At 73.7% G+C, this 56,432-nt stretch carries 52 protein-coding genes (1 of these 52 running past the window's edge); 20 read left to right on the top strand and 32 right to left on the bottom strand.

Translation table 11 applies throughout. The features are described 5' to 3' along the window. Nucleotides 1-608, bottom strand: the 5' portion of a protein-coding gene (gene lexA / locus ACFP3R_RS14315) for a transcriptional repressor LexA (RefSeq protein WP_380636327.1). 94 nt of this gene lie to the left of the window's left edge; the window shows 608 of its 702 coding nt (coding positions 1-608); it begins with the start codon at nucleotides 606-608; its stop codon lies off the left edge, out of view. Between the two features lie 219 nt (nucleotides 609-827). On the opposite strand from lexA, the gene ACFP3R_RS14310 reads away from it, so the two are divergent. The 3 genes from ACFP3R_RS14310 to ACFP3R_RS14300 all read left to right on the top strand — a co-directional run bounded on the left by ACFP3R_RS14310 (nucleotide 828) and on the right by ACFP3R_RS14300 (nucleotide 5,349). Then, nucleotides 828-1,313: a LysM peptidoglycan-binding domain-containing protein gene (locus ACFP3R_RS14310; RefSeq protein WP_380636325.1), complete on the top strand. Its 486-nt coding sequence runs from the start codon at nucleotides 828-830 to the stop codon at nucleotides 1,311-1,313. A gap of 598 nt (nucleotides 1,314-1,911) precedes the next feature. Then, nucleotides 1,912-2,367, top strand: a complete 456-nt coding sequence (nrdR, locus tag ACFP3R_RS14305) for a transcriptional regulator NrdR (protein ID WP_344039795.1) — start codon at nucleotides 1,912-1,914, stop codon at nucleotides 2,365-2,367. Nucleotides 2,368-2,496: 129 nt separating this feature from the next. Beyond that, nucleotides 2,497-5,349: a vitamin B12-dependent ribonucleotide reductase gene (locus ACFP3R_RS14300; RefSeq protein WP_380636323.1), complete on the top strand. Its 2,853-nt coding sequence runs from the start codon at nucleotides 2,497-2,499 to the stop codon at nucleotides 5,347-5,349. Nucleotides 5,350-5,549: 200 nt separating this feature from the next. Here ACFP3R_RS14300 and ACFP3R_RS14295 read toward each other — a convergent pair whose 3' ends face one another. From ACFP3R_RS14295 to ACFP3R_RS14275, 5 genes are all read right to left on the bottom strand, one after another. Continuing rightward, entirely contained in the window at nucleotides 5,550-6,359 is an 810-nt protein-coding gene (locus ACFP3R_RS14295) for a ComF family protein (RefSeq protein ID WP_380636321.1), read from the bottom strand. A 127-nt stretch (nucleotides 6,360-6,486) separates the two neighbouring features. Further along, nucleotides 6,487-7,236, bottom strand: a complete 750-nt coding sequence (locus ACFP3R_RS14290) for a succinate dehydrogenase/fumarate reductase iron-sulfur subunit (RefSeq protein WP_380636478.1) — start codon at nucleotides 7,234-7,236, stop codon at nucleotides 6,487-6,489. A 2-nt stretch (nucleotides 7,237-7,238) separates the two neighbouring features. Then, nucleotides 7,239-9,110, bottom strand: a complete 1,872-nt coding sequence (locus tag ACFP3R_RS14285) for a fumarate reductase/succinate dehydrogenase flavoprotein subunit (protein ID WP_380636320.1) — start codon at nucleotides 9,108-9,110, stop codon at nucleotides 7,239-7,241. Nucleotides 9,111-9,119: 9 nt separating this feature from the next. Further along, on the bottom strand, nucleotides 9,120-9,881 hold the full coding sequence (locus ACFP3R_RS14280) for a hypothetical protein (protein WP_380636318.1): 762 nt from the start codon (nucleotides 9,879-9,881) through the stop codon (nucleotides 9,120-9,122). Nucleotides 9,882-10,016: 135 nt separating this feature from the next. Further along, a complete protein-coding gene (locus ACFP3R_RS14275; RefSeq protein ID WP_380636317.1) occupies nucleotides 10,017-10,313 on the bottom strand; it encodes a hypothetical protein in 297 nt (98 codons plus the stop codon). Nucleotides 10,314-10,530: 217 nt separating this feature from the next. On the opposite strand from ACFP3R_RS14275, the gene edd reads away from it, so the two are divergent. Both edd and eda read left to right on the top strand, forming a co-directional pair. Next, nucleotides 10,531-12,396, top strand: coding sequence for a phosphogluconate dehydratase (edd, locus tag ACFP3R_RS14270; protein ID WP_380636316.1), 1,866 nt, complete (start codon nucleotides 10,531-10,533; stop codon nucleotides 12,394-12,396). Further along, nucleotides 12,393-13,016 (top strand): bifunctional 4-hydroxy-2-oxoglutarate aldolase/2-dehydro-3-deoxy-phosphogluconate aldolase, encoded by a 624-nt coding sequence (gene eda / locus ACFP3R_RS14265; protein ID WP_380636315.1) that lies wholly within the window; start codon nucleotides 12,393-12,395, stop codon nucleotides 13,014-13,016. Before edd ends, eda begins: the two co-directional genes overlap by 4 nt. 203 nt (nucleotides 13,017-13,219) lie before the next feature. On the opposite strand, the gene ACFP3R_RS14260 is transcribed toward eda, so the two are convergent. Then, a complete protein-coding gene (locus tag ACFP3R_RS14260; RefSeq protein ID WP_380636313.1) occupies nucleotides 13,220-13,861 on the bottom strand; it encodes an HAD family hydrolase in 642 nt (213 codons plus the stop codon). 55 nt (nucleotides 13,862-13,916) lie between these two features. Here ACFP3R_RS14260 and ACFP3R_RS14255 point away from each other — a divergent pair, with 55 nt between their 5' ends. Then, entirely contained in the window at nucleotides 13,917-14,606 is a 690-nt protein-coding gene (locus ACFP3R_RS14255) for a YqeB family protein (RefSeq protein ID WP_380636311.1), read from the top strand. Nucleotides 14,607-14,761: 155 nt separating this feature from the next. Here ACFP3R_RS14255 and ACFP3R_RS14250 read toward each other — a convergent pair whose 3' ends face one another. The 3 genes from ACFP3R_RS14250 to ACFP3R_RS14240 form a co-directional block, all read right to left on the bottom strand. Next, nucleotides 14,762-15,265 (bottom strand): regulatory protein RecX, encoded by a 504-nt coding sequence (locus tag ACFP3R_RS14250; protein WP_380636477.1) that lies wholly within the window; start codon nucleotides 15,263-15,265, stop codon nucleotides 14,762-14,764. A gap of 120 nt (nucleotides 15,266-15,385) precedes the next feature. Beyond that, nucleotides 15,386-16,429: a recombinase RecA gene (gene recA, locus ACFP3R_RS14245; RefSeq protein WP_380636310.1), complete on the bottom strand. Its 1,044-nt coding sequence runs from the start codon at nucleotides 16,427-16,429 to the stop codon at nucleotides 15,386-15,388. 170 nt (nucleotides 16,430-16,599) lie between these two features. Continuing rightward, on the bottom strand, nucleotides 16,600-16,794 hold the full coding sequence (locus tag ACFP3R_RS14240) for a DUF3046 domain-containing protein (protein ID WP_380636308.1): 195 nt from the start codon (nucleotides 16,792-16,794) through the stop codon (nucleotides 16,600-16,602). 174 nt (nucleotides 16,795-16,968) lie between these two features. Here ACFP3R_RS14240 and ACFP3R_RS14235 point away from each other — a divergent pair, with 174 nt between their 5' ends. Next, nucleotides 16,969-17,094 carry a hypothetical protein gene (locus ACFP3R_RS14235; RefSeq protein WP_380636306.1) on the top strand — a complete coding sequence of 42 codons (126 nt, stop codon included), beginning with the start codon at nucleotides 16,969-16,971 and terminating at the stop codon, nucleotides 17,092-17,094. A 3-nt stretch (nucleotides 17,095-17,097) separates the two neighbouring features. Here the strand turns inward: ACFP3R_RS14235 and ACFP3R_RS14230 are convergent, their stop codons facing one another. Both ACFP3R_RS14230 and ACFP3R_RS14225 read right to left on the bottom strand, forming a co-directional pair. After that, the gene (locus ACFP3R_RS14230) at nucleotides 17,098-18,336 is read right to left on the bottom strand and encodes an MFS transporter (protein WP_380636304.1); all 1,239 of its coding nucleotides are present in this window, start codon (nucleotides 18,334-18,336) and stop codon (nucleotides 17,098-17,100) included. A gap of 114 nt (nucleotides 18,337-18,450) precedes the next feature. Beyond that, nucleotides 18,451-20,343: an Hsp70 family protein gene (locus ACFP3R_RS14225; RefSeq protein ID WP_380636303.1), complete on the bottom strand. Its 1,893-nt coding sequence runs from the start codon at nucleotides 20,341-20,343 to the stop codon at nucleotides 18,451-18,453. 76 nt (nucleotides 20,344-20,419) lie between these two features. Between ACFP3R_RS14225 and ACFP3R_RS14220 the strand changes: the two genes are divergently transcribed. Next, nucleotides 20,420-25,045 carry an ATP-dependent helicase gene (locus ACFP3R_RS14220; protein ID WP_380636301.1) on the top strand — a complete coding sequence of 1,542 codons (4,626 nt, stop codon included), beginning with the start codon at nucleotides 20,420-20,422 and terminating at the stop codon, nucleotides 25,043-25,045. A 223-nt stretch (nucleotides 25,046-25,268) separates the two neighbouring features. Here ACFP3R_RS14220 and ACFP3R_RS14215 read toward each other — a convergent pair whose 3' ends face one another. Beyond that, complete coding sequence (locus ACFP3R_RS14215) at nucleotides 25,269-26,264, bottom strand: 1-aminocyclopropane-1-carboxylate deaminase (protein WP_380636299.1); 996 nt, start codon at nucleotides 26,262-26,264, stop codon at nucleotides 25,269-25,271. A gap of 1 nt (nucleotide 26,265) precedes the next feature. After that, the gene (locus ACFP3R_RS14210) at nucleotides 26,266-26,904 is read right to left on the bottom strand and encodes a GntR family transcriptional regulator (RefSeq protein ID WP_380636297.1); all 639 of its coding nucleotides are present in this window, start codon (nucleotides 26,902-26,904) and stop codon (nucleotides 26,266-26,268) included. Between the two features lie 64 nt (nucleotides 26,905-26,968). Between ACFP3R_RS14210 and ACFP3R_RS14205 the strand changes: the two genes are divergently transcribed. Further along, a complete protein-coding gene (locus tag ACFP3R_RS14205) occupies nucleotides 26,969-27,148 on the top strand; it encodes a hypothetical protein (RefSeq protein WP_380636296.1) in 180 nt (59 codons plus the stop codon). Between the two features lie 206 nt (nucleotides 27,149-27,354). On the opposite strand, the gene ACFP3R_RS14200 is transcribed toward ACFP3R_RS14205, so the two are convergent. Beyond that, entirely contained in the window at nucleotides 27,355-28,065 is a 711-nt protein-coding gene (locus ACFP3R_RS14200) for a VOC family protein (protein WP_380636294.1), read from the bottom strand. 23 nt (nucleotides 28,066-28,088) lie between these two features. Here ACFP3R_RS14200 and ACFP3R_RS14195 point away from each other — a divergent pair, with 23 nt between their 5' ends. Further along, nucleotides 28,089-29,672, top strand: coding sequence for an alkaline phosphatase D family protein (locus ACFP3R_RS14195; RefSeq protein WP_380636292.1), 1,584 nt, complete (start codon nucleotides 28,089-28,091; stop codon nucleotides 29,670-29,672). A 51-nt stretch (nucleotides 29,673-29,723) separates the two neighbouring features. Here ACFP3R_RS14195 and ACFP3R_RS14190 read toward each other — a convergent pair whose 3' ends face one another. Continuing rightward, nucleotides 29,724-30,488 (bottom strand): maleylpyruvate isomerase family mycothiol-dependent enzyme, encoded by a 765-nt coding sequence (locus ACFP3R_RS14190; RefSeq protein WP_380636290.1) that lies wholly within the window; start codon nucleotides 30,486-30,488, stop codon nucleotides 29,724-29,726. 359 nt (nucleotides 30,489-30,847) lie between these two features. On the opposite strand from ACFP3R_RS14190, the gene ACFP3R_RS14185 reads away from it, so the two are divergent. Further along, nucleotides 30,848-31,348 (top strand): YbaK/EbsC family protein, encoded by a 501-nt coding sequence (locus tag ACFP3R_RS14185; protein WP_380636289.1) that lies wholly within the window; start codon nucleotides 30,848-30,850, stop codon nucleotides 31,346-31,348. After that, entirely contained in the window at nucleotides 31,345-31,905 is a 561-nt protein-coding gene (locus tag ACFP3R_RS14180) for a GNAT family N-acetyltransferase (protein ID WP_380636288.1), read from the top strand. The genes ACFP3R_RS14185 and ACFP3R_RS14180 overlap by 4 nt, the downstream gene beginning before the upstream one ends. 50 nt (nucleotides 31,906-31,955) lie before the next feature. Here ACFP3R_RS14180 and ACFP3R_RS14175 read toward each other — a convergent pair whose 3' ends face one another. Then, nucleotides 31,956-32,582, bottom strand: a complete 627-nt coding sequence (locus ACFP3R_RS14175) for a CHAP domain-containing protein (protein WP_380636286.1) — start codon at nucleotides 32,580-32,582, stop codon at nucleotides 31,956-31,958. 86 nt (nucleotides 32,583-32,668) lie between these two features. Beyond that, complete coding sequence (locus ACFP3R_RS14170) at nucleotides 32,669-34,348, bottom strand: DUF885 domain-containing protein (RefSeq protein ID WP_380636284.1); 1,680 nt, start codon at nucleotides 34,346-34,348, stop codon at nucleotides 32,669-32,671. A 105-nt stretch (nucleotides 34,349-34,453) separates the two neighbouring features. Between ACFP3R_RS14170 and ACFP3R_RS14165 the strand changes: the two genes are divergently transcribed. Both ACFP3R_RS14165 and ACFP3R_RS14160 read left to right on the top strand, forming a co-directional pair. Then, the gene (locus ACFP3R_RS14165; RefSeq protein ID WP_380636282.1) at nucleotides 34,454-35,104 is read left to right on the top strand and encodes a DUF3153 domain-containing protein; all 651 of its coding nucleotides are present in this window, start codon (nucleotides 34,454-34,456) and stop codon (nucleotides 35,102-35,104) included. Between the two features lie 40 nt (nucleotides 35,105-35,144). Beyond that, nucleotides 35,145-35,588, top strand: a complete 444-nt coding sequence (locus tag ACFP3R_RS14160; RefSeq protein WP_380636280.1) for a carboxymuconolactone decarboxylase family protein — start codon at nucleotides 35,145-35,147, stop codon at nucleotides 35,586-35,588. 51 nt (nucleotides 35,589-35,639) lie between these two features. Here the strand turns inward: ACFP3R_RS14160 and ACFP3R_RS14155 are convergent, their stop codons facing one another. Continuing rightward, entirely contained in the window at nucleotides 35,640-36,530 is an 891-nt protein-coding gene (locus ACFP3R_RS14155; RefSeq protein ID WP_380636278.1) for a methylenetetrahydrofolate reductase, read from the bottom strand. Between the two features lie 103 nt (nucleotides 36,531-36,633). On the opposite strand from ACFP3R_RS14155, the gene ACFP3R_RS14150 reads away from it, so the two are divergent. Both ACFP3R_RS14150 and crtI read left to right on the top strand, forming a co-directional pair. Beyond that, nucleotides 36,634-37,701: a polyprenyl synthetase family protein gene (locus ACFP3R_RS14150; protein WP_380636276.1), complete on the top strand. Its 1,068-nt coding sequence runs from the start codon at nucleotides 36,634-36,636 to the stop codon at nucleotides 37,699-37,701. Between the two features lie 2 nt (nucleotides 37,702-37,703). Continuing rightward, nucleotides 37,704-39,188 (top strand): phytoene desaturase family protein, encoded by a 1,485-nt coding sequence (gene crtI / locus ACFP3R_RS14145; RefSeq protein WP_380636273.1) that lies wholly within the window; start codon nucleotides 37,704-37,706, stop codon nucleotides 39,186-39,188. A 116-nt stretch (nucleotides 39,189-39,304) separates the two neighbouring features. Here the strand turns inward: crtI and ACFP3R_RS14140 are convergent, their stop codons facing one another. Then, nucleotides 39,305-39,670 (bottom strand): Rv2175c family DNA-binding protein, encoded by a 366-nt coding sequence (locus ACFP3R_RS14140; RefSeq protein WP_380636271.1) that lies wholly within the window; start codon nucleotides 39,668-39,670, stop codon nucleotides 39,305-39,307. 185 nt (nucleotides 39,671-39,855) lie between these two features. On the opposite strand from ACFP3R_RS14140, the gene ACFP3R_RS14135 reads away from it, so the two are divergent. Continuing rightward, a complete protein-coding gene (locus tag ACFP3R_RS14135) occupies nucleotides 39,856-42,258 on the top strand; it encodes a Stk1 family PASTA domain-containing Ser/Thr kinase (RefSeq protein WP_380636268.1) in 2,403 nt (800 codons plus the stop codon). Nucleotides 42,259-42,328: 70 nt separating this feature from the next. Here the strand turns inward: ACFP3R_RS14135 and ACFP3R_RS14130 are convergent, their stop codons facing one another. Beyond that, nucleotides 42,329-43,717, bottom strand: coding sequence for a class II 3-deoxy-7-phosphoheptulonate synthase (locus tag ACFP3R_RS14130; protein ID WP_380636266.1), 1,389 nt, complete (start codon nucleotides 43,715-43,717; stop codon nucleotides 42,329-42,331). 63 nt (nucleotides 43,718-43,780) lie between these two features. Here ACFP3R_RS14130 and ACFP3R_RS14125 point away from each other — a divergent pair, with 63 nt between their 5' ends. Further along, nucleotides 43,781-44,791 carry a DUF2891 domain-containing protein gene (locus tag ACFP3R_RS14125; protein ID WP_380636264.1) on the top strand — a complete coding sequence of 337 codons (1,011 nt, stop codon included), beginning with the start codon at nucleotides 43,781-43,783 and terminating at the stop codon, nucleotides 44,789-44,791. A 237-nt stretch (nucleotides 44,792-45,028) separates the two neighbouring features. On the opposite strand, the gene ACFP3R_RS14120 is transcribed toward ACFP3R_RS14125, so the two are convergent. From ACFP3R_RS14120 to ACFP3R_RS14110, 3 genes are all read right to left on the bottom strand, one after another. Beyond that, the gene (locus ACFP3R_RS14120) at nucleotides 45,029-46,054 is read right to left on the bottom strand and encodes a 6-phosphofructokinase (RefSeq protein WP_380636262.1); all 1,026 of its coding nucleotides are present in this window, start codon (nucleotides 46,052-46,054) and stop codon (nucleotides 45,029-45,031) included. Between the two features lie 157 nt (nucleotides 46,055-46,211). Beyond that, entirely contained in the window at nucleotides 46,212-46,724 is a 513-nt protein-coding gene (locus ACFP3R_RS14115) for a polyadenylate-specific 3'-exoribonuclease AS (protein WP_380636260.1), read from the bottom strand. Between the two features lie 20 nt (nucleotides 46,725-46,744). Beyond that, nucleotides 46,745-47,476, bottom strand: coding sequence for a lysophospholipid acyltransferase family protein (locus ACFP3R_RS14110; RefSeq protein ID WP_380636259.1), 732 nt, complete (start codon nucleotides 47,474-47,476; stop codon nucleotides 46,745-46,747). 197 nt (nucleotides 47,477-47,673) lie between these two features. On the opposite strand from ACFP3R_RS14110, the gene ACFP3R_RS14105 reads away from it, so the two are divergent. Further along, nucleotides 47,674-48,159, top strand: a complete 486-nt coding sequence (locus tag ACFP3R_RS14105) for a hypothetical protein (protein ID WP_380636257.1) — start codon at nucleotides 47,674-47,676, stop codon at nucleotides 48,157-48,159. A gap of 173 nt (nucleotides 48,160-48,332) precedes the next feature. On the opposite strand, the gene ACFP3R_RS14100 is transcribed toward ACFP3R_RS14105, so the two are convergent. The 8 genes from ACFP3R_RS14100 to ACFP3R_RS14065 are packed head-to-tail and all read right to left on the bottom strand — an operon-like array spanning nucleotide 48,333 to nucleotide 54,305. Further along, a complete protein-coding gene (locus ACFP3R_RS14100) occupies nucleotides 48,333-49,262 on the bottom strand; it encodes an anti-sigma factor RsbA family regulatory protein (protein ID WP_380636255.1) in 930 nt (309 codons plus the stop codon). Then, nucleotides 49,259-50,080 (bottom strand): MEDS domain-containing protein, encoded by an 822-nt coding sequence (locus ACFP3R_RS14095; RefSeq protein ID WP_380636253.1) that lies wholly within the window; start codon nucleotides 50,078-50,080, stop codon nucleotides 49,259-49,261. Before ACFP3R_RS14095 ends, ACFP3R_RS14100 begins: the two co-directional genes overlap by 4 nt. 9 nt (nucleotides 50,081-50,089) lie before the next feature. After that, nucleotides 50,090-51,079: an ROK family glucokinase gene (locus tag ACFP3R_RS14090; protein ID WP_380636251.1), complete on the bottom strand. Its 990-nt coding sequence runs from the start codon at nucleotides 51,077-51,079 to the stop codon at nucleotides 50,090-50,092. Nucleotides 51,080-51,102: 23 nt separating this feature from the next. Continuing rightward, a complete protein-coding gene (locus tag ACFP3R_RS14085) occupies nucleotides 51,103-51,459 on the bottom strand; it encodes a hypothetical protein (protein WP_380636249.1) in 357 nt (118 codons plus the stop codon). After that, complete coding sequence (locus ACFP3R_RS14080) at nucleotides 51,456-52,664, bottom strand: ArsA family ATPase (protein WP_380636247.1); 1,209 nt, start codon at nucleotides 52,662-52,664, stop codon at nucleotides 51,456-51,458. The genes ACFP3R_RS14085 and ACFP3R_RS14080 overlap by 4 nt, the downstream gene beginning before the upstream one ends. Further along, a complete protein-coding gene (locus tag ACFP3R_RS14075; protein ID WP_380636245.1) occupies nucleotides 52,661-53,098 on the bottom strand; it encodes an SRPBCC family protein in 438 nt (145 codons plus the stop codon). The genes ACFP3R_RS14080 and ACFP3R_RS14075 overlap by 4 nt, the downstream gene beginning before the upstream one ends. 26 nt (nucleotides 53,099-53,124) lie before the next feature. Further along, complete coding sequence (locus tag ACFP3R_RS14070; RefSeq protein ID WP_380636243.1) at nucleotides 53,125-53,913, bottom strand: metallophosphoesterase family protein; 789 nt, start codon at nucleotides 53,911-53,913, stop codon at nucleotides 53,125-53,127. 11 nt (nucleotides 53,914-53,924) lie between these two features. Then, on the bottom strand, nucleotides 53,925-54,305 hold the full coding sequence (locus tag ACFP3R_RS14065) for a polyketide cyclase / dehydrase and lipid transport (RefSeq protein WP_380636241.1): 381 nt from the start codon (nucleotides 54,303-54,305) through the stop codon (nucleotides 53,925-53,927). Between the two features lie 111 nt (nucleotides 54,306-54,416). Here ACFP3R_RS14065 and ACFP3R_RS14060 point away from each other — a divergent pair, with 111 nt between their 5' ends. Beyond that, nucleotides 54,417-56,225 carry an AMP-dependent synthetase/ligase gene (locus ACFP3R_RS14060; RefSeq protein ID WP_380636240.1) on the top strand — a complete coding sequence of 603 codons (1,809 nt, stop codon included), beginning with the start codon at nucleotides 54,417-54,419 and terminating at the stop codon, nucleotides 56,223-56,225. Nucleotides 56,226-56,432: the final 207 nt, after the last annotated feature.

The following is a 56,432-nucleotide window of genomic DNA, read 5'->3' as shown; positions in this document are numbered from 1 at the left end:
ACGTGGTCGTCCCGGCGCTTGAACGTCTTCACCGTGGCCTCGCCGTCGATCATGGCGGCCACCACGTCGCCGTTGTCGGCGGTCGGCTGCTGGCGGACCACCACCCAGTCACCGTCGGTGATGGCGGCGTCCACCATCGAGTCACCCACGACCTTGAGCAGGAACACCTCACCCTCGCCGACCAGGTCGCGCGGCAGCGGGAACACGTCCTCGATGGCCTCCTCCGCCAGGATCGGCCCGCCGGCGGCGATGCGGCCCAGCATGGGCACGTACGCGGGGGTGGGCCTGGAGGTGGGGGCCAGGCCGGTCACGATCTCGGTCGGCAGCACGCCCACCGCGCGGGGGCGGTTCGGGTCCCGTCGCAGGAAGCCCTTCTTCTCCAGCGCGCGCAGCTGGTGGGCGACCGAGGACGTGCTGGTCAGGCCGACCGCCTCACCGATCTCGCGCACGCTCGGGGGGTAGCCGAACCGGTCCAGCCAGTCGCGGATCACGTCGAGCACCTTGCGCTGGCGCAGGGTGAGCCCGGCGTTGCCCGCGATGTCCGTCGGCTCGGGCGTGGAGGGCACCTCCGCAACGATGCTCAGGTCGTCGTTGGTCTTGCGTGCCACGGCGCTTTCCCCTCCTCACCGGCTCCGATTCCCAGGCCGGTTCTGCGTCGATCTTCGGGTGTGGACGGTAGTCGGGTTGCGCGTCCAGATCAAACACCTGTTCGAAGTAAGTATCGGCGTGTCGTGGCGATTATGCGGCACTTAGTGGTAGACATTCGCACGGACGTTCGATCGAACACAGGTTCGATCGTGATCGGATGACCTGCGATGGAGGGCATCATGGCGGTGGTCATTGGCACCCGGAACAGCTTCGAACTGGTCGACGGGGCCGGGGTCGAGGACGTCGCCCTAGGCGCCGGGCTGCGACCGGGACCACGCGTGCTGCGCCGGTTCGACGTGCCGGACCGGGACCGCCGCCCGTCCACCCGCCGTGCCCCCGCCCCGGCCCGCGAGACCCCGCCCGACGCGGCCGCCTGCCGGGTGCGCCGGGAGCGGCACCCGGCCGTCCAGTTCGCGCTCTACGCGCTCGCCACCGCCGCCCTGGCCGCCGCCGTCACCTTCGGCTACCTCTACGCCTCGGGCGCCACCACCGTCCCCGAGCGCACCGCCGTGGTCCACGTCCAGGTCGGCGAAACCCTCCACGACTTGGCCAAGCGCAGCGCCCCCGCCAGCGACCCGGACGCCGTGGCGGCCCGCATCCGCACCCTGAACAACCTCACCACCGACGACCTGACCCCGGGCCAACCCCTGACCGTCCCCCGCTAACCCCCGCGCGCCACACCTCACACCCCCACGCGAGTCGTACGCCCAGCCCGCGCGAGTCGTACGTTCAGGACGCGCGAGTCGTACGCCCAGACCCCGCGAGTCGTACGTTCAAGTCGCGCGAGTCGTACGCCCAGACCCCGCGAGTCGTACGTTCAAGTCGCGCGAGTCGTACGTTCAGACCTCGCGAGTCGTACGTTCAGACCCACCGTGTCGAACACTCAGGACCCCCGAGTTCAACGTTCAGGTACCCAAGGCCGTGACCGAGGGGTGCGCGAACGTTGAACTCGGGGGTCCTGAACGTTGAACTCGGGGGTCCTGAACGTACGACTCGCGAGGTCTGGAGGTACGACTCGCGAGGTTCGGGGGTGGGGTGGACGGGGGTGGGGGTAGGGTGCAGGGCCGTTCGGGGGTGGGGGCGGATACAGCCGTACGGGTGACACGCCGAGGGCCTGTCCGAGTTGCGGCTCTGTAGGCCCAGGGCATAGGTTGACCCCTACATCTAGTGGTTGCACCGACGAAGTTAGTCCACAGGTTGGGGTATTCCCCCTCCCGGGGACTAACGCGATGGGTGCTGCGCTCAAGCAGGGGGAGACCAGCCGTGCGATGCCCGTTCTGCCGGAACTCGGACTCGCGCGTGGTCGACTCGCGTGAGGTCGACGAGGGTCAGGTGATCCGCCGCCGGCGGTCCTGCTCCAGCTGCGGCCGCCGGTTCACCACCGTCGAGGAGGCCGTGCTTGCGGTGGTCAAGCGCTCCGGCGTCACCGAGCCCTTCAGCCGTGACAAGGTCGTCAACGGCGTCCGCCGCGCCTGCCAGGGCCGCCCCGTCGACGAGGACGCCCTCCAGCACCTCGCGCACCGCGTGGAGGAGTCGATCCGCTCCGGCGGCGTCGCCGAGATCCCCAGCCACGAGGTGGGCCTGGCGATCCTCGGCCCGCTGCGCGAGCTGGACGAGGTCGCCTACCTCCGCTTCGCCAGCGTCTACCGCTCCTTCTCGTCCGTCGAGGACTTCGAGAAGGAGATCGCCGACCTCCGCGACGCCCAGCGCGACGACTAGCCCCGTCGCCGCGGCGCGGAACAGCGACAGCGGAACACCAGAACGTCACAAACACCAGAGCGACCGCCTCGGACGGGGAGCCCGGACGTGGTCGCGCCACCACACCACCTGATCGAGAGGGAAACCCGGATGACCGAGACCGTCGGTGGCTCAGGGAAGAAGACCGCCACCCGCAACGGCGCGGGCGCCAAGAACGCCAGGCTGAAGGTGGAGCGCGTCTACACCACCGAAGGCGTGCACCCGTACGACGAGGTCACCTGGGAGCACCGGGACGTCGTGATGACGAACTGGCGCGACGGCTCGGTGAACTTCGAGCAGCGCGGTGTGGAGTTCCCCGATTTCTGGTCGGTCAACGCGACCAACATCGTGACCAGCAAGTACTTCCGCGGCGCGGTGGGCACGCCGCAGCGCGAGCACAGCCTGCGCCAGCTCATCGACCGCGTGGTGCACGCCTACGTCAAGGCGGGCGTCGAGCACGGCTACTTCGGTGCCGACGGCGACGCCCTGGTGTTCGAGCACGAGCTGACCTGGATGCTGCTGCACCAGGTGTTCAGCTTCAACTCCCCGGTGTGGTTCAACGTCGGCACGACCTCCCCGCAGCAGGTCAGCGCCTGCTTCATCCTGTCGGTCGACGACACGATGGAGTCGATCCTGAACTGGTACCGCGAGGAGGGCCTGATCTTCAAGGGCGGTTCCGGCGCGGGCCTGAACCTCTCGCGCATCCGCTCGTCCAAGGAGCTGCTGTCCTCCGGCGGCACGGCGTCCGGCCCGGTGTCGTTCATGCGCGGCGCCGACGCGTCCGCGGGCACCATCAAGTCCGGTGGCGCGACCCGCCGCGCGGCGAAGATGGTCGTGCTGGACGTGGACCACCCCGACGTCGAGGAGTTCATCGAGACCAAGGCGCGCGAGGAGGACAAGGTCCGCGCGCTGCGCGACGCCGGGTTCGACATGGACCTGGGCGGCAGGGACATCGTGTCCGTGCAGTACCAGAACGCCAACAACTCGATCCGCGTGTCCGACGAGTTCATGCACGCCTACGAGACCGGCGGCCAGTTCGGCCTGCGCGCCCGGATGACCGGCGAGGTCATCGAGCACGTCGACGCGAAGTCCCTGTTCCGCAAGCTGGCGAAGGCCGCGTGGGAGTGCGCCGACCCGGGCATCCAGTACGACGGCACGATCAACGACTGGCACACCACGCCGGAGTCGGGCCGGATCACCGCGTCCAACCCGTGCTCGGAGTACATGCACCTGGACAACTCCAGCTGCAACCTGGCGTCGCTGAACCTGATGAAGTTCATGTCCGACGACGGCTCGTTCAACGCCGAGCTGTTCGCCAAGTCGGTGGAGATCATCATCACCGCGATGGACGTCTCCATCAGCTTCGCGGACTTCCCGACCCCCGCGATCGGCGAGACCACGCGCGACTTCCGCCAGCTGGGCATCGGCTACGCGAACCTGGGCGCGCTGCTCATGGCGACCGGCCACGCCTACGACTCCGAGGGCGGTCGCGCCCTGGCCGCCTCGATCACGTCGCTGATGCAGGCCGTGGCCTACCGGCGGTCCGCGGAGCTGGCGGGCGTCGTCGGCCCGTACGCGGGTTACGCCCGCAACGCCGAGGCGCACCAGCGGGTCGTCCGCAAGCACGCGGCGGCCAACGACACGATCCGCACCCTGCACGCCAACGACGCGGCGGTCCGCTCGCTGGCCACCAGGGAGTGGCAGCGGTGCCAGGAGGTCGGCAACCGCCACGGCTGGCGCAACGCGCAGGCCAGCGTGCTCGCCCCCACCGGCACCATCGGCCTGATGATGGACTGCGACACGACCGGCATCGAGCCGGACCTGGCGCTGGTGAAGTTCAAGAAGCTGGTCGGCGGCGGCTCCATGCAGATCGTCAACCAGACGGTGCCGCGCGCGCTGCGCGTCCTGGGCTACCAGGAGGAGCAGGTCGAGGCGATCGTCGAGTACATCGGCGAGCACGGCCACGTGGTGGACGCGCCGGGCCTGCGGCCCGAGCACTACGAGGTGTTCGACTGCGCGATGGGCGACCGCTCGATCGCGCCGATGGGCCACGTCCGGATGATGGCCGCGGTGCAGCCGTTCCTGTCGGGCGCGATCTCCAAGACGGTCAACATGCCGGAGACGGCGACCGTCGAGGAGGTCGAGGAGATCTACTACGAGGGCTGGAAGCTGGGCCTGAAGGCGCTGGCCATCTACCGCGACAACTGCAAGGTCGGCCAGCCGCTGTCGGCGGGCAAGTCGGCCAAGGCGACCGAGACCAAGGCCGTCGAGCCGGTCGTGGAGTACCGGCCGGTGCGCAAGAGGCTGCCGAAGAAGCGCCCGTCGCAGACGGTGTCGTTCACGGTCGGCGGCGCCGAGGGCTACCTGCACGCGGGCTCCTACCCGGACGACGGCCTCGGCGAGATCTTCGTCAAGCTCGGCAAGCAGGGTTCGACGCTGGCCGGCGTGATGGACGCGTTCTCCATGTCCATCTCGGTGGGCCTCCAGTACGGCATCCCGCTGGAGTTCTACGTCTCGAAGTTCCAGAACCTGCGCTTCGAGCCGGCGGGCATGACCGACGACCCGGACGTGCGGATCGCGACCAGCGTGCTGGACTACCTGTTCCGCCGGCTGGCGCTGGACTACCTGCCGCTGGAGAAGCGGGCCCAGCTGGGCATCTTCACCGCCGACGAGCGCACCGCGCAGGTGGCGTCGGACTACAACGGCGGTGACGTGGACCTGGAGGGGCTGCGCACCTCGGTGGGCTCGGCCGAGCAGGCGGCGCCCGCGAACGCGCCGTCGCCCGCGCCGGAGGCGAAGGCCAGGCCGCAGGACGTGAAGGTCGGCAGCTCCACGGAACTGCTCGAACTGCACCTGGGCAAGGCCGCCGACGCGCCGCTGTGCATGACGTGCGGCACGAAGATGCGCCCGGCCGGCTCCTGCTACCTGTGCGAGGGTTGCGGCTCGACCTCGGGTTGCAGCTGACGGACGAGCGGAACCGCGCTTGACGCGACCTCGGTCGCGTCAAGCGCGGCGCCGTAGGCGCTGGTGGGTGGTGGCGAGCAGCGCGTCTCGCCACCACCCGAGCCGTCAGCCCTGCCGGTTCCGCTTGGAGCCGGTCCGACGCGGTGGCGCGTTCACCGCGACACCCGAGGTCGAGTACGTCAGGTGCTGCGCGGAGGGGATCAGCGCGGCGAGTTGCGCGTGACGGTCAGGCCGAGCACGGTGTCGGCGCCGGCGCGGCGGGCCGCGTTGGCCACGCCCGCCAGGGTGTACCCGGTCCGGTGGGTGTCGTCGACCACCAGCACGGTCCGCCCGCTCAGGTCCTCGTCCACCCGGAACGCGGTGAGCAGGTCCTCCCGCTCCCGCGGCGTCATCTGCCTGGCCGGTTTCCGGACCCGCCGGTCGTCGGCGACCGGGGTGACGTCCAGCCCCAGCTCCTGCCCCAGCGCCAGACCCAGCAGCACGCTGGTCGCGGGGCGCCCGGGGTCGTGGCCGGGCACCGGCAGCAGGCGGGTGGACCGGACGAACCACTCGTGCCGGAGCACGACCTCCGCCAGCTCGGCGCACAGCCGCCGCCCGGCCCGGTCGATCTCGGCCCGCGTGCCGACACCGTGCTTGACCAGGTGCAGCAGGCCGCCGTGCTCGGTGCGCGCGAGTTCGGACGAGCCCTCGCGGACCGGCCGCGCGTGGTCGTCGAGCGCCACCGCGCCGTCCACGCCGCCCGGTGACCCGACGGGGATGACGACCACCTCGCCGAGCAGCCGCAGGAAGTCCTCCAGCCCGTCGGGCGGCGCGAAGTCCATCCGGACGCGGTGGGGCCACCGGTGGTCGGCGGTGGCGTCGGCCAGCGCCCTGGCCCGGGGCAGCGCGCCGACGACGTGGTCGGCGATGCCCCGCGCGCCGCGGAACCTCAGGAACCAGGACGACCCGGACGGTTCGAGCTTCCACTCCTCCAGCCGGTCGAACCGGCGGTGCGGTGTCGGCGCGGGCAAACGAGTACCCCCAGGCAGCAGGTGGAACAGGCAGCGTGGCACGGCGGAGGCCCGTCGCGCACGGCATTTTCCGCCGGGCCGTGCGGGGGTGGGTGCCCGCCCCGGCGAGGGGGCGGGCACCGCGCGGTCACCCGCGGCGGAACAGCTTGCTGCCCAACCACACGATCGGGTCATAACGCCGGTCCGCCACGCGCTCCTTCATCGGGATCAGCGCGTTGTCGGTGATCTTGATGTGCTCGGGGCACACCTCGGTGCAGCACTTGGTGATGTTGCACAGCCCGAGCCCGTGCTCCGACTGCGCCTGCCCCACCCGGTCCGCCGAGTCCAGCGGGTGCATCTCCAGCTCGGCCACCCGCATCAGGAACCTCGGCCCGGCGAACGCCTCCTTGTTCTCCTCGTGGTCGCGGATCACGTGGCAGGTGTTGTTGCACAGGAAGCACTCGATGCACTTGCGGAACTCCTGCGAGCGCTCCACGTCCACCTGCTGCATCCGGTACTCCCCCGGCGCGACCCCCTCGGGCGGCCGGAACGCCGGGACCTCCCTGGCCTTGCGGTAGTTGTACGACACGTCCGTGACCAGGTCCCGGATCACCGGGAACGTGCGCATCGGCGTCACGGTGACCGTCTCGTCCTCCGCGAACACCGACATCCGCGTCATGCACAGCAGCCTCGGCCTGCCGTTGATCTCGGCCGAGCACGAGCCGCACTTGCCCGCCTTGCAGTTCCACCGCACCGCGAGGTCCGGGGTCTGGGTGGCCTGCAACCGGTGGATCACGTCGAGGACGACCTCGCCCTCGTTGACCTCCACGGTGAAGTCCTCCAGGCCGCCGCCCTCGGCGGACCCGCGCCACACCCGGAAGTGTCCCTGGTAACCCACCGTCACGCCTCCAGTTCACCCGCGGTCAGGTACTTCTCCAGCTCGGTGCGCTCGAACAGCTCCAGCAGGTCGGCCCGGATCGGCACCTGCGGCTCCTCGACCACCTCGACGTCGTCGCCGGACACCCGGCACACCAGCAGCTTGCGGCGCCACTCGGGGTCCATGCCCGGGTGGTCGTCGCGGGTGTGCCCGCCGCGGCTCTCGGTGCGCAGCAGCGCAGCCCGCGCCACGCACTCGCTGACCAGCAGCATGTTGCGCAGGTCCAGCGCCAGGTGCCAGCCCGGGTTGAACTGCCGGTGCCCCTCGACGACCACGGCCGCCGCCCGACGCTTGAGCTCGTCGAGCCGCTCGACCGCCTGGCCCATCTCCTCGGCCCGCCGGATGATGCCCACCAGGTCGTTCATGGCCTGCTGGAGCTCCATGTGCAGGGTGTACGGGTTCTCGCCGCCCTCGCCGGCGAACGGGGCCACCGCCGTGCGCTCGGCCCCGGCCACCGCCTCGTCGGAGCACACCGGCCGCTCGCCCAGCCCGGCCACGTAGGACGCGGCGCCCGCGCCCGCCCGCTTGCCGAACACCAGCAGGTCCGACAGCGAGTTGCCGCCGAGCCGGTTGGAGCCGTGCATCCCGCCGGACACCTCGCCCGCGGCGAACAGGCCCGGCACCGAGGACGCGCCGGTGTCCGGCTCGACCCGCACGCCGCCCATGACGTAGTGGCAGGTCGGCCCGACCTCCATGGGCTGGGCGGTGATGTCGACGTCGGCCAGCTCCTTGAACTGGTGGTGCATCGACGGCAGCCGCCGGATGATCTCCTCGGCGGGCATCCGGGTGGACACGTCCAGGAACACGCCGCCGTGCTCGGACCCGCGACCGGCCTTGACCTCGGAGTTGATCGCCCGCGCCACCTCGTCGCGCGGCAGCAGCTCCGGCGGGCGCCGGTTGGTGTCCGGGTCGGTGTACCAGCGGTCGGCCTCGGCCTCGCTGTCGGCGTACTTGTCCTTGAACACCTCGGGGACGTAGTCGAACATGAACCGCTTGCCGTCGGAGTTGCGCAGCACGCCGCCGTCACCGCGGACCGACTCGGTGACCAGGATCCCCTTCACCGACGGCGGCCAGACCATCCCGGTCGGGTGGAACTGGACGAACTCCATGTTGATCAGCGACGCGCCGGCGCGCAGGGCCAGCGCGTGACCGTCGCCGGTGTACTCCCACGAGTTCGACGTGACCTTGAACGACTTGCCGATGCCGCCGGTCGCGAGCACCACGGCGGGCGCCTCGAACAGCACGAACCGGCCGGACTCGCGCCAGTAGCCGAACGCGCCGGCCACGCGGCCACCGTCGAGCACCAGGTCCGTGACGGTGAACTCCTGGAACACCCGCAGCCGGGAGTCGTGGTCGCCGGTCTCGGCGAAGTCCTCCTGCTGGAGGGACACGACCTTCTGCTGGAGGCTGCGGATCAGCTCCAGCCCGGTCCGGTCGCCCACGTGCGCGAGCCGCGGGTACTCGTGGCCGCCGAAGTTGCGCTGGCTGATCCGGCCGTCCTTGGTCCGGTCGAACAGCGCGCCGTAGGTCTCCAGCTCCCACACCCGGTCGGGGGCCTCCTTGGCGTGCAGCTCGGCCATCCGCCAGTTGTTGAGGAACTTCCCGCCGCGCATGGTGTCGCGGAAGTGCACCTGCCAGTTGTCGTTGGAGTTCACGTTGCCCATGGCCGCGGCGATGCCGCCCTCGGCCATGACGGTGTGGGCCTTGCCGAACAACGACTTGCACAGCACCGCCGTGCGCATCCCGTGTTCCCTGGCCTCGATCGCGGCGCGCAGCCCGGCGCCGCCGGCACCGATCACGAGCACGTCGAACGAATGCCGTTCCAGCTCGGGCAAAACCACTCCTCAGTTCACGAAGCGCAGGTCGGTGATCGTCCCGGAGGCGACCAGGGCGATGTAGAGGTCCGTGAGGCAGACGAAGATCAACGACGCCCACGCCAGCTGCATGTGGCGGGCGTTGAGCTTGGAGATCTGCGTCCACGTCCAGTACCGCACCGGGTGCTTGGAGAAGTGCTTGAGGCGTCCGCCCGCGATGTGCCGGCACGAGTGGCACGACAGCGTGTACGCGGCCAGCAGCCCCACGTTCACCAGCAGCACCAGGTTGCCCAGGCCCACGCCCGCGCTCAGCGCGTAGAAGGCGTCGTAGACGTTGATCAGCAGGAGCAGCGAGGCGGCGTAGAAGAAGTAGCGGTGCAGGTTCTGCGCGACCAGCGGGAACCTGGTCTCGCCGGTGTACTTGGCGTGCGGCTCGGCGACCGCGCACGCGGGCGGCGACAGCCACGCCGCCCGGTAGTACGCCTTGCGGTAGTAGTAGCAGGTCAGCCGGAAGCCCAGCAGGAACGGGATGATGATCACGGGTGGGGTCAGGAACCCCGGGAACTCGGGCAGCGGCCGGCCGAAGTGGGCCGCGCCGGGCACGCACTCCTGGCTCAGGCACGGCGAGTACATGGGCGTCAGGTAGCGGTACTCGTCCACCCAGTAGTGGTCGCCCATGAACGTGCGCACACCCGCGTAGATGGAGATTAAGAGCAGGCCACCGAACGTGACCAGCGGTGGGAGCCACCACCGGTCCGTCCGCAGTGTGCGCCGGGCGATCTGCGCCCTCATACCTCACCTCGTTCCACTTCGTTGTGGTGGGACAGTTCGGGATCGGTCCCGGAACCGGGGTGTTCCGGGGTGTTCCGGAAAACCGAACCGGCCCCCGCGTGGTGTTGGTTCACGCGGGGGCCGGTCGGGGGTCGGTCAGGTCCGGTGGCTGCGGTAGCCGCCGAGCCCTTCGTCGTCTGCGTCGTGCCAGAGCTGCGGGTCGTAGGGCGTGTCGGGCACGACCACGACCTCGCGCTCGACCCGGGGCGCTTCCCGCTGCCGGGGCGTGCGGTCCAGGTCGACCAGCTCGGTCGCGTCGATGTCCATGCGCTCGACGTCGTTGGCCAGCCTCTGCACCGCGGCCACGTCGCCGTACCGCGCGCGCAGGCCGCCGACGCACTGGCGCAGCTGCCCGAGCGCCCGGCGCAGCGCCACGATCTCGGAAGACGTCATGGTCAGCACCTCCTTGGGTCCGGTGCCGACTCTGCCAACTCAACGCCCTTGTGACAAGAACCACAGGCACCGACGGCGCGTCTCAGCAGCTGAATCGTTTTTGTAATGATCATGAGTCGTGACATAGTGTGCGGGTTGTCACGTCCTTCGTGCGACGCCAGCGCTGCCGTCCCACCGGGCCACACGGCCCGTGATCACCACCGGAGACAGCGAAACCATGAGCGTGCATCCCGTCGTCGCCCGAGTGACGACTCGAATCGCCGCCCGCAGCGCCGCCGGTCGGGCCGCCTACCTGGAGCGGATCGCCGAGGCCCACCGGGAGGGGCCCGCCCGCCGCGACATGGCGTGCAGCAACCTCGCGCACGGCTTCGCCGGCATCACCGGGGGCGACAAGGACCTCCTTCGGGCGATGCGTCGCCCGAACGTGGCAATCGTGTCCTCCTACAACGACATGCTGTCGGCGCACCAGCCCATGCAGGAGTACCCCGCGTGGATCAAGGACGCGGCGCGCGCGGTGGGCGGCGTGGCCCAGTTCGCGGGCGGCGTGCCCGCCATGTGCGACGGCATCACCCAGGGTCGCGCGGGCATGGAGCTGTCGCTGTTCAGCCGGGACGTGATCGCGATGTCGACCGCCATCGCGCTGTCCCACGAGATGTTCGACGCCGCGCTGCTGCTCGGCGTGTGCGACAAGATCGTGCCGGGCCTGCTGATCGGCGCGCTGTCGTTCGGGCACCTGCCCGCGGTCCTGGTGCCCGCGGGCCCCATGCACTCCGGCCTGCCGAACTCGGAGAAGTCGCGGGTGCGGCAGCTGTACGCGGAGGGCAGGGCGACCCGCGAGGACCTGCTGGAGGCCGAGTCCGCCTCCTACCACAGCCCCGGGACCTGCACCTTCTACGGCACCGCGAACTCCAACCAGCTGGTCGTGGAGGTCATGGGCCTGCACCTGCCGGGCGCGAGCTTCGTGCCGCCGGGCACCAGGCTGCGCCGGGCGCTGACCGAGAAGGCCGCGCGCCGGGCCGTGGAGATCAGCCGCGGCGCGGACTACACCCCGGTCGGGCACGTGGTGGACGAGAAGTCCGTGGTCAACGGCCTGGTCGCGCTGCTGGCCACCGGCGGCTCGACCAACCACACCATGCACCTGGTGGCCATCGCCTCGGCCGCGGGCATCGAGCTGAGCTGGGACGACTTCGCCGAGCTGTCCTCGGTGGCGCCGCTGCTGGCCCGCGTCTACCCCAACGGCTCGGCCGACATCAACCACTTCCAGGCGGCGGGCGGCGTGCAGTTCCTGGTGCACACGCTGCTGGAGGCCGGCCTGCTGCACGAGGACGTGCGGACCGTGGCCGGGCCCGGCCTGGCGCGCTACACCGAGGAGCCGGTGCTGGTCGAGGGCGTGCTGAGCTGGCGCCCCGGCGCGGGCCGCTCGCTGGACACCGACGTGCTGCGGCCCGCGTCCGAGCCGTTCGCGGCCGACGGCGGCCTGCGGATGCTGTCGGGCAACCTCGGCCGCGCGGTGATCAAGGTGTCGGCGGTCGAGGCGCGGCACCGCGTCGTGGAGGCGCCCGCGCGGGTGTTCACTACGCAGGAGGCGTTCAGCGCGGCGTTCAGGGCGGGCGAGCTGGAGCGCGACGTGGTGATCGTGGTCCGGCAGCAGGGCCCGCAGGCCAACGGGATGCCCGAGCTGCACAAGCTCGTCCCCGCCCTGGGCGTGCTCCAGGACCGCGGCTTCCGGGTCGCGCTGGTCACCGACGGCCGGATGTCCGGCGCGTCGGGCAAGATCCCGGCGGCGATCCAGCTCACCCCGGAGGCGGCCGTGGGCGGCCCCCTGGCGCGGGTGCGCGACGGCGACGTGCTGCGGCTGGACGCCGAGACGGGCACCCTGGAGGTGTTCGTGGACCCGGCGGAGCTGGACGCGCGCGAGCTGGTGGACTTCCCCCCGGACGCGCAGGCGTGGACCGGCACGGGCCGCGAGCTGTTCGCCGCGCTGCGGCGGGCGGTCGGGCCCGCCGACCGGGGCGCGAGCGTGTTCGGACCCATCGCGGCCTCGCACTTCGAAGGCCGGTTCAACCAGGAGGTGTCCCGGTGACCACCAGCTCTGACCTGCTGGAGCTGTCCCCCGTCATCCCGGTCGTCGTCGTGGACGACGCCGAGCACGCCGTGCCGCTGGCGCGGGCGCTGCTGCGCGGCGGTGTCCGGGTGATCGAGCTGACCCTGCGCACGCCGGCCGCCCTGGCGGCCATCGAGCGGGTCGCCGCGGAGGTGCCGGACATCGTCATCGGCGCGGGCACGGTCACCCGACCCGAGCACGCCGAGCAGGCCGCGAAGGCGGGGGCGGCGTTCCTGGTGACGCCCGGCTCCACCGACCGGGTGCTCGACGCCGCCGAGGACACCGGGCTGCCGTTCCTGCCGGGCGCGGCGACCGTGTCGGAGGCGATGCGGCTGGCCGAGCGCGGCTTGACCGCGCTCAAGTTCTTCCCCGCGGAAGCCGCGGGCGGTGTGGAGTACCTGAAGTCCATCGGCGGCCCGCTGCCCGGCCTGCGGTTCTGCCCGACCGGCGGCATCACGCCGGGGAGCGCGCCGAGCTACCTGGCGCTGCCCAACGTCGGCTGCGTCGGCGGGTCGTGGCTCGCGCCGAAGGACGCACTGGCCGCGGGTGACTTCGGCCGGGTCGAGGCGCTCGCCCGCGCGGCGGCCGCGCTGGGGTAGGACGGGCGGGCTGGCGGGGGCTGGGCCAGCCAGGGCTGGGCTGGCCAGGGCTGGACTGGCCTGGGCTGGCCTGGGCCGGGCTGGCCTGGGCCGGGCTGGCCGGACGCGGTTCGCCGGTGGCCGGCCCCCGCCGGGTCTTGGCACTCTTCCCGCCCGCGCGGCTGCGGGGCGCTGCCGGTGTCGGCCGGCGGCGCGGGCCCGCGTCACGCCAGGTGGGCCAGGGCCTCCGGGATGGAGTCCGCGACCGGCACGCCCGCCCGCTCCAGGACCCGGCGCGAGCTGACGCCCGTGGCGACCAGCACCACCCGGGCCCCCACGTGGCGGGCGGCGTCGGCGTCGTCCACCACGTCGCCGATGACCACGACCTGCTCGGGCCGCAGCCGCTGGGCGTCGAGGTGCGCGGCCAGGTGCTCGGCCTTCGAACCGCCGCCCACCTCCGCGCGCAGGCCGTCGACGCGGGTGAACAGGTCGGCCAGGCCGAGTTCGGTGATCGTCGGGACCAGTTCGTCGTGGAACCACATGGACAGCAGCGACTGGGTCCGGGGCAGGGACCGGAGGAGGTCAGGCACGCCGTCGGCCAGGCCGCACCCGTGCAGCGCGGCGCGGTACTCCTCGTGGAAGACGAGGTCGATGCGGGCCCAGTCGACCGCGGTGAGGGTGCGCGCGAGCAGCCGCTCGTAGCAGTCCTTGAGGGGGCGGCTGTAGGTGTCGCGCCAGTGGTCGAGGGTGACGGCGTCGCGGCCGAAGTCGCGGCAGATCCGGTTGACCGCGGCCAGCACCGCGTGGTTGTCGGCGAGCAGGGTGCCGTTCCAGTCCCAGACGACGTGCTCGGCCCTGATGCTCACGCGCGCAGCGTACGGCGATAGGTTGGGCGCTCACTTCGGGGGAGGTAAGAGGGGGATGGACGCACGGCGGAGCACGGTGGTGGCCGAGCCTCGTTCGCAGGTGGCCCTGGTGTCGGTCGGGTTCCCGGTGCTGGGCGCGGCGGTGCTGTTCGGGCTGAAGTCGATCGCAGGGTGGGTGGCCGGCCTGTCGTGGGCGCCGATGCAGGGGCCGTTCCGGCTGGTGGCCTCGGTGCCGGAGCCGTGGGCGACGGTCGGGTCGCTGGGGATCGGCGCGCTGGGCGGCCTGGTGCTCGTCGGGATGGCGGCCCACGAGCGGCTGGCGGTGGAGGTCTTCAACGAGGGCGTGGAGTTCACCCGCGGCGGGAAGTCGCGGAACTTCGACCGGACCCTGGTGTCGGGCGTCTTCGTAGACGGCAAGAAGGTCGTGCTGCTCGGGGTGGACACCGGCGAGCTGGCCAGGGAGAGCAGCGACCTGAGGACCGAGGACCTGGCCGAGGCTTTCCAGACGCACGGCTACCAGTGGCTGGAGAAGGACCCGTACGAGGACCGGTACCGGCGGTGGGCGGCGGGGACGCCCGACCTGCCGCCCGGGGCTGACGCGCTGTTGAAGGTGCGGGCGGAGGCGCTGCGCAAGGGCGACCACGAGGACGCCGCGCAGCTGCGCGAGGAGCTGAGCCGGCTCGGGGTCGTGGTGCGGGAGGACAGGAAGCGCCAGTTCTGGCGCCTCGCCCGCGCCGCGTCCTGACGCTCGTCCGCACTCGGGCCGGGAACCCACGGCGGTTCACCCCGGTCCTCGGTAGACCGATCACCCCGGTCCTCGGTGGACCGACCGGAACCCCTGCGCGCCAGGGCTTTTCCCACGGACGCCGAGAGGACCACGCGGCACCGACCGGGGGCCGCTCAGTCCCGGGTCAGCTCGTCCAGCGCGTCGGTCTCCTCGCCCGCGCGGCGCAGCTCGTCGCGGACCACCCGGTAGGCCAACCCCTCCGGGTAACCCTTGCGCGCGAGCGCGGCGACCACGCGGCGGATCTTGGTCGTGTCGTCCAGGCCCCCCGTGGTGCGCAGCTTCTTGCGCACCAGCTCCCGGGCCCGCTCCTCCTCCGCCTCGTCGTCGACCGCCGCGACGGCCTCGGTCACCACCTCGTCCGCCACGCCCTTGCGCCGCAGCTCCACGGCCAGGGCACGCCGACCCAGGCCCTGGTGGGCGTGGCGGGAGCGGACCCAGACCTCGGCGAACGCCGTGTCGTCGATCAGCCCCGCCCGGTCGAACTTGCCGAGCACCAGTTCGGCCGTCTCCTCGCGGATGCCCTTGCGCAGCAGGGCATCGCGGAGTTCGACCCTGGTCCTCGCCCTGGCGGCGAGCAGCGCGTAGCACAGGTCGGTCGCCTTGCGCTGCTCCTTCACCGGGTCGACCGGGCGCGGCTCCTCGACGTCGGAACCCTGGTCCGGGCCGAAGCCGGAGTCGTCGGCCGAGCGGTCGCGGGGCGCCCCGCGACCACGACCGCCTCGTCCTGCCACGTCCGCTTAGAACTCGACCGGCGCGGCCGCGGTCTCCTCGGTGTCGAGGGTGGCCCCGATGCCGAGCTTCTCCTTGATCCGCTTCTCGATCTCGTTCGCCACGTCCGGGTTCTCGCGCAGGAACTTCCGCGCGTTCTCCTTGCCCTGGCCCAGCTGGTCGCCCTCGTACGTGTACCAGGCGCCGGACTTGCGCAGGATGCCCTGGTCGACGCCCATGTCGATGAGCGAGCCCTCGCGGCTGATGCCGTGGCCGTAGAGGATGTCGAACTCGGCCTGCTTGAACGGCGGGGCCACCTTGTTCTTCACGACCTTGACGCGGGTGCGGTTGCCGACCGGCTCGCCACCGTCCTTCAGGGTCTCGATCCGCCGCACGTCGAGGCGCACGGAGGCGTAGAACTTCAGCGCCTTGCCACCGGTCGTGGTCTCGGGCGAGCCGAACATCACGCCGATCTTCTCGCGCAGCTGGTTGATGAAGATCGCCGTGGTGCCGGACGAGCTGAGCGCACCGGTGATCTTCCGCAGCGCCTGGCTCATCAGGCGGGCCTGGAGACCCACGTGGTTGTCGCCCATCTCGCCCTCGATCTCGGCGCGCGGCACGAGCGCCGCCACCGAGTCGATGACGAGGATGTCGAGCGCGCCGGAGCGGACCAGCATGTCCGCGATCTCCAGCGCCTGCTCGCCGGTGTCCGGCTGCGAGACCAGCAGCGCGTCGGTGTCGACGCCCAGCTTGCGCGCGTACTCGGGGTCGAGCGCGTGCTCGGCGTCGATGAACGCGGCGATGCCGCCGTTGCGCTGGGCGTTGGCCACGGCGTGGAGCGCCACCGTCGTCTTACCGGACGACTCCGGGCCGTAGATCTCCACCACCCGGCCGCGGGGCAGGCCACCGATGCCGAGCGCGACGTCGAGCGCGATCGCGCCGGTCGGGATCACCTCGATCGGGGCGCGGCCCTCCTCGCCGAGCCGCATGACCGAGCCCTTGCCGAACTGCTTGTCGATCTGGGCCAGGGCCAGTTCGAGGGCCTTGTCCCGGTCGGGAGCCTGGGGTGCCATCTTGAGGTCCACCTCGGTTGTCTTGGGTCGCTGTGCGATGTCGGGGCCGACGTTACGGGTGGGGTCCGACATTTTTCGGCGGGGACCAGGTCACCAGGGGGAGGGGGTCACCCGGTCGTGTCGGGCAGTGTAGCCGAACAGGTGTTCGACCAGCCGGTCGCCACGCCGGGTCACCGGCGTTGTGCCGGCACGTCGAACGCGTCGCAGACGGCGAGCCAGACCTCCTTGGCCGGGAACCCCGCCTCCAACGCCTCGTCCGCGGTCCGGCCGCCGAGGCCGGACATCACGTGGTCGCGGGCGATCATCTCCCCGCGGACCTGGCCGAACTCGTTCGCCATCAACTTGCGGAACACCGTGTTGCGCATCGCGCCCAGGCTAGCGCGCCCCGCCGGACGCCCTCAGCCCACCGGCGGCCGGGCGGCGGCACGTCCTCCGCGACACCGGTCGGCCGCCGCCGGACCCGGGGACCGGCCGCCCCGTCGAGCGACCGGTGCGGCGAGGCGGGCGCGGGTCCACCGCCGCCGCGCTAACCTCAAGGGGTGCTGCTGTTGCAGGAGGACCCCACGGGCCTGTCGTCACCGATCGGGACCGTCGTGGTGATCGCCGGGCTGGTCGCGGCGATCGTCGTGGGGCTGCGCGCGTTCTGGCACAACCGCAAGCGCTGACCCTCAGCGCACCCGCGGCAGCGCCGCGAACAGGCACGCCACCAGCAGCGGCAGCGCGGTGAACCCGACGAGCAGCCCCAGCGCGGCGTAGGACCACGTGCTCACCACCACGCCCGCCACGACGCCGCCGACCGCGCCGCCGGCGTTCATGCACAGGTCCGACAGGCCCTGCGCGGCCGGCCGGTCCGCCGCCGGCACCGACTCGGTGAGCAGCGCCGACCCCGCCACCAGGCCCGCCGACCAGCCGAAGCCCAGCAGCGCCAGCCCGGCGGCCAGCTGCGGCGCGTCGTGCGCGGGCGCCATGCCCGCGATGCCCGACGCGGCCACCACCAGCGCCGCGCCGATCGCCAGCACGGGCACCCGGCCCAGCCTGTCCGCCATCCACCCGAACAGCGGGCTGGCCACGTACATCGCGGCCACGTGCAGGCTGATCACCAGGCCCACCACGCGCAGCGACGAGCCGGCGTGGTCCATGTGCACCGGGGTCATCGACATCAGCCCGACCATCGCGGTCTGGCACAGCGCCACGCCGCTCAGCGCGAGCCTGGCGGCGGGCGTCAGCGACCGCCACAGCGCCGCCGCGCCGCGCGTGTCCGCCACCCCGCCCGAGCAGCAGGCCGCGGGCTCGACGGCGGCGCGGGCGACGACCAGCGGGTCGGGTCGGAGGAACCGCAGCACGACCAGCGCGGCCAGCCCGAACAGCACCGCCGACAGCAGGTAGGGGCCCGTGCCCGCGGGCAGGCCCAGCAGCGCGACCACGCGCCCGGCCGGGTCGGCCAGGTTCGGCCCCAGCACCGCGCCCGCGGTCGCCGCCCACACCACCAGCGCCACCGAGCGCGCCCGGCGGTGCGGGTGGGCCAGGTCCGCGCCCGCGTACCGGGCGGAGAGGTTCGCGCTGGACGCCGCGCCGAACAGCACCAGGGCGCCCAGCAGCAGGTGCCACGAGCCGAGCACCACCGCGCACGCCGCCACCGCCGCGCCCACCGCGCCGACGCCGTAGCCGAGCACCAGCGCCGGTCGGCGTCCGCTGCGGGTCGCCAGGCGCGCCGCGGGCAGTGCGAACGCGGCCGCGCCGAGCACCGCGGCGGTCTGCGCCAGGCCGCCCACCACGTCGGCGTCCGCGAGCGCGGCCGCGATCAGCGTGCTCACCGCCAGACCGATGGTGACGCCCGCCGCGCCCAGCACCTGCGTGGTCGCCAGCACCCGCAACACCCTGCGCTGCACGACGTCCACGACGGTCATGATCTTGATCGTGCCAAAGGGCCGCTGGTCCGAACAGCCGCCGACCGGGTCAGGTGGTGGGCCGACCAGGTACGGGGCCGACCGGGTACGGGGCCCGACCAGGTCCCTGGTCGCTCAGGTGCCCGGCTGGACGGAGCGCTCGAAGAAGTCCGCGACCGCGTCCGCGGTCAGGTCCTCGCCGCCGCTGCTCCTGGTCACGATGCCCAGCAGCGGCAGCCCGTCGGCGGTGAACACGAGCAGCCCCAGCCCGCCGTCCGCGGCGGCCCGATACTCGCCGGCCAGGCCGTTGCCCTCCCACCGCGCCTCGACGACGTCGCTCTTGATCGACCGCACCACGGCCTCCGCGCCCTGGTCGGCGCCGGTGACCGTCTCGGTGAGCACGTACTGGACCGAGTAGTCGTCCTGGACGGAGCAGCTGACCGCGGTGCCCTTGATGCCGCTGACGCCGCCCACCCCCGGCGCGCCGCCCGACCTGCAGGTACCGGTGTCCGGGACCGCGCCCGCGAGCAGGCGCAGGCAGCCGGTGAAGCCCTTGTCGTCCAGTTCGACGTCGGTCTTGCACTCCTGCGCGTCGGGCGTGCCCGGCGTGTTGAGCGCGAAGATCCCGCCGATCGCCGCCAGCACGAGCACCACGGCCGCGCCCGCGGCGATCAGCACCCTCTTGGCGGGCCGCCGCTTCGCGGGCCGCTGCGGGGCGACGCTGGGGAAGTTGAACTGCTGCGGTCCGGTCTGCGGGTAGCCGACCTGGTAGGGCCCGCTGGTCGTCGGGTTGACCTGGTAGGACCCGCTCGTGCTCGGGTTGACGGGGTGCGCGCCGCCGAGGACCGGGTTCGGCCCGCTCATCGGCGCGCTGACCTGGTGGGGGCCGCTGACCACGGGGTTCACCGGCCGGGTGACCACGGTGTCGGGCTCCCGACCGGGCAGCGTCAGGTCCTGGGAGCGCGGGGTGATGCCGTCCTTGGGCACGTGGTGCGCGCCCAGGGCGACGGCGGTCTCCGGCTGGTCCAGGCTCGTCGGCACCACCCGCACGTGCTCGGCGATCATGTTCGCCACCAGCGGGATGCGGCTCGCGCCGCCCACCAGGTAGATGCCCGCGAGCTGGTTGGGCGCCAGGCCGGTGGAGCGGATCGTCGAGGCCAGCAGCTCCACGCTGCGCAGCATGCTGGGCCGGACCAGCGCCTCCAGGTCGGACCGGTTGACCAGCACGTCCTCGAACGGCTCGGGCATCGGCACCTCGGTGTGCGCGTGCCGCGACAGGGACTCCTTGGCGGCCCGCACGTCCTCCTGGAGCGCGCGCCGGGCCCGCCGGTCGGCCGTGGACTCCGGGCGCAGCAGCCGCTGCCAGGAGGCCGGGTCGCGGTGCGAGACCTGCCGTCCGACGTGCTCCAGCAGGGCCTGGTCGACGTCCAGTCCGCCCAGGTCGGGCAGGCCGTCCTCGGCGAGCACGGTGAAGCCGCTCTGGGTGGCGGCGACCACGGCCACGTCGAACGTGCCCGCGCCCAGGTCGTACACGGCCAGCGCCTGGCCCACGGACAGCGAGGCGTAGTGGGACGCGGCGGCGACCGGTTCGGGGACCAGGACGACCTCGCCGGGCGCGCCCGCCAGCCGGGCGGCGGACAGCAGCACGTTGCGGCGCGTGGGTCCCCACTGGGCGGGGTGGGTGAGGCGGATCTCGTCCAGCGCCTCGCCGCCGAGCTGGCGGGCGGTCTCCTCGAACACGCGGCGCAGGACGGCGGCCAGCGCGTCGGTGACCGGGACGACGTTGTCGCCGAGCAGCAGCACGCCGTCGTCCACGCGGCGCTTGGGGTTGGGCTCGAAGCGGGCCGGGTCGAGGCGGGCGCGGCGCTCGGCGTCGCGGCCCACGACCAGGGTGCCGTCCTCCTCGCAGTAGACCGCCGACGGCATGGTGGCGGAGCCGTCCACCTCGACGACCCGGGGCGGCCTGCCGTGCGCGGCGAGCACCGCCACGGTGTTGGAAGTGCCCAGGTCAACGGACAGCACGCGCACGTTTCACCCCTTCGGTTGGACGGGGTGATCGTGCCACAACCAAAAATTGTCGGACCCGTGGTTCAGCATGGTGGGCATGACCGTCCTGGACCGCTTCTCCCCCGCCACCCGGCAGTGGTTCGCCGGGGCCTTCGCCGCGCCCACGGCGGCGCAGGCGGGCGCGTGGGAGGCGGCGGCCGCGGGCGAGCACGCGCTGGTCATCGCGCCCACCGGCTCGGGCAAGACGCTGGCCGCGTTCCTGTGGGCGCTGGACCGGCTGGCCTCCGCCACCCCGCCGGAGGACCCGAAGCGGCGGTGCCGGGTGCTCTACGTCTCCCCCCTCAAGGCCCTGGCGGTGGACGTGGAGCGGAACCTGCGCGCGCCGCTGGCGGGCATCCGGCAGGCCGCGCACCGGCTGTCGCTGCCCGAACCTGGCACCACGGTCGGCATGCGCACCGGCGACACCCCGGCGGACGAGCGGCGGGCGTTCGCGCGCACCCCGCCGGACGTGCTGGTCACCACCCCCGAGTCGCTGTTCCTGGTGCTCACCTCGGCGGCGCGGGAGTCGTTGCGCGGTGTGGAGACCGTGATCGTCGACGAGGTGCACGCGGTGGCCGGCACGAAGCGCGGCGCGCACCTGGCGCTGTCCCTGGAGCGGCTGGACGCGCTGCTGGAGCGGCCCGCCCAGCGGATCGGGCTGTCCGCGACGGTGCGCCCGGTCGAGGAGGTCGGCGCGTTCCTGGCGGGCGGGCGGCCCGTGACGGTCGTGCAGCCCGGGACGGCCAAGACCATCGAGGTGGGGGTCGAGGTCCCGGTCGAGGACATGTCGGTGCTCGGCCAACCGACCGGGGAGGTCTCCGGCTCGGCGGCGGGCGCGGAGCAGCGGGCGTCGATCTGGCCCTCGGTGGAGCGGCGGGTGCTGGAGCTGGTGCGGCAGCACCGGTCGACGATCGTGTTCGCCAACTCCCGGCGGCTGGCCGAGCGGCTGACCGCGCGGCTCAACGAGCTGGCCGAGGAGGAGGCCCGGGGGCTCCCGGACGCGGACGCCGCGGACCCCGCCGGCCCCGACCGGTTCCCGGCCGAGGCGCCCGGCCAGTCCGGGACCACCACGCAGCGCACGGCCGCCGTCGCCCGCGCCCACCACGGCTCGATGTCGCGGGAGCAGCGCGTCACCGTGGAGGAGGAGCTCAAGTCCGGGCGGCTGCCGTGCGTGGTGGCCACCTCGTCGCTGGAGCTGGGCATCGACATGGGCGCGGTCGACCTGGTGGTGCAGGTGGAGGCGCCGCCGACGGTCGCGTCCGGGCTCCAGCGGGTCGGCCGCGCCGGGCACCAGGTGGGCGCGGTGTCGCGCGGGGTGGTGTTCCCGAAGTTCCGGGGTGACCTGGTGTCGTGCGCGGTGGTCGCGGAGCGGATGCGGGACGGCGCGATCGAGGCCGTGCGGTACCCGCGCAACCCGCTGGACGTGCTGGCGCAGCACGTGGTGGCCATGGTGGCGATGGAGACGTGGACGGTCGAGGCGCTGGCCGGGCTGGTGCGGCGGGCGGCGCCGTTCGCGGCGCTGCCGGAGTCGGCGCTCCAGGCCGTGCTGGACATGCTGGCGGGCCGGTACCCGAGCGAGGAGTTCGGCGAGCTGCGGCCGCGCATCACCTGGGACCGGATCAGCGGCGAGCTGCGCGGCCGGCCGGGCTCGCAGCGGCTGGCGGTGACCTCGGGCGGCACCATCCCCGACCGGGGCATGTTCGCGGTGATGACGCCGGCCTCCGAGGACCGGCCCGGCTCGCGGGTGGGCGAGCTGGACGAGGAGATGGTCTACGAGTCGCGGGTGGGCGACACGTTCCTGCTCGGCACCTCGTCGTGGCGGGTTCAGGACATCACCCACGACCGGGTGATCGTGGTGCCCGCGCCGGGGCAGCCCGCGCGGATGCCGTTCTGGAAGGGCGACGCGCCGGGCCGGCCGCTGGAGCTGGGGCGGGCGCTGGGCAGGTTCCTGCGCGAGGTGTCCACGGCGGACCCGGCCGAGGCCCGCGGGCGCACCGCGGCGGCCGGGCTGGACGAGTGGGCGACCTCGAACCTGCTGGCCTACCTGGACGAGCAGCGCGAGGCGACGCGGCACGTGCCCAACGACCGGGTCGTGCTGGTCGAGCGGTTCCGGGACGAGCTGGGCGACTGGCGGATGGTGGTGCACTCGCCGTTCGGCGCGCAGGTCAACGCGCCGTGGGCGCTGGCGGTCGCGGCGCGGCTGCGGGAGCGGCGCGGGATCGAGGTGCAGGCGGCGCACTCCGACGACGGGATCGTGGTGCGGCTGCCCGACGCCGTGGACGCCGACGGCGCGCCGGTGGTGGTCGGCGCGGAGGACGTGCTGCTCGACCCCGAGGAGGTCGAGCAGGTCGTGGTGACCGAGGTGGGCGGGTCGGCGCTGTTCGCGGCCCGGTTCCGGGAGTGCGCGGCGCGCTCCCTGCTGCTGCCCCGGCGCGACCCGCGGCGGCGGTCGCCGCTGTGGCAGCAGCGGCAGCGGGCGGCGCAGCTGCTGTCGGTGGCGGCGAAGTACGAGAGCTTCCCGGTGGTGCTGGAGGCGATGCGGGAGTGCCTCCAGGACGTCTACGACGTGCCCGGCCTGCGCGAGCTGATGACCGACGTGCGGGCGCGGCGCGTGCGGGTGGTGGAGGTGGAGACGCCGTCGCCGTCGCCGTTCGCGCGGAGCCTGCTGTTCGGGTACGTCGGCATGTTCCTGTACGAGGCGGACGCGCCGCTGGCCGAGCGGCGCGCGGCGGCGCTGTCGCTGGACTCGGCGCTGCTGGCCGAGCTGCTCGGCTCCGAGGCGATCCGCGAGCTGCTCGACCCCGAGGTCGTGGAGGAGGTCGAGCGCACCCTCCAGCGGCTCGCGCCGGACCGGCACGCGCGCGACGTCGAGGGCGCGGCCGACCTGCTGCGGTTCCTGGGAGACCTGTCCGAGGCCGAGGCCGCCGAGCGGGGTGTGCGGCCGGAGTGGTTGACCGAGCTGGTGTCGCAGCGGCGGGCGATCCGGGTGCGCATCGCGGGCGCGGACCGGGTGATCGGCATCGAGGACGCGGGCCGGGTGCGGGACGCGCTGGGCGTGGCGCTGCCGGTCGGCGTGCCCGAGGTGTTCACCGAGCCGGTGGCCGACCCGCTGGGCGACCTGCTGTCCCGGTACGCGCGCACCCGCGGGCCGTTCCCCGCGGCGCAGGCGGCGGAGCGGTTCGGCCTGGGCGTCGCGGTGGTGACGGGGGTGCTGGAGCGGATGGCGGGCGCGGGGCGGCTGGTGCGCGGCGAGCTGCGGCCGCTGGCGTTGCAGCCGGCGCCACCGGCGCCGTCGCAACCGGGTGCGGGCGGCACGCACACCGAGTTCTGCGACGCCGAGGTGCTGCGCCGGCTGCGGCGGGCGTCGCTGGCCCGGCTGCGCGCCGAGGTCGAGCCGGTGGAGCCCGCGGCCCTGGGCCGCTTCCTGCCCGGCTGGCACGGCGTCGGCAGGCGGCTGCGCTCCGCGCCGACCGCGGACGACGTGTACGCGGTGGTCGAGCAGCTGGCCGGCGCGCCGCTGCCCGCGAGCGCGGTGGAATCGCTGCTGCTGCCCGCGCGGCTGCCCGGCTACAGCCCGGCGCTGCTGGACGAGCTGACCGCGGCCGGCGAGGTGACCTGGACCGGCTGCGGCTCGCTGGCCGGCGGCGACGGTTGGATCGCCCTGGCCCCGACCGACGTGGCCGACCTGCTGCTGCCGGACCTGGTGCCGGAGGCCGCGCCGGACTCGCCGCTGCACCGGGCCGTGGTGGAGTCGCTGGCGGGTGGCGCGCTGTTCTTCCGCCAGGTCGTCGACCGGGTCTCGCTCCAGGGGCCCACGACGGACGGCGAGGTGGTCGGCGCGCTGTGGGACCTGGTGTGGGCGGGTGTGGTCACCAACGACACGCTGGCGCCGCTGCGGGCGCTGGTCGCGGGCGGCGGCACCGCGCACAAGCCGCGCCGGTCCGCGCCGCGCGGCCGCTACGCCCGGATGCGCGCGGGTCGCCCCGAGGCGCCCAGCCGCGGCGGGCCGCCGACGGTCGCGGGCCGCTGGTCCCTGGCCGTCGTGCCCGCGCCCGACGCGACGCGCCGGGCGCACGCGCGGGCCGAGGCGTTCCTGGAGCGGCACGGCGTGCTGACCAGGGGCGCGCTGGACACCGAGCGCGTGACCGGCGGTTTCAGCGGCGTGTACCGGGTGCTGCGGGCGATGGAGGAGTCCGGGCAGGTCGTGCGCGGGTACGTGGTGGAGGGCCTGGGCGCGGCGCAGTTCGCCGCCCGGGGCGCGGTGGACCGGCTGCGCGCCCTGTCCCGGCCGGTGGGCCAGGACCACGCGGGGGCGCCGCAGGCGGTGGTGCTGGCGGCCGCGGACCCGGCCCAGCCCCACGGCGCGGCCCTGGACTGGCCGGAGCCGCTGGGCGAGGGCAGGCACCGGCCGGGCCGCAAGGCCGGCGCGCTGGTGGTGCTGGTGGACGGGGTGGTCGTGCTGTACGTGGAGCGGGGTGGGCGGTCGCTGCTGTCGTTCACCGAGGAGGAGGTCCCGCTGCGGGCCGCCGCGCAGGCGCTGGGTCGGGCGGTGCGCGACGGGTGGCTGGGGCAGCTGGCGGTGCAGCGGGCGGACGGGGAGGTGGCACTGGGTTCACGGCTCGCGGGCGTCCTCCAGGACGCGGGGTTCCGCGCGACGCCGAAGGGCTTGCGGCTGCGGGCCTGAGCCCCGCCGGGTGGTGGGGGGCCGGTGGTGGCCTGGGCTCCCTCCGGTGCCGGGAGCCGGCGGCAGCGGCTCGGGCTCCGCGCGGCGCTGGAGGACAGGCGGCGGCTCGGGCTCCGCCCGGTGCTGGAGGGCCGGCGGCGGCTTGGACCCCGCTCAGCGCCGGAGGGCTCACGGCAGCGGCTCGGGCTCCGCTCGGTGCCGGGGAGCCGGCACCGGGCGGAACTCAGCGGAACAGCGCGCTGTAGGCGTTGAGGGCCGGCTGACCGCCCAGGTGTGCGTAGAGGACGGTGGAGTCGCGCGGGATCTCGCCGTTCGACACCAGTTCCACCAGGCCCGCCAGGGACTTGCCCTCGTAGACCGGGTCGGTGATCATGCCCTCCAGCCGGGCGCCGAGCTTCATCGCCTCGATCGTGGACTCCCCCGGCAGGCCGTAGACGCCCTCGTGGAAGCGGTCGTCCAGCTCCACGTCCGCGTCGGTCACCTCGACCCCGAGGTGCTCGGCGGTCCGCCGCGCGATCCGGAGCACCTGGGCGCGGGTCTCGTCCGGCTTGGCCGAGGCGTCGATGCCGAGCACCCTCCGCCCGCTGCCCGCGAAGCCCGCGACCATCCCGGCCTGCGTGCTGCCGGTCACCGAGCACACCACGACCGTGTCGAACCGGACACCCAGCTCGGTCTCCTGCCGCTCGACCTCGGCCGCCCAGCCCGCGAAACCCAGGCCGCCCAGGGGGTGGTCCGACCCGCCCGCCGGGATGGCGTACGGCTTGCCGCCCGCCGCGCGGACGTCCTCGACGGCCTGCTCCCACGCGGGCTTCACGCCGATGCCGAAGCCCGCCTCCACCAACCGCACCTCGGCGCCCATCAGCCGGCTCAGCAGGATGTTGCCCACCCGGTCGTACACCGCGTCCGGCCAGTCCACCCAGCTCTCCTGCACCAGCACGCAACCCAACCCGGCCCGCGCGGCGGCGGCCGCCACCTGGCGGGTGTGGTTGGACTGCACGCCACCGATGGAGACCAGGGTGTCGCAGCCCTGCGCCACGGCGTCGGCCACCAGGTACTCCAGCTTGCGGGTCTTGTTGCCGCCGTAGGCCAGTCCGGAGTTGCAGTCCTCCCGCTTGGCCCACACCCGGGCGCCGCCGAGGTGCGCGCTCAGGCGCTCCAGCGGGTGCACCGGTGACGGCCCGAACAGCAGCGGGAACCGGGGGAAGTCGGTCAGTGCCACGTCAGTTCTCCTCCAGCAGGTCGGCCAGGGTCGCCCAGTTGCGCTCGACGAGCCGGGCCGCCAGGTCGGCGTCGGCCGCCGCGCAGGCGGCGATGATCTCCTCGTGCATCGCCACCGAGTGGCGTCCCACCGGCGCGGCGAAGCGCAGGCGCTCCAGGCGGCGGACCAGCGGCGTGTAGCGCTCGATCGTGGCGATCACGGCGAAGTTCGCGCCGCGCCGCACCGCCACCGCGTGGAACGCGTCGTCGGCGGCCAGCGCGGCGGGCACGTCCCCGCCGGCCAGCGCCTGCGCGAAGGCCGCGTTCGCCTCGCGCATGGCCTCCAGGTCCGCGGGCACCAGGTCCGGCACGGCCAGCCGCGCGGCTAGGGCGTGCACGGTCTGGACCAGGACGTGCGCGTCGCGCACCGCGGCGGTGTCGAGCGGCGTGACGCGGGTGTAGCTGTGCGGCTTGGTCTCGACCAAGCCCTCCTCGGTGAGCCGGGCCAACGCCTCGCGCACCGGGGTGCGCGACAGCCCCAGCCGCTCGGCCAGCTCGACGTCCTTGATCGGCTCGCCGGGCGCGAGGTCACCGCCCAGGATCGCCTCGCGGATCGCGGTCAGCGCCTGGTCGCGGAACAGCGCCCGACTGATATATTGCATATCGGCACTGTAGACGACGAGGTGCCGAAGCCACCAGGGCGCTCGTGACTGCCACCCCCCGAGCGTGCTCGACCGGAACGCGCCGGACGACGCCTCGGGCCGGAGCCCGGACCTGGGCGACTACGCGTATTACGCGGGTCCCCGGGGTGTCACCGGCACGGACAACCGCTGCGTGGCCGCTGTCGGCTACATCGATTGGAACGGCAACCGCCACCTGATCAGCAGCGGCAGGCAGGACTGCTGATCGTGCCGACCGCCGCCGAGCAAGGGTGACGGTGCGCTCCTGGCGCGCGGCGGCGGGTGTGCCGCCGGCCTCACCGAAACCGGTGCACCGGGTGGAGCGGGTGCACCGGGGCCACCGCCTGGCCTACCCGTCCGAGGCGCCGGTGAGTGGACCGGGTGGAGCGGGCGCACCGGGTGGAGCGGCTGCCCCCTCACGCGGCTGCCCCCTCACCGAGGCGTCACCACGCAGAACTCGTTGCCCTCCGGGTCCGCCAGCACCACCCACGTCACCCCGCGCTGCCCGACGTCCGCCCGCACCGCGCCGCACGCCTCCAACCGCGCCACCTCGGTCGGCAGGTCACCGTCCGCGGGCGGCGCGACGTCCAGGTGCAGGCGGTTCTTGCCCCGCTTCGGCCCGGCCACCCGGACGAACTCCACCGCCGGTCCCGCCTCCTGCCTCAGCGACGCGTACCCGGGGTGCTCACGCGCCACCGGCAACCCGGTCGCCGCCGCCCAGAACGCCACCTGCGCGACCGGGTCCGCCGCGTCCACCACCACCGCCGCCACCGGACCGGTGCGCGCGTACTCGTCGCGCCGCTCCAGCACGCAGAACTCGTTGCCCTCGGGATCCGCCAGCACCACCCACGGCACGTCCCCCTGCCCGATGTCGACCCGCCGCGCGCCCAGCTCCTCCGCGCGGGCCACCAGCGCCGCCTGGTGCTCCGCCGAGGTCGAGGCCAGGTCCAGGTGCAGGCGGTTCTTGCCGGTCCTGGGCTCGTCCACCGACACGAACGTCAGGTCCAAGCCCTCGACGAGCGTGACGCAGACCTCGTCCGCGTGCTCCTCGGCGATCCCCGTCCCCAGCAGGGCCGACCAGAAACGGGCCAGCTCAGCGGGGTCGGCGGCGTCCAAGACCACGTCGTACAACCTGGTTGCCATGGCACGAAGGTAACGTCTGCGCCATGGCGGAGCTGGTCCTTGGTCCTGTGCTGAGACATGTCGACTCCACCTCGGCCACGGTGTGGGTCGAGACGGACGCGGCGTGCGAGGTGACCGTCGCGGGGCACGCGGCACGAACGTTCCAGGTGGGCGAGCAGCACTTCGCCCTGGTGGTCGTCGAGGGGCTGGAGCCCGGCACGACCACGCCCTACGACGTGCGGCTGGACGACGAGGTGGTGTGGCCGCAGCCGGGCTCGACGTTCCCGCCCTCGCTGATCCGCACCACGCCCGTGCGGCGGCTGGTGTTCGGGTCGTGCCGGGCGGCGAAGGAGGTCGGCGACCCGCTCAAGCCCGACAAGCTCGGCGTGGACGCGCTGGACTCCTACGCGCTGCGGATGAAGGACGAGCCGCCGGAGCAGTGGCCCGACGCGCTGGTGCTGCTGGGCGACCAGGTCTACGCCGACGAGCCGACCAAGCGGATCACCCGGTGGCTGGCGGAACGGCGGCCGGAGCCCAAGGGCGAGGTCGTGTCGTTCCGGGAGTACGCCGAGCTGTACCACGAGTCGTGGGCCGACCCGGAGATCCGCTGGCTGATGTCGGTGGTGCCGACCTCGATGATCTTCGACGACCACGACATCCGCGACGACTGGAACACCTCGCGGACGTGGCGCGAGCAGATGTCGCGCAAGCGGTGGTGGCCCGAGCGCATCCGGGCGGGCCTGGCCTCGTACTGGGTGTACCAGCACCTGGGCAACCTCAGCCCGGCCGACCTGGCGCACGACCCGCTGTACGAGAAGGTCCGGTCGGCGGGCGGCGACGTGCAGCCGCTGCTGGAGGACTTCGCCGAGCAGGCGGACCAGGAGGTCGACGGCGGCAAGTCGACCCGGTGGAGCTACCTGCGCGACTTCGGCCGCATCCGGCTGATGGTGATCGACACGCGCAGCGGCCGCATCCTGTCCGGCCCGGAGCGGCTGATGGTGGGCGAGGGCGAGTTCCGGTGGATCGAGGAGAACTCGGTCGGTGACTTCGACCACCTGCTGATCGGCTCGTCGCTGCCGTGGCTGATGCCGCACGCGTTGAGCCACCTCCAGTCGCTCAACGAGCGGATGGCCGGCCTGCCCGGCTGGCGCGGCCGGGTCGGCGAGAAGGTGCGGCAGGTGGCTGACCTGGAGCACTGGCCCGCGTTCCGGGCATCGTACGAGCGGTTGGCGCGGCTGGTCGAGCGCGTCATGAAGGACGAGCAGGCGCCGGGGACGGTGTGCGTGCTGTCCGGGGACGTGCACCACAGCTACGCGGCGCGGGCGTCGTTCGCCACGCGGGTGGAGGCCAAGATCTACCAGCTGGTGTGCTCCCCGGTGCACAACGACCCGCCGTGGGTGTTCCGGCCCGCGTTCCGGGCTTCGTGGTCGCGGCCGGTGGCGCGGTTCCTGCGGTGGTGGGCCGACCGGCGGGGCATCTCGCCGGACCCGGTGGCGTGGCACAAGCTCAGCGGACCGCACTTCGGCAACTCGGTCGGGGTGCTGGAGTTCGAGGGCCGCGAGGTCCGCTTCCGCCTGGAGACGGCGGGGAAGGACGGGCTGCGCGAGGTCACCTCGATCCCCCTGTGAGGGTGCGCCCGCCGCCGGGTGGGGTCCGGGGAGCCGGCGGCGGGCGCACGTCTACCTGGTGGCCAGCCGCAGCAGCGCCCACAGTTGGGCGATGGCGTCGTGGTCACCGGTGGTGGGCGGCAGGTCCCGGTCCGGGATGCGGCCCCACAGCCAGCGGTACAGCTGCATGGGGGTGCCGCGCACCTCGGCGTCCGCCGCGGGGCTCTCGTCGGGCAGCAGCAGGTGCGCGGTGGCCGGTTCGGGCCCCGTGGTGGCGATCCAGGTGCGGCCCGGCGTGCGGACGGCCACCGTCCCCGCCCGGGTGCCGCGCACGCCCAGGAGGTCCAGCCGGTGCCCGAGCCAGAGCGTCAGGACCTCGTCGACGCCGTCCTCGGCCACGTCGTCGTCCACCGGGTCGACCGGCAGCCCGGCCGCGGCCTGGACGTCCATGCGGTGCACGGTCGACTCGTGCGCCAGCCGCCGCGCCCAGAAGTTGTGGTCGCGCTCGGCGGGCCACCAGGTCTCGCACGGGTCGTCCGGCTCGCGCGCCCGCAGCGCGCGCACGAGGTCCCGCACCCCGCCGCGCACGTACTCCGGCAGTTCCTGCCCCTCCACCGGGTCCTGCTGCCACACCAGGGGTTGGCTGCCCTCCGCCAGCCAGGTCGACACCATCCGGTAAGTGCTGCCCACGTGCCTCGCGGCCTCCCCGAGGTTGAGCCCGGGGCAGGCGGGCACCTGCCGCTCGGGTCGCTGCCCCTCCGCGGCCGCGGCCAGGCGTTCGGCTTCCAGCTCCACAACGTCGATCAGGCGGTCGTAGGCGACCAGTCCCCTGCTCACAGTCCGTCCTCGTACGTGATCTCGTCGAGCGAATGGGTGAACCGCGCCACGGGGCGCGCCGGGTCGTCCGCCGCGGGGGAGGTGGTCCGGCCGCCGGAGCCCGCCCACGACGGGGGACGGTGGGCGGGCGGACCGCCGACGCCGGCGCGGGGGTGAGGGGGAAGGTCGATGTCACTCTCGCGGCCTCCTCGCGGCGTCTCCAACGGCGACGACCGCCGCGGGGAGACGGCGGCGCTTGGCGGTGGGGCGCTTCCCCCGCCCCACCGCCAAGGCATTGCTCGAACAAACGTTCGAGCACCGCAAGCCTATCCTGCGAGCCCGGCAGTCCTCAACCCGACGGCGCGTGGTCTCATGAACGGGTGAGCGCACTCGACCACCCCGGCATCCGCAAGGTGGCCGCCACCCTGGCCGAAGCGGGCCACCACGAGGCGGCGGACGGGATCCGCGTGCTGGCCGACGCCGTCCGCACCGCCGCCGAGGCGGCCGCGGCGATGGGCGTGCCGGTGGGCGCGATCGCCAACAGCCTCGTGTTCCAGGCGGTCCGCGACGACGTCGCCGCACCCCTGCTCGTGCTCACCTCCGGCGCGCACCGCGCGGACCAGGACCGGTTGGCCGTGCTGGCGGGCGCGGACCGCGTCGAGCGGGCCGCACCGGCGTTCGTGCGCGAGCACACCGGCCAGGTGATCGGCGGCGTCTCGCCGGTCGGGCACCCGGCGCCCGTCCGGACCTTCGTCGACACCGCGCTGGCGGGGTACGAGGTGGTGTGGGCCGCCGCCGGCCACCCGCACGCCCTGTTCCCCACCACCTTCGCGGGCCTGGTCGAGCTGACCGGGGGCACGCCGGCGGAGGTCGCCCGGTGACCGCCGCGCCGGCGAGGCGAGTGGTCGAGCTGTCCGCCCGCGAGCTGAACGCCCGGCTCGGCGAGGCGCTGGCGCTCTACGTCAGCGCGATGGACTACCCGCCCGGCACGGCCGAGCAGCGGGCACCCATGTGGCTGGCGCACATGCTGCGCGACGGCTGGCGGTGCGTGGTGGCGCTCGGCGAGGAGGACGAGCTGATCGGCATCGGCTACGGCTACCGCGGCGCGGTGGGCCAGTGGTGGCACGAGCAGGTGCGGCACGGGCTGACCATGGTGGCCGGGCCCGGCGCGGTCGAGCAGTGGATGCGCGACTACTTCGAGCTGACCGAGCTGCACGTGCTGCCCGGCGCGCAGGGCCGCGGCATCGGGGAGCAGCTGCTGCGCACCCTGCTGGCGGGCGTGCCGAACTCGCGGGTGCTGCTGTCCACCCCGGAGGGGCCGAGCAAGGCGTGGCGGCTGTACCGGCGGGTGGGGTTCGCGGACGTGCTGCGGCACTACCAGTTCACCGGCGACCCGCGGCCGTTCGCGGTGCTCGGCCGCGCCCTGCCCCTCGGCTGAACCGGACGGGCGCGGGTGGCGCCCCGAGGGGTGCCACCCGCGCCGGACGCCTAGAAGGGCGAGACGAAGCCCGACGCCTTCAGGTACCTGCCCGCGTTGAGGCCCTCGATCGGGCGCAGCTTGGAGTACACGACCCGCTCGCCGAAGTTGCCCTCGACCGTGCGGACGTGCGTGGCCCTGCGGCCGGTCCGGTCGTACTTCACCTCGACCACGAGGCCGACGTGCGCGTGCATGTCGGGGTAGTTGCCGTAGACCACGGCGTCACCGGGCTCCACGTCCCGCTCGGCGATGTCCTTCCAGCGGCCGTTGGACCGGCCCCACTTCTGCCAGTACGTCGCCCAGTGCCCCTGGTCGAGCACCGACCCGCCGGGCGCCGGGCGCATCGACGGCCGGTCCGGCACGCCGGCGGTGGTCCAGGCCCAGTTGACGAACACGCCGCACCACTCGGCCGGGCGCAGCACGCCCTGGCCGACCTGCTGGTACTTCTCCGGGTAGTAGTTGCCCCGGCCCTCGCGCTGGCCGACTTCGCGCAGCGCGTGGTCCACGATGTCCTGCCGGACCCGCCACTGCTCCCGGTCCGAGACCGCGCCCGGCTGCGCGTACGCCGGGGACGCGCCGAACAGCAGCGCGCCGGCCAGTACGACGCCGAGCGCCGACCGCACGGGACGTCTGCTCATCCCTCCCCCTCTCCTCCGCCCGCACATCCAACACCGGATCGGGTGACCTCGACGTGAGGTCGGTCCCACCGCCCCACCCGTCCGGGTCAGAGCTCCGCGAGCCGCTCCCGAAGAGTGTCCAGCCCCATGGCCCCCATCTCCAAGGCACGGGAGTGAAAGGTCTTGAGGTCGAAGGTGCCGGCGTGGCGCTCCCTGGCCTCGTCGCGGGCGGCGAGCCAGAGCCGCTCCCCCAGCTTGTACGACGGGGCCTGGCCGGGCCAGCCCAGGTAGCGGTCGATCTCGTCGCGCACGTGCGCCGCGTCGGTGATGGTGCGGGTCAGCATGAACTCCAGGCCCAGGTCCGGGGTCCAGCGCTCGCCCTCGTGGAAGCCGGTGCCGCGCGGGATCTCCAGTTCCAGGTGCATCCCGATGTCGACGATCACGCGCGCGGCCCGGAACAGGTGCGCGTCGAGCATCCCCAGCAGGTCGCCGTCGTCCTCCAGGTAGCCCAGCTCGCGCATCAGCCGCTCCGCGTACAGCGCCCAGCCCTCGCCGTGGCCCGACACCCAGCACATCAGGCGCTGGAACTCGTTGAGCCGTTCGGACTGGTGGACGGCCGTGGCGACCTGGAGGTGGTGGCCCGGGACGCCCTCGTGGTAGACGGTGGAGACCTCGCGCCAGGTGGAGAACTCCTGCTTGCCGTCCGGCACGGACCACCACATGCGGCCCGGCCGGGAGAAGTCCGGGGTGGGGCCGGTGTAGTAGGCGCCGACGCCGCCGCCGGGGGGCGCGATGCGGCACTCCAGCCTCATCAGTTCGTCGGGCAGCTCGAAATGCACGTCGCGCATCTCTTCGAGGGCCCTGTCCGACAGCTGCTGCATCCACGTCCGGAGCCCGTCCTTGCCCCGCACCAGGTAGCGCGGGTCGGCGTCGAGCGCGGCGGCGGCCTCGGCGAGCGTGGCGCCGGCCTTGATCCGGTTCGCGACCTGCTTCATCTCGGTCTCGACGCGGGTGAACTCCGCCCAGCCCCACTCGTACGCCTCGGCCAGGTCGAGGCGGGAGCCGGTGAAGTAGCGCGACTGGAGGCGGTAGACGTCCTCGCCGACCGCGTCCTTGGTCGGGGCCTTCGGCGCGAGGTCGGCGCGCAGGAACTCGGCGAAGTCGCCGTACGCCTCGGCGGCGGCCTTGGCGCCCGTCTCCAGGTCGGTGCGCAGCGCGCCGCCCGCGCCCGCGCCGGCGATCATCTTCGCGAAGAACGACGCGTCCCCGGAGCGGCCCGCCCAGGTGTCGCACTGCGCGGCGACCTTGGTGACCTGCCGCAGCGCCGCCACGTGGCCGGAGTCGGCGGCGTGGGCGAGACCGGCGCGCAGGTCGGCCAGCGCGTCGGGCACCGCGGCCAGCCGGCGGGCGATCACGGCCCAGTCGTCGGCGGTCCCGGTCGGCATCATGTCGAACACCTCGCGCATCGACTGCACGGGGCTCGCGATGACGTTGAGGTTGCTCTCGGTCAGGCCCGCCTCGTGCAGCTCGACCTCCAGGCCGATCCGCTCCAGGAACACCGCCTTCGCGTCGGCCTCGGACTTGTCCGCGGGCTCGGCGGCGGCGACCGCGGCGAGCGCCTTCTTCGAGAGCTCGTGGCGGGCGGCGTGTCCCTCCGGCGAGAAGTCGGTGAGCCGGTCGTCGTGGCCGGGCTTGCCGATGAAGGTCGCGGTCAACGGGTCCGCCGCCGCGTAGTCGGCGACGAACTGGTTGCTGATGCCGTGCACGCCGGCCGGGGAGGTTGCCATGCGCCGCACGTTACCTGCGGGTCAGGTCACCCCGACAGATATTTAGCGAAGCGTACGATCGTGTCCCGGCGGTCAACTTTTGACGAATGCCGGCAGGATGGCCGCGTGCCAAGGGCCTCCGCGCTCCTCCTGCCCGTGCTCCTCCTCGCGGCCTTCGCGCTGACGGGGTGCGTCCGGCTGCACGCCGCGATGGCGGTGTCGCAGGACGACCGCGTGTCCGGCGAGATCACCGCCGCGACCCCGCCCAGCCGGGACAACGACCCCGGCCCGCAGCTGAAGGTGCCGGAGGAGCTGGCCACCCGGGTCACCACCAAGCCCTACCAGGTGGACGACTACGTGGGGACGCAGCTGTTCTTCAGCGGGCTCACCTTCGACGAGGTCAGGGTGCTGGCCACGGCCACCAGCGCGTCGTCCAGCCGGTACCAGCTGACCTTCCGGCGCTCGGGCGACCTGGTGACGCTGTCCGGCTCGGTCGACCTGACCCAGGTGCCGCCGGAGCGCGCGGACGTCCAGGTGAAGATCGCTTTCCCGGGTGAGATCATCGACACGAACGGGCGGGAGGAGGACGAGGCCACGATCGCCTGGGCGCCGAAACCGGGCCAGGCGTCGATGCTCACCGCGACCGTCCGGTACGCCGGGGCCAACTCGGTGTCCTACTTCGGGTGGACCATGCTGGTGGCCGGGCTCACCGGCGGGGCGGCGCTGATCGTGCTGGTCCTGGCCCTGGTCTCGCACCGGCGGAGCCTCGTCGCCTGATCGGCTGTCACACCCGGCCCGGCGGCGCCGTCCTGGTGGCATGAGGATGAACTTCGCCGCCGTGGCGCCCGAGGCGTACCGGCTGATGATCGAGCTGAACTCCTACGCCACCCGGCACGTCGACCACACCCTGCTGGAGCTGGTGAAGCTGCGGGCGTCGGTGCTCAACGGGTGCGCGTTCTGCGTGGACATGCACACCTCCGACGCGGTGCGGGCGGGCGAGAACCCGCAGCGGCTGTTCGCGGTGTCGGTGTGGCGGGAGTCGGGGTTCTTCAGCGAGACCGAGCGGGTGGCCCTGGAGCTGACCGACGCGGTGACCCGGCTCGGCGAGCACGGCGTGCCGGCGGAGCTGTGGGAGCGGGCGGCCGGGGCCTTCACCGAGAAGGAGCTGGCCGACCTGCTGGCGCTGATCATCGGCATCAACGGCCTCAACCGGCTGGCCGTGGCGCTGGAGTCGGCCACCGAGCGCGAGCTCAGGCCCTGAGAAGAGCCCGGCCCGCGACCGGCCGGCGGTTCCCGCTTCCGGCGGGAACCGCTAGCCGGCCACCCGGTCCGGCACCAGGCCCAGCCTGCCCACCACCTCGCGCGTCGCCCTGGACCGGTTGAACGTGTAGAAGTGCAGCGCGGGCACGCCCTCGGCCAGCAGCCGCGCCCCCATCTCGGTGACCAGGTCCACGCCCGCCGCGCGGAACGCCGCCGGGTCGCCCGCCAGCGGCTCCAGCCGGCGCGCCACCGCGGGCGGCACCGGGGCGCCGGACAGCTCCACCGACTTGGCCAGCGTCCGGGGCGTGGTCAGCGGCATCAGGCCGGGCAGCAGCACCGTCTCGCAGCCGGCCGCCGCGACCCGGTCGCGCAGCCGCAGGAAGTCCTCGACGTCCAGGAACAGCTGGGCGATCGCGAAGTCCGCGCCCGCCCGCAGCTTGCGCACCAGGTACTCGGTGTCCTCGTCGAGGTCCCGCGAGCGCGGGTGGCCGTAGGGGAACGCCGCGACGCCCACGCAGAAGTCGCCCAGCTCACGGCACAGCCGGACCAGCTCCTCGGCGTAGGCCAGGCCCTCGGGGTGGCGCACCCACTCGCCGTGGGGGTCGCCGGGCGGGTCGCCCCGGACCGCGAGGATGTTGCGCACCCCGACGGCCGCGTACCAGCCGATCACGTTGCGCAGCTCGGCCACCGAGTGGTCGACCGCGGTCAGGTGCGCCATCGGCACCAGCGTCGTCTCCTGCACCACGCGGCCGGTGGTGCGGATGGTCCGGTCGCGCGTGGAGCCGCCCGCGCCGTAGGTGATGGACACGAACGCCGGGTCGAGGGCCTCCAGCTCGCGGATCGCCCGCCACAGCACCGCCTCGTCCGCCGGGTCGCGCGGCGGGAAGAACTCGACGGAGAACACGGGGTTCCCCCCGCTGAGGCGTTCGATGACGGACGTCATGCCGACCAGCGTAGAGGCACGCTCGCAGCGTGGGACATCCCTTCCACCTGCTGGACCACCCCCCGGTTGGGCGGCCGGGCGGCGCAGAGGTGACGATAGAGCGGTGCCGCCCCACCCGTTGGACCTCGAACTGCCCAAGCACGTCGACGCCGCCCTGGCGGGCTACCTCGCCGACCGCCGGTCCCTGGGTCAGCGCATGGAGGAGAACTTCACCGAGGCGGTGGACGCGCTGGCGGACTTCGTCCTCGGCGGCGGCAAGCGGATCCGGCCCACCTTCGCCTGGTGGGGCTGGCGCGCGGCGGGCGGCGACCCCGACGACGAGCTCGCGGGCGCCGTGCTCACCGCGGTCAGCTCGCTGGAGCTGATCCAGGCGTGCGCCCTGGTGCACGACGACCTGATGGACGCCTCCGAGACCCGCCGCGGGATGCCGACCGTCCACGTCCGGTTCGCCGGTCGCCACCGCGAGGCGGGCTGGCTGGGCGCGCCCGAGCGGTTCGGCCTGGCGGCGGCCGTGCTGATCGGCGACGTGGCGCTGGCCTGGGCGGACGACATGCTGTTCGCGGCCGGGCTGCCCACCGACGCGCTCCAGCGGCTGAGCCTGCCGTGGCGGGACATGCGCACCGAGATGCTGGCCGGCCAGTACCTGGACGTGCTGACCCAGGCGCGCGGCGACGCCTCCCCGGACGCGGCGCTGCGCATCGACCGGCTCAAGACCGCCGCCTACACCGTGGAGCGGCCGCTGCACATGGGCGCGGCCATCGGCGGCGGCTCGCCGGAGCTGGTGGCCGGGCTGCGCTCGTTCGGCGCCGACATCGGGGTGGCGTTCCAGCTGCGCGACGACCTGCTGGGCGTGTTCGGCGACCCGGCGGTGACCGGCAAGCCCGCGGGCGACGACCTGCGCGAGGGCAAGCGGACGCTGCTGGTCGCGCTGGGGATGCAGCGCGGCGCGGACGTGCTGCACGACGCGCTGGGTCGTCCCGACCTGGACGCGGGCACGGTGGCCGCGGCGCGGGCGCAACTGGAGGAGGTGGGCGCGGTGGCCGCCGTCGAGGAGCGGATCGCCGCGCTGACCGCCTCGGCGCTGCGGGCCCTCGACCGCGCCCCGGTGGCCGAACCGGCGGCGGAGCGGCTGGCCGAGCTGGCGGTCAGCGCCACGAAGCGGGCCTACTGACCATGTGGGGCTCTGCCGGGCGAGGGGTCTCGGGCCGCACCGACCACGTCGTCGTGGTCGGCGCCGGGCTGTCCGGGCTGTCCGCGGCGCTGCACCTGCTCGGCGCGGGCAGGCGGGTCACCGTGGTCGAGCGGGACGACGTGCCCGGCGGCCGGGCCGGGCGGCTGGACCTGGGCGGCTACCGGTTCGACACCGGCCCGACCGTGCTGACCATGCCGGAGCTGGTGGACGAGGCGCTGAACGCGGTCGGCGAGTCGCTGGCCGACCGGCTGGACCTGCTGCCCGTCGAACCCGCCTACCGGGCCCGGTTCGCCGACGGCGACACCCTGGACGTGCACGCCGACGCCGAGGCGATGGAGGCCGAGGTGCGCCGGTTCGCCGGTCCCCGCGAGGCCGCCGGGTACCGGGCGCTGCGCCGCTGGCTGACCGAGCTGTACCGGGTGGAGCGGGACGAGTTCATCGGCGCGAACTTCGACTCGCCGCTGGACCTGCTCACGCCGCGGCTGGCGCGGCTGACCGCGCTGCGCGGGTTCGCCCGGCTCGAACCGTCGGTGGCGCGGTTCATCTCCGACGAGCGGCTGCGCCGGGTGTTCACCTTCCAGTCCCTGTACGCCGGGGTGCCGCCGCGCCGCGCCCTGGCCGCGTACGCGGTGATCGCCTACATGGACACGGTCGCGGGCGTGCACCACCCGCGCGGCGGGATGCGGGCGCTGCCGGACGCGCTGGCCGCCGCCGCCCAGGGCGCCGGGGCCGAGTTCCGCTACGGGACCCGGGTGGCGTGGCTGGAGCGGATCGGCGGCCGGGTCACCGCCGTGCGCACCGCCCACGGCGAGCGCATCCCGTGCGACGCGGTGGTGCTCACCCCGGACCTGCCGACCTCCTACCGCCTGCTGGGCCACCGCCCGCGCCGCCCGCTGCCGATGACCTGGTCGCCGTCGGCCGTGGTGCTGCACGCGGGGGTCACGCGCACCTGGCCGGAACTGGCGCACCACACCCTGTTCTTCGGCGCCGCGTGGGAGCGGACCTTCACCGAGCTGACCCGCCGCGGCACCCTCATGAGCGACCCGTCGCTGCTGGTCACCGCCCCGCCGGAGCAGGGCATGTTCGTGCTGGCGCCCGCGCCGAACCTGCGGCGGTCGGCGATCGACTGGGAGCGCGTCGGCCCCGCCTACCGCGACGAGCTGGTGCGCACGCTGGAGGCGCGCGGCCTGACCGGGTTCGGGGACTCGATCGAGGTGGAGCGCCTGGTCACGCCGCGCGACTGGGCCGCCATGGGGCTGGCCGCGGGCACCCCGTTCTCCGCCGCGCACACGGTCGCGCAGACCGGCCCGTTCCGGCCGCGCAACCTGGTGCTGGACAACGCGGTGCTGGCGGGCTGCGGCACCACGCCGGGCGTGGGCGTGCCGCCGGTGCTGATCTCCGGCCGGCTGGCCGCCCAGCGGATCACCGGCGCGGCCACCCGGCGACGGGCGGTCGTGCGCACGTGACGGCCCCCGCCGCCGTCCGCCACCCGCTCCCGCGACCCGGCCCCGGCAGCACGACGTCCGGGCAGCCCGTGCGGGCTGCCCGGACGCGGGGCCGGTCGTTCTCGGGTGGTGCGGTGTCAGAAACCCATCGACTGCGCGCGCCGCTTGATCTCGCGGCCTCGGTCGCCGCGCAGCGCCTCGATCGGCGTGCCCGGCAGGGTGTCGTCTTCGGTGAACAGCCACCGCAGGATCTCGTCGGTCGAGAAGCCGGAATCGCGCAGCACCGTGATGGTGCCGGGCAGTCCCTTGACCACGCCTCCGGCGGCGAGGAACTGGGAGGGGACGACGAGCACACCGTCGCGGCGCTCGGCGAGCAGTTGACCGTCGCGCAGCAGCTGGTGGACTCGGGTGATGGGCAGGCCGAGGCGCTCGGCGACCTCCGGCAGGTTCAGGACCTCCAGGTCGGGAGCCAGCACGTCGGCAGCGGCAGGAATCGCACTCACGTGCGTCACGATGCCACAACGACGAGAACCATGCCCTGCGCCAACCGGGTGGTGGCCGGACACCGTCGGGTTGCCTGCTCGACACCCCCTGTTCCGTGCGACTTTGACGCGGAACCCACACGCGCGCGTGGGACCATCCGGCGCACGGGATTCGGTCGGCACCACCCACCGTACGATCCACGGCTGTGGAAAGGTCGGCGACGAACGTGATCGGCGGGCTGCTCGAACAACGCTACCGGGTAGGCGCCCTGGTGGCGCGGGGCGGCATGTCCGCCGTCTACCGGGGCGTGGACACGCGCCTGGAGCGGGACGTGGCCATCAAGGTCATGGACCCCAGGTTCTCCGCGGACCCGCAGTTCGTCGCGCGGTTCGAGCGCGAGGCGCGCGCCGCGGCGAAGCTGCACCACCCCGGCGTGGTGCAGGTGCACGACCAGGGCGTGGACGAGGACCGCGTGTTCCTGGTCATGGAGCTGGTCGAGGGCGGCACGCTGCGCGACCTGATGGTCGACCGCGGCCGGCTCGACGTGCCGCTGGCCCTGACCGTGCTGGAGAAGGTGCTCGCGCCGCTGGCCGCGGCCCACCGGGCGGACCTGGTGCACCGGGACGTGAAGCCGGAGAACGTGCTGATCGGGCGCGGCGGCGCGGTCAAGGTCGCCGACTTCGGCCTGGTCCGGGCGATGTCCGCGGCGGGTGTCACCAGCGACTCGGTGATCCTGGGCACGGTCGCCTACCTGTCACCCGAGCAGGTGACCACGGGCAACACGGACGCGCGCAGCGACGTGTACTCCGCCGGCGTGCTGCTGTACGAGATGCTGACCGGCGCGCCGCCCTACGTGGGCGACAACGCGATCTCGGTCGCCTACCGGCACGTGAACGACGAGGTGCCGCCGGTGCCGGACGTGCCGGCCGAGGTGGCGGAGCTGGTGCGCCGGGCCACCCGCAAGGAGCCGTTCCTGCGGCCCGCCGACGCCGACTCGTTCCTGTCCGAGGTGGAGGCGGTCCGGGCCAGGCTCGGCCTGATGAGCGCGGACGTGCCCACCCCCGTCGCCGCGCCGGTCCGGCAGCCGACCGGCACGCCGCCGGGCGGGACACCGCTGCCGGGGTCTCCGCTGCCGGGTGCGCCCCTGGGCGGAGTACCCCTGCCCGGTGCGCCCCTGCCCGGAACCCCGCTGCCCGGTGCGCCCCTGGGCGGTCCACCTCTGGGCGGTCCACCCCTGCCCGGGACTCCCCTGAGCGGAGTGCCGCTGGGCGGGATGCCCCCGGGCGGGATGCCCCCGGGCGGGGTGCCGCTGGGCGGCGTGCCTCCGGGCGGGGTGCCCCTCGGCGTGCCGGCCCTCGGCGTGCCGCCCCTGGGCGAACCGGCCACCCAGCACCTCGCCGTCGGGGAGCCGCTGACCCAGCGCGTCGTCCTCGGGGACCCGGCCACCCGCCAGGTGCCCGCGCCGAGCGCGGCCGAGCAGACCGTGCGCGTCGCCCCCGTGGGGGTGGGCGTCGCCGCGCCCACCGCGTTCGCCGAACCGACCGTGCCGGTGCACCGCCCGCACCCGCTCGCGGCCCCCGCCGCGGGCCCGCAGGGCACCCGGGCGATCCCCCGCGCCGCCCTCGTGCCGCCGGCCGAGGCCCCGCTCACCGCGCCCCGACCCCGCCCCCGGCGCCCACCGCGCAAGAAGAAGACGCCCGAGCAGCTCCAGCAGGAGCTGCGGGCGCGCGGCAAGCGGCAGTTCGTCACCTGGCTCAGCGTCGTGGTCGTGGCGGCGGTGCTGATCGGCATCACCACCTGGTGGTTCTCCATCGGCCGGGTCACCAGGGTGCCCGAGCTGATCGGCAAGGACGAGGCCACGGCCGTCGCGCTGATCGAGGGCGCCTCGCTCAAGCACACGCCGGCCATCGAGAAGAGCGACACGGTCCCGGCGGGCCAGGTGATCAGCGTCGACCCGCCGGCCGGCACCGAGGCCAACCGCGGCGACCTGGTGCGGATCGTGGTGTCCGGCGGCAAGCCGGTGGTGCCCCAGGTCCAGCCGGGCGTGGACGTCGCCGCGGCGGAGCGCGAGATCGCCTCGGTGGGGCTGAAGTCGCAGGTCAACCCCGCTCAGGACCAGTTCAGCGACCGCGTGCCCAAGGGCAAGGTGCTCACCCTGGACCCCGCGCCCGGCACGCCCGTGCCCATCGGCTCGACGGTGACGGTCGTGCTGAGCAAGGGCGTGGAGCCCAAGCCGGTGCCCAGCGTGACCGGCAAGTCGAAGGACGAGGCGTTCGCCGAGCTGACCGCGGCCGGGTTCGAGCCGGTCGAGGGGCCCGAGGAGTTCTCCGAGTCCGTGGACAAGGGCAAGGTGGTGCGCACCGATCCGGCGGCGGGCTCGAACGTCTCCTCCGCCGACCGGCGCGTGACCGTGTTCACGTCCAACGCGGTGACCGTGCCGCAGGTCGAGGGCAAGCGGGTCGACGAGGCCAAGCGCGAGCTGGAGGGCGCCGGGCTGAGGGTGGACGTGCAGTTCAACGAGCGGGGCCGGGCGCGGGTGGTCAACCAGTCCGTGCGCGCCGGGCAGCGCGTGCCCAAGGACACCCAGGTCGTGCTGATCGCGCTCTGACCGGCCCACCAGCGGGAACGGCCCCCGACCTCGTCGCGAGGTCGGGGGCCGTTCCACTTCGTGGTCGCGCTCAGCCGCGGAGCATCTCCGCGACGAGGAAGGCCAGCTCCAGCGACTGCTGGGTGTTCAGGCGCGGGTCGCAGGCGGTCTCGTAGCGGCCGGCCAGGTCGGTGTCCGAGATCTCCTGGGCGCCGCCCAGGCACTCGGTGACGTCCTCGCCGGTCAGCTCGATGTGGATGCCGCCCGGGTGCGTGCCGAGCCGGCGGTGCACCTCGAAGAAGCCCTGCACCTCGTCCACGATCCGGTCGAAGTGCCGGGTCTTGTAGCCGGTGGACGACTCGTGCGTGTTGCCGTGCATCGGGTCGCACTGCCAGATGACCTGGTGGCCGGAGGCGGTGACCTTCTCCACGATCGGCGGCAGCACGTCGCGGACCTTGCCGTTGCCCATGCGGCTGATCAGGGTCAGCCGGCCGGGCTGGTTGTGCGGGTCCAGGCGCTCGACGTACTCGACCGCCATCTCCGGCGTGGTCGACGGGCCGATCTTCAGGCCGATCGGGTTGGACAGCAGCTCGGCGAACGCGATGTGCGCGCCGTCCAGCTGGCGGGTCCGGTCGCCGATCCACAGGAAGTGCGAGGACAGGTCGTACAGCTTCGGCTGGTCGCTGTTGGTGTCCAGGCGCAGCAGGGCCCGCTCGTAGTCCAGCAGCAGGGCCTCGTGCGAGGCGAAGATCTCCGTGGTGTGCAGCGAGACGTCGTTCACGCCGCACGCCGACATGAACCGCAGGCCGCGGTCGATCTCGCCGGCCAGCGCCTCGTACCGCTCGCCGGCGGGCGAGGTGCGCACGAAGTCCTTGTTCCAGTCGTGCAGGCGGTGCAGGTCGGCCATGCCGGCCGAGGTCATCGCGCGCAGCAGGTTCATCGCCGCGCCCGCGTTGGCGTAGGCGCGGATCAGCCGGGAGGCGTCCGGCACGCGCGCCTCGGGCGTCGGCACCAGGGAGTTGACGATGTCGCCCCGGTAGGACGGCAGGCCGAGCGCGTCGATGCCCGACGAGCGCGGCTTCGCGTACTGCCCGGCGATGCGGCCGATCTTGACCACCGGCAGGCTCGCGCCGTAGGTGAGCACGACGGCCATCTGGAGCAGGGTCCGGATGTTGGCGCGGATGTGCGGCTCCGTGTTGTCCGCGAACGTCTCCGCGCAGTCACCGCCCTGGAGCAGGAACGCCTCGCCCCGCGCCACCTCGGCCAGGTGCTCGCGCAGGCGGTCGACCTCGGCGGGCACGGTGATGGGTGGCACGCTCTCCAGCACCGCGCGCACGCGGCGCACCTGCTCGGCGTCGGGCCACTCCGGTTGCTGGGCGGCGGGGCGGGCGAGCGCGTCGTCCAGCCGTGCGCGCATCTCGGGTGGGAGGGGCGGAAGCTCGGGAAGCGTGTCCACGGGCACGTCCACGGTCCAGTTCACACGTTAAAGATAGCCGTCCACACTCCAGGACGGACTCGGGTCCACCTGGGCATGATGTGGCTCATGCCTGACACCCGGTTGGATGATGGGACGGCCGCGCGGTTGCTGTCGGTGGCGGTGGAGAACCTGCGGCGCGACCACCCCGCGCACTGGTCGCACGTCATCGCGGACGACGACGAGCTGGTGCCGCAGCGGGTGCTGCACCCGATCTTCGCCGGGTCGTTCGACTGGCACTCGTGCGTGCACCAGACCTGGTTGGCGGTGCGCCTGCTGCGGCTGCGGCCGGACCTGCCGGGCGCGGACGAGGCGCGGCGCACGCTGGACTCGCTGGTCACGGCCGAGCACGCGCGGGTCGAGGCGGCGTTCTTCGACGGGCCGAACGGCGGGTTCTGGGAGCGGCCCTACGGGTGGGCGTGGCTGCTGGTGCTCGACGCGGAGCTGCGCACGTGGGGCTCGCCGTGGGCGGGGGAGCTGCGGCCGTTGAGCGCGGTGCTGCGGGACCGGTACCTGGTCAAGGTGGCCGGGTCGCGGCTGCCGGTCCGCACCGGGACGCACGGCAACACGGCCTTCGCCACCGGTCTCGTGCTCGACGCGGCGCGGGCCGTGGGCGATGAGGAGCTGGCGGCGGCGTGCGCGGCGGCGGCGCTGCGCTGGCACCGGGAGGACGCCGGGTACGGCGGGTTCGAGCCGAGCGCGGGCGATTTCCTCTCCCCCGGCCTGACCGAGGCCGACCTGGTGCGCCGGGTGCTGCCCCCGGCCGACTTCGCCGCCTGGTTCGAGGCGTTCCTGCCGGACCTGGAGGAGGCCCGCTGGAAGTCGCTTCGCGAGCCCGTGCCGGTCGACGAGCCCGGCGACCCGTACGGCTCCCACCTGGTCGGGCTGGCCCTGTCCCGGGCCTGGCAGTGGCACGCGATCGCCGACGCCCTGCCCCCGTCACACCGCTGGACCGACCTGGCCCGCACGGCGGCCGAGGCGCACCGCGAGGCGGGCCTGAGGCACGTCTTCGGCCACGGCTACTACGCCGAGCACTGGCTGGGCACCTTCGCCGCCTACCTGGACCTGAAAGCCTTCTAACCCGCGCGAGTCGTACGTCCAGGTCGCGCGTGTCGTACGTCCAGGACCCCCGAATTCAGCGTTCAGGTACCCCTGAACGGGTGCCAACCCCGTCGCGAACGTAGAACTCGGGGGTCCTGGACGTACGACACGGTGGTCCTGAACGTACGACTCGCGGGGTCTGGACGTACGACTCGCGGGGTTGCTTGTGCAACGGCACCCCGGGGTGAGCCGGGGTGCCGTAAGTGGGGGCGGGGGTTAGCCGAAGAAGACTTCGGCTTCCTGGTAGCGCTCCAGCGGCACGGTCTTGAGCTCCGCGGTCGCCTCGGCCAGCTTCACGCGGACGATGTCGGTGCCCTTCAGGGCCACCATGACGCCGAAGTCGCCCTCGGCGACCGCGTCCACGGCGTGCAGGCCGAAGCGGGTGGCGAGCACGCGGTCGTAGGCGGTCGGGATGCCGCCGCGCTGCACGTGGCCCAGCACGACCGCGCGCGACTCCTTGCCGGTCCGCTCGGCGATCTCCTCGGCCAGCCAGGTGCCGACACCGCCCAGGCGCACGTGGCCGAACGCGTCCTTCTCACCGGAGTGCAGCACCTCGGCGCCACCCTGCGGGACCGCGCCCTCGGCGACGACGATGATCGGGGCGTACTGGCGCTCGAAGCGGCGCTCCACCCACTCGACGACCTGCTCGACGTTGAACTCGCGCTCGGGCACGAGGATCACGTTCGCACCGCCCGCGAGGCCCGAGTGCAGCGCGATCCAGCCCGCGTGCCGCCCCATGACCTCGACGACCAGGGCCCGGTGGTGCGACTCGGCGGTGGTGCGCAGCCGGTCGATCGCCTCGGTGGCGATGTGCACGGCGGTGTCGAAGCCGAACGTGTAGTCGGTGGCGCCCAGGTCGTTGTCGATGGTCTTCGGCACGCCCACGACGCCGATGCCGTCGTCGGTGAGCCGCTTCGCGACGCCCAGGGTGTCCTCGCCGCCGATGGCGATCAGCGCGTCGACGCCGTTCTCCTTGAGCACCTGGCGGATCTTGTCGACACCGCCCTCGACCTTGTACGGGTTGGTGCGCGACGAACCGAGGATGGTGCCGCCCCGGGTCAGGATGTCCTCGACGTCGGCGAGCCCGATCGGCCTGGTCAGGTTCTCGATCGGTCCCTGCCACCCGTTGCGGAACCCGAGGACCTCCCAGCCGTGGGCCTCGACACCCTTGCGGACCACGCCGCGGATGACGGCGTTGAGGCCGGGGCAGTCGCCACCGCCGGTGAGCACACCAATGCGCATTTGCTTAGCCAATCTCTTCTCGTGGCGTGGGTCACCCAAGACTGACACGTGCTGGATCGGTGCAGCAAGCGAGGGTCCACCAACCGGACGGAGAACACACCGCGAACGCACCGCGACGTCCCCGGCACGGCAGCCGGACGCACCCGGACGCACCCGGTCAGCGCGAGGAGAAGCCGCGCTTGCGCCGTTCGGCCTCGATCACCTTCCACCGCTCCAGGTTGTGCCGGGCGTCGGCCAGCGCGTCGTGCGCGTCGGCGGGCGGCTGCGGCAGGCGGGGCTTGCCCACGTCCTCCCAGCGCTGCCGCAGGTCCCGGGTGAACCGGGGCAGGCAGCGCGGCAGCGCGGGCATCGGGCCCCACAGCTGCGCCAGCGCCACGTGGTCGTAGGCCGCGAACCACGCCCACAGCTCGATGTCGTCCCGGTTGGCCTTGCGCCCGCCGAGGAACTCCAGCAGGTCGGCCTTGATCCGGTCCCGACCGCGCCACGCCCGGTCGGCGGGCGGCGGCAGCTGGTTGAGCACGTTGGCCCGCACCCACGGGCCGGCCTTGGCCGGGTCGAACTCCGTGGAGACGGCGTAGAACTCGCGGCCCTCCTCGTCGACCACCCCGATGGAGACGAGGTCGATGGTGACCCCGTCCTCGATGAACTCACAGTCGTAGAAGAACCGCACCGCACCACCCTAGGCGGCGATCAACCGGCCTTCGCCTCGGGCAGGCGGTCGGGGCGCTCCGGGGTGGTCGCGTCGCCCTGCACCTCCTTGGCCTTGGCCGCGTAGACGTCCACGTACTCCTGCCCGGACAGCTCCATCAGGGCGTACATGATCTCGTCGGTGATCGAGCGCAGCACGAACCGGTCACCGGACAGACCCGCGTACCGGGAGAAGTCCAGCGGCTTGCCGATCTTGATCCGGATGGGGTGCGGCTTCCACATCCGCGAGCCGATGGGGTTGGCCTTGTCGGTGCCGAACATCGCCACCGGGATGACCGGCGCCCCGGACTCCAGGGCGATCCACGCGACGCCGACCTTGCCCTTGTAGAGGCGGCCGTCGGGGCTGCGGGTGCCCTCGGGGTAGATGCCGAGCAGCTTGCCCTCGCGCACGATCCGCACGCCCGTGTCCAGCGCGCTCTGGGCCGCCGACGCGCTGGACCGGTCGATCGGCACCTGGCCGACGCCGAAGAAGAACCAGCGCTTGAACGCCCCCTTGAACCCCGTGCCGGTGAAGTACTCGATCTTGGCCGGGAAGGTGACCCGGCGCGAGAGCTTCAGCGGGAGGAAGAACGAGTCGGAGACCGCGAGGTGGTTGCTCGCCAGGATCGCGCCACCGCCCTCGGGGATGTTCTCGGCACCCTCGATGATCCTGGGCCGGAAGAACAGGTTCAGGAGCGGCCCGAGAAAGATGTGTTTCATCAACCAGTAGAGCACCGCTGGGAGCGCCTCCTCGACGTGCTTGATCCCCGCTGTCAGCCTACGGAGCCGACGGCCCAAACCACAACGAAGGCCGGCGCGCACGGGGTACGGTCGTAGTCGTCGTCCGGCTGTCGTACCGCGACATCGCGGGTACGTGGGACGATGGAACTCCTGGACCCGCCTGTCACGGCTTCGGAGGGTGGAGCACGCCGATGAACTCCCGACGCGACTCTACCGACGGCCCCGAGGACGTCGACGCCACCTTCGCCGAGATCGTGGCGGGGCTGGAGCGGGAGGGCGTGGGCAAGCGGGCCTGGTTCGACGAGGCTGACGAGTCGGACGAGGCTGACGAGCAGGCCGAGCCCGCCCGCCCGGTGCGGCCCGAGGGCCAGCCGGCCGTGGCCACGGTCGAGGAGGACCCCGCCGACGCCGACGACGACCCGGACGACCCCGACAACCACTACGTGCCGCCCGACCCGCCGCCGCTGCCCGCGCTGCGGCCCGGCACGATCGCCGCGCTGCTGGTGATCCTGCTCGGCGTGGTGGTGCTGCTGTTCCCCGGCCTGTTCGGGCTGAGCGGCGCGATCGGGACGCCGCTGGCGCTGATCGTCCTGTGCTCCGGCGCCGGGTGGCTGGTGCTGCGGATGCGCAGCGGCCCGCCGCCGGACTCCGGGTGGGACGACGGGGCCGTCCTCTAGGAGCGGTGCCCCGGGCGGGCGCAGAGGGCCCCGGAGCGATGCGCGGGGGCCGACGGGTTCCGGGACCGACACCCGGGGACCGACGACCGGCGGCCGACACCCGGGACCGGTCACCACCGGCACGACCAGCCGCCAACGCGGTCGGCCACCGGCCCGGTCAGCCACCGGCCCGGTCAGCCACCGACGGCCAGCCGGATGGTGAAGCCGTTCTCGTCCCGGCCCAGGGACACCTCGCGGCAGGTCCGGTGGGTCAGCCACAGGCCCAGGCCGGCGGTCGTGGTCCGCTCGGTCGGCACCAGGCCCGCCGCCGGCGAGGTCGGCCCCTCGCCCCGGTCGGAGACGGCCACCACGACACGCGCGCCGTCCGCCCACACGCGCAGCCGCGCCGGCGGTTTGCCGTGGGTGAGGGCGTTGGTCACGGCCTCGCTCGCGGCGTAGACGATGTCGTCCAGCTCGTCCCTGGTCAGCCGGGTCGCCACGCAGGCGGCCGACACCGCGTGCCGCGCCTCGGCCGGGCTCGGGTCCAGCAGGTCCACCAGCGGGTGCCCGGTCTCCAGCGGGTCCGGGCAGGCCCGGGGCCAGGTCCAGGTCTCCCGGTAGTCGGGGTTGACGAGGTGGCCGCCCGCGCCCGCCACCCTCGGGTGGGCGCGCAGGACGTCGGCCAGCACGTCGGCGGACGTGGTCCGCAGGTCGTACGGGCACAGCCCCCACAGGGGGAACTCGGCGAAGAGGTCGTTGACCGCGGCCTCGTAGCGGGACCACCAGTCCCACGGGGCGCCCGTGCCGGGGTGCGGCACGTCGCCCACCACGCGGATCTGCGCGACCCCGGCGTACTCGGCGAACAGCTTCCGGTACTCCAGGACCGTCTCGGTGGGGCGGGCGTACTGGTCGGCGCCCGGCAGGAAGCGCACGCCCGAGGGGTCGGCCACCCGGTCGCGGACGAGGCGCTCGTTGACCGCGCCGCACGCGACGAGGACCGGCTCGCCCGCCGACACGCCCTCGTCGAGGAACGGCACCACCAGGTCCTGGAAGTCGGCGTCGCCGCCGTAGAACGCGGTCTCGTGGTAGTAGCCCTCGTGCCCCCGGGCCGCTCCCGTCCTCATTCGGTCTCCACCCTCAGGCCGGGGACCCCGACCAGCTCGGCCAGCCGCGCCGGCGCCGAGCGCCGGGTGCGCAGCACCACGTCACCGCCGCCGGCGCGGGCCAGGGCGAACAGCGCGTGGTGGTCGACGAAGTCCAGCGACGACCCGTCGACCACGACCTGGCCGCCGTCGGCGCGCAGGTCGGCGCGCTCCAGGGCGCGGGCGAAGTTCTCGCGGCTGTCCAGGTCCAGCTCGCCGTCCAGGGCGACCCGGGCGCCGGGGACCGCGTAGAGCCGGAACGGCGAGGCGCCCGCGCCGCCGGCCGGGTGCAGGCACGCCAGCTGGCCGATGGCCGACCCGGGCAGCCGGGTCCGGTCGTAGGCGCACATCGCCGCGAACGGCCGGCCCGCCATGTACCGGTCGACCAGGTGCTCGTACCGGCAGAACGCGTCCAGCGCCTCGTCGCCGAGGACCATCGAGGTGGCCTCGGCGGCGACCCGCAGGCCCGAGTACCCGGCCGCCAGGGCGGCCTCGGTGGCGGCGGCGTAGGTGGCGACCTGCTGGGCCGGGGTCACCGCGCCGCCCCCGCCGTAGGTGTCGTCGATCGACACCACGCGCAGCGCGCCGGACGACAGGGCCTCGCCCAGCCCGGCGACGTGGGAGAGCAGCTCGTCGGTCGACCCCTCGGAGACGTACCAGCACTGCTGGCCGAGGACCAGTCCGTCGGCCAGGAACTCGACGACGCGTCGGCGGAACTCCGCGGGGTCGTCGTAGGGCCAGCAGACGTGGTCGTGCAGCCCGAGTCCCCCGGTGGCGTGGATGACGCCAGAGGTGCGCATCCCGCGATGCTACGCCCGGGGCTCGGGTCGGCGGACCCGTCCGTTGCGCGAGGTCCGCGGCGCCACCTCGCGCGCGAGGGTGGCCACGCCGACGATGCCCGCGTCGTCGCCGAGCTGCGCGGTGCGGATGCGGGCCAGCGGGCGGTGGCCCGCGCCGGTCACCACCTCCGCGTAGCGCTCGCGGGCGTCGTCGAGGAACAGCGGCGCGGACTCCGACACGCCGCCGCCGATGACCACCACCTCGGGGTCGTACACGTCCGCGACCAGGGCCAACCCCTCGCCCAGCCACCGGGCCAGCTCGGCCACGGCGCGCTGGGCCAGCGGGTCGCCGTCGCGGGCCGCGCCCGCCACCCGGCGGCCGGTCACCGAGCGCGGGTCGTCCAGGGACTCCCGGGCCAGCACGGTGGACACGCCGGGGTTGCCGGCCAGCAGCTCCACGGCCGTGGTGCCCAGGGCGGTGCCGCTGCAGTACCGCTCCCAGCAGCCCTGCTTGCCGCACGGGCAGGGCCTGCCGTCCGGCACGAGCCGCAGGTGGCCGAGTTCGGGCGCGACGCCGTGCGCGCCGCGGAAGACCTCGCCGTCGACCAGCAGCGCTCCCCCGATGCCGGTGCCCAGGGCCACCAGGGCGGCGACCCGCGCGCCGCGGGCGGCGCCGAAGCGGTGCTCGGCCAGGGCGGCGGCGTTGGCGTCGTGCTCCAGGACCACGGGCACGCCCACGCGCCGGGCGATCCGCTCCGCCACGGGGGCCCGCCGCCAGGCCAGGTGCGGCGCGAACAGCACGGTGCGCCGGTCGGGCGCGACGAAGCCCGCGACGGCCAGGCCGACCGCGGCCACGGGGTGCCGGGACGCCAGTTCGGCCACCGCCGCGCCGATCGCCTCCTCCAGCGCCTCCTCGCCGGCGGGCGTGCCCGCGCGCGCCGTGTCGAGCACCGAGCCGTCGCCGTCCACGACGCCCGCGCGCACGCTGGTCCCGCCGACGTCGACGCCGACGGTGAGCACCGGTCCGCCCGGCCCCGACCCGCCTAGCACCGGTTCCGCCGCACGACGGGGATGTGCTGGACGCGTGGTGGGGCGGGGTGCCCGGGTTCGGGCTCACCGGCCTCCCGCGCGGGGGCCGCCGGTTCGGACAGCGCGGCCCGCAGCACGGCGATCAGGCCGGCCACGTGCTCGGCGGCCTTGGCGGCCAGCTCCGAGCGGTCGCCGCGCACCAGCGCCACCGCGTTGCACAGCGGGCACCAGCCGCAGCCCCCGGCGTCGTGCCCGCCCTGCTCGGCCACCCGGTGCAGCCACGGCTGCGCCCGTTCGGCGGCGGCGTCGAGCAGCAGGCGCAGCTCCTCGGCCAGCCTCGGGTCGGTGGGCTCCCGGTCCACGTGCCTCACCGCATCCACAGCTCGGGGTCGGGTGCGAAGCGCACCGCCAACCCGGTGTCGTCCAGTTCCGCGCCGGTCACCGCGCAGCGCTTGAGCAGCGACGGCAGCGCGACCAGCTTGCGCCTGCCGTCCACGGTGACGGCCAGTTCGTCGCCCACGCGGGCCAGGTCCAGGTCCGAGTCGCCCACGCGCAGCGCCAGGCGCAGCGTGTACTCCAGGTCGCCGGTGCGCTCGACCGCCAGCAGGGGGCCGCCCGGGGCGGTGCCCTCCAGGGGGTCGCGGCCCCGGTAGAGCCCCTCGGCGACGTCCAGCAGGGCGGCGGGGCCGACCGGTTCGGCCGCCCGGTGCTCGACCGCGCGCACCTCGCCCAGGTCGGCGAGCTCGGCCAGCACGGCGTCCTGCTCGGCGCGGCGGGTGCGCAGCCAGTCCGCGGCCGGGCCGGCGCCCGCGCCGGGGTGCGGCACGACCCGGTTGGCGACCACGCCGTCGACCCGGATGCCCTGGAGGGCGAGCGCGGTGACGGTGCGGCGGGTCTCCGCGGCGACCACCCGCTCGGGGGTCAGCACGAGCCGGACCCCGGTGTCCGGGGAGGCCAGCAGCGCGCGCAGCTGGTCCAGGTTCTCCGCGAGCCTGCCGAGCGCGTCGGCGGTGGCGTCCCAGCGCTCCACCGAGCCGCTGCCCGCGACACCCGCGAGCAGGCCGCGCACCACGCGCCGGTGGGTGGGGAACAGCCGCTCCAGGTAGGAGGCGAACGCCTCGGGCAGGGCGAGCAGGCGCAGGGTCTCGGCGGTGGGCCCGCAGTCGACGACCACCACGTCCCACGTGCCGGCGCGGACCAGGCGCTGCACCTCGGTCAGCGCGAGCAGCTCCTCGACGCCGGGCAGGACGGTCAGCTCCTCGGCGTCCAGCTCGTCCACGCCCGCGCCCGCGAGCACGGTCCGCAGGTGGCCGCGCAGGTCGCGCCACGCCTCGTCGACGAGGGCGCGGGGGTCGACCTGGGCGGCGTGCAGGCTCCCGAACAGGTCGGCCCCGTCGACCTCGGCGGCCTGCCCGGACAGCGGCACGCCGAGCGCGTCGCCCAGCGAGTGGGCCGGGTCGGTGGACACGACCAGGGTCTTGCGGCCGCCGGCGGCGAGCGCGGCGGCGGTGGCGGCGGCCAGGGTGGTCTTGCCGACCCCGCCCTTGCCGGTGAACAGCAGCAGACGAGCGCTCACCGCGCGTTTTCCACCCGCCGCTTGAGCTCCTTGAGCGCCGTGTCCATGATCATCTTCTCGGCTTTGCGGCGGAACAGGCCGATCATCGGCACCACCAGCTGCACCGACAGGGTGTAGGTGACCTCGGTGGAGCCCCCCTGGGAGGTCAGCACGTAGGCGCCCTCCTGGGACTTCTGCATCTGGCCCTTGACCAGGTGCCACGAGATGCGGCCCGGCGACCACTCGTCGTAGGCGAGCACGTACTCGTCCTTGATGGGGCCCTGGTCGATGTTGAACTTCACCTGGGCCGCGCGGCCGTCCGACCCGGTCTCCAGCACCTCGGTGCGCTTCACGCCGTTGGCCCACTCCGGGTAGGCGTCGAAGTCGGCGATGACCGCCACGATCTCCTCGGGCGTCGCGTCGATGACGATGGACTGGGTGGACTCGTCGGCCATGCGGGGAGGTTACCCGGTGGTCGGGCTCACCAACGCAGCACGTGGGGCGTGCCGGTGCGCTGGAAGTGGCCGACGTTGACGCACTCCGTCCAGCCCAGCCGCACCCGCCTGGCCAGCGGCTGGTGGACGTGCCCGAACAGCGACCACCGGGGCCGCGCGCGGCCGATCAGCTCCACCAGCGAGGTGGAACCGCGCTCGGGCCTGCGGGCGACCACGTCGTAGGTCAGCTCGGGCACCGCCGGCGGCACGTGGGTGCACAGCACGTCCACCTCGCCCAGGTTCGCCAGCGCCGCGCCGAACTCCTCCTCGGTGCGCAGGTAGGGCCGCCACGGACCGCGCCGGTTCGGCACGAACCCCCGGTCGAGCAGGGCGCCGCCCGCGAAGCCGAACCGCAGGCCGCCGATCTCGACCGCCTCCCCGTCGAGCACGCGCACGCCGTCGCGGGCGAACAGCGGCCACAGGGTCGGGTCGTCGACGTTGCCGGGCGTGGCGTAGGTGGGCGCGCTCATCGCCGCGAACAGCTCGGTGTACTGCTCCACCACCGCTTCCCGGACCACCTCGGCGGCGTTGTCCAGGCCCTCCCACAGCGACCGCATGTAGCGGACGGTCTCCGCGCCGACGTGCCCGCGCCGCAGCCGGGCGAACACCTCGACCTTCTCCCGGCCGAAGACCCGGCCCAGGATGCCCCGGCCGTGGTCGTGGTAGTCGACGAAGTCGACCAGGTCACCCAGCACGACCAGGGCGTCGGCGCCGTCACCCGCGCGGGCGAGGGCCTCCGCGTTGCCGTGGACATCGGAGACGACGTGAACCCGCACGGGTGAGGAATCTACGGCAGGGCCGGCGCGACGCCCGGCGGCCGACCGGCCTCCAGGGTCGTCTTCAGGCCCAGCGAGACCTCCTTGGCGGCCAACTGGCGCCGCCGGACCTCCCGCCGCACGCGCCGGGCCGGCGGGTCGCCCGGCAGGTCCGCGCGCAGGAAGTAGTGCAGCAGGGTGCCGTCCAGCACCGGCTCCAGCCACACCTCCATCGTGCCGACCAGCGCGCCGTCGACCGTCCAGCGCAACCCCTGCGCGCCCCGGTCGGCGTAGACGTCGAGGGAGAGGTCCGGCCAGAACGCGCGCCACGCCGCCGGCTCCGCGAAGGCGGCGGCGATCACGGTGGGGGGCACCGCCAGGAAGGTCTCGTCCACGACGTCAACGCTGGGCACGGGGAGGAAGAGTGCCACGACACGGTCACGGAACCACCGCCCGGCCTGGTGTATCGCCGGAATCACAGGCTAGGTTTCCCCACCGGTAACAACCAACGTCCGGAGGTTGACGTGCGTGAGTTCAGCGTCCCCGCCACAGCCACTGTGGCTGCCGAGGAGAACCTCACCGACATGGTGTGGGCGAACGCGGAGCGCTTCGGCAACGCCGTCAGCTTCCGCCGCCGGGTCGACGGCACGTGGGTGGACCTCACCGCCCGCGACTTCGCCGCCCAGGTCCTCGCCGTGGCCAAGGGGCTCATCGCGGCGGGGCTCCAACCCGGTGACCGGGTCGGCCTGATGTCGAAGACCCGCTACGAGTGGACCCTCCTCGACCTGGCCATCTGGCACGCGGGCGCCGTCGTGGTGCCCATCTACGAGACCTCCTCGGCCGAGCAGGTCGAGTGGATCCTGTCCGACTCCTCGGCCAAGGCCGTGGTCGTGGAGGGCCCGGCGCACCGCGCGCTGGTGGAGGCCGCCTCCGGGAACCTGCCCGAGCTCGACCACGTGTGGCAGGTCGAGGGCCCGACCGGTGACGCGGGCGGCGCGGTCGACGAGCTGACCGCGCTGGGCGCGTCGATGACCGACGAGGACGTGCACACCCGCCGCAAGGGCGTCGGCGCGGACGACACCGCGACCATCGTCTACACCTCCGGCACCACCGGCCGGCCCAAGGGCTGCGAGCTGACCCACCGCAACCTGCTGTCGGAGATCCGCGCGGACATCACCGCGTTCCCGCGGCTGATGCAGGCGGGCAACTCGCTGCTGCTGTTCCTGCCCCTGGCCCACATCCTGGCCCGCGCCATCGCGCTGACCAGCGTCTACGCCCGGGTCACGCTGGGGCACACGCCGGACGTGACGAACCTGGTGGCGGACCTCCAGTCGTTCCGGCCCACGTTCGTGGTGGCCGTGCCGCGCGTGTTCGAGAAGGTCTACAACGGCGCGAAGCAGAAGGCGCACGCCGGCGGCAAGGGCAAGATCTTCGACGCCGCCGAGGCGACCGCGGTGGCCTACAGCCAGGCGCAGGACGGCGGCGGCGCGGGCCTGGGCCTGAAGGTCAAGCACGCGGTGTTCTCGAAGCTGGTCTACAGCAAGCTCCAGGCGGCGCTGGGCGGGCGGTGCCTGGCGGCGGTGTCCGGCGGCGCGCCGCTGGGCGAGCGGCTGGCGCACTTCTTCCGCGGCGTCGGCGTGCCGGTGCTGGAGGGCTACGGCCTGACCGAGACCAGCGCGGCGGCGTGCGTCAACACCGAGGCGGCGTTCCGGGTGGGCACGGTCGGCCGCCCGGTGGGGGGCACCTCGGTGCGCATCGCCGAGGACGGCGAGATCCTGATCAAGGGCGAGGTCGTGTTCCGCAGCTACTGGAACAACGCGAGCGCGACGGCCGAGGCCCTGGAGGACGGCTGGTTCCACAGCGGTGACCTGGGCAAGCTCGACGACGACGGGTTCCTGCGGATCACCGGCCGCAAGAAGGAGATCATCGTCACCGCCGGCGGCAAGAACGTCTCCCCCGCCGTGCTGGAGGACCGGCTCCGGGCGCACCCGCTGATCAGCCAGTGCATGGTCGTCGGGGACGCGCAGCCGTTCATCGGGGCGCTGATCACCATCGACCCCGAGTTCTTCCCGACGTGGAAGGAGCAGAACGGCAAGCCGGCGTCGGCCACCGTGGCGGACCTGCTGGACGACGCGACGCTCAGGGGCCAGGTCCAGGCGGCCGTCGACGAGGCCAACGCGGCGGTGTCCAAGGCGGAGGCGATCAAGAAGTTCCGCATCCTGCCGGTGGACTTCACCGAGGCCGGCGGCGAGATGACGCCGAGCCTGAAGCTGCGCCGCTCCGTGGTCGCCACCACCTACAAGCAGGACATCGAGGCGATCTACACGCCCTGACCCGCCCCACCCGAGCCGCACACCGGTCCCACGCCACTCCCTCACGCAGGGTCCCACCCCCCACGCGAGGCCGCGTCGGCCGCTCGCGCCTGGTTTTCCGGTGATCACGCCCTTCGATCGCCGGAAAACCAGGCGCGAGCGGCCGACTTCCAGGCGGCCGAGCCGCCGCCTGCGAAGCAGCGGCCAAAAATACAGACGGGTGGGGAG

The sequence above is a fragment of the Saccharothrix lopnurensis genome (assembly GCF_042658445.1).
Lineage (GTDB): Bacteria > Actinomycetota > Actinomycetes > Mycobacteriales > Pseudonocardiaceae > Actinosynnema > Actinosynnema lopnurensis.
The sequence above is the reverse complement of the archived record's forward strand: the minus strand, read 5'-3'. Positions and strand labels throughout refer to the sequence as shown.

Bases quoted from the DNA above. Each gene is read 5' to 3' on its own strand.
- ACFP3R_RS14230 (WP_380636304.1), bottom strand. From the start codon at position 18,336: ATGACCGTCGTGGACGTCGTGCAGCGCAGGGTGTTGCGGGTGCTGGCG.
- ACFP3R_RS14300 (WP_380636323.1), top strand. From the start codon at position 2,497: ATGACCGAGACCGTCGGTGGCTCAGGGAAGAAGACCGCCACCCGCAAC.
- ACFP3R_RS14275 (WP_380636317.1), bottom strand. From the start codon at position 10,313: ATGACGTCTTCCGAGATCGTGGCGCTGCGCCGGGCGCTCGGGCAGCTG.
- ACFP3R_RS14105 (WP_380636257.1), top strand. From the start codon at position 47,674: ATGAACTCCCGACGCGACTCTACCGACGGCCCCGAGGACGTCGACGCC.
- ACFP3R_RS14210 (WP_380636297.1), bottom strand. From the start codon at position 26,904: ATGCAATATATCAGTCGGGCGCTGTTCCGCGACCAGGCGCTGACCGCG.
- ACFP3R_RS14095 (WP_380636253.1), bottom strand. From the start codon at position 50,080: ATGCGCACCTCTGGCGTCATCCACGCCACCGGGGGACTCGGGCTGCAC.
- ACFP3R_RS14120 (WP_380636262.1), bottom strand. From the start codon at position 46,054: ATGCGCATTGGTGTGCTCACCGGCGGTGGCGACTGCCCCGGCCTCAAC.
- ACFP3R_RS14200 (WP_380636294.1), bottom strand. From the start codon at position 28,065: ATGGCAACCAGGTTGTACGACGTGGTCTTGGACGCCGCCGACCCCGCT.
- ACFP3R_RS14125 (WP_380636264.1), top strand. From the start codon at position 43,781: ATGCCTGACACCCGGTTGGATGATGGGACGGCCGCGCGGTTGCTGTCG.
- ACFP3R_RS14310 (WP_380636325.1), top strand. From the start codon at position 828: ATGGCGGTGGTCATTGGCACCCGGAACAGCTTCGAACTGGTCGACGGG.
- ACFP3R_RS14195 (WP_380636292.1), top strand. From the start codon at position 28,089: ATGGCGGAGCTGGTCCTTGGTCCTGTGCTGAGACATGTCGACTCCACC.
- ACFP3R_RS14170 (WP_380636284.1), bottom strand. From the start codon at position 34,348: ATGGCAACCTCCCCGGCCGGCGTGCACGGCATCAGCAACCAGTTCGTC.
- ACFP3R_RS14175 (WP_380636286.1), bottom strand. From the start codon at position 32,582: ATGAGCAGACGTCCCGTGCGGTCGGCGCTCGGCGTCGTACTGGCCGGC.
- ACFP3R_RS14240 (WP_380636308.1), bottom strand. From the start codon at position 16,794: ATGCGCAACACGGTGTTCCGCAAGTTGATGGCGAACGAGTTCGGCCAG.
- ACFP3R_RS14220 (WP_380636301.1), top strand. From the start codon at position 20,420: ATGACCGTCCTGGACCGCTTCTCCCCCGCCACCCGGCAGTGGTTCGCC.
- ACFP3R_RS14280 (WP_380636318.1), bottom strand. From the start codon at position 9,881: ATGAGGGCGCAGATCGCCCGGCGCACACTGCGGACGGACCGGTGGTGG.
- ACFP3R_RS14100 (WP_380636255.1), bottom strand. From the start codon at position 49,262: ATGAGGACGGGAGCGGCCCGGGGGCACGAGGGCTACTACCACGAGACC.
- crtI (WP_380636273.1), top strand. From the start codon at position 37,704: ATGTGGGGCTCTGCCGGGCGAGGGGTCTCGGGCCGCACCGACCACGTC.
- ACFP3R_RS14160 (WP_380636280.1), top strand. From the start codon at position 35,145: ATGAGGATGAACTTCGCCGCCGTGGCGCCCGAGGCGTACCGGCTGATG.
- ACFP3R_RS14255 (WP_380636311.1), top strand. From the start codon at position 13,917: ATGGACGCACGGCGGAGCACGGTGGTGGCCGAGCCTCGTTCGCAGGTG.
- recA (WP_380636310.1), bottom strand. From the start codon at position 16,429: ATGGCACCCCAGGCTCCCGACCGGGACAAGGCCCTCGAACTGGCCCTG.
- edd (WP_380636316.1), top strand. From the start codon at position 10,531: ATGAGCGTGCATCCCGTCGTCGCCCGAGTGACGACTCGAATCGCCGCC.
- ACFP3R_RS14155 (WP_380636278.1), bottom strand. From the start codon at position 36,530: ATGACGTCCGTCATCGAACGCCTCAGCGGGGGGAACCCCGTGTTCTCC.
- ACFP3R_RS14075 (WP_380636245.1), bottom strand. From the start codon at position 53,098: ATGGCCGACGAGTCCACCCAGTCCATCGTCATCGACGCGACGCCCGAG.